Source organism: Bacteroides sp., assembly GCF_030151085.1.
Taxonomy (GTDB): Bacteria; Bacteroidota; Bacteroidia; order Bacteroidales; family Bacteroidaceae; genus Bacteroides.
In genome coordinates this window covers 57,672-115,342 of sequence record NZ_JASLER010000093.1, presented here as the reverse complement: position 1 = coordinate 115,342, position 57,671 = coordinate 57,672, and the positions used below count along the sequence as shown (strand labels likewise).

Sequence of the window (57,671 nt, the reverse complement as noted above, 5' to 3'; positions counted from 1 at the left end):
TAGTCGGTTCATTAAACACATTTGGTCTATGGCGTACAGACATATTGCTCAATGCTCCGGTACCTTCAATACAGAACATTCCCGTGCCTAGTCCGCCTATGGGGAAAGCAATCTTGCGTGTATACTCGCCCACATACTTCTCATTATATTTGCGTTTTGTTGTGTCATCTTGAGTTTGGCAACTATGGAAGAATACTCCTAAAGCAGCAAAACATATCAGAAAATATTTATTCATGTCTTCTATTTATTTCATATCTGGTGTTCTAACAGTATAAATTGCACTACTTCTACCTGAAGGAAGACGAAGATAACACTTCACATTCACCCCATTGAAAGACAAAGGTAGTTGCAGTGTGTTAGCATAGAGCTTTCCATATAAACGCGGATCGGTTCCATCTACAGTATAATATATCTCAGCTCCTGCAACTGATGGTTCTAAATTAACAATAGCAGCATTGCCATTCACGACCGCCTTATCCCACCCAATCGGTTCAGGAATACGGAAGGTTACACCTTGCCTATCCAAATCGGCTAAACAAGACGATAATCGCTTGCTGAAACTGGCATAATCTTTCTTTTCAATAGGTGACCATCCTATTTCGGAAAGAGCTATCGCACGTGGATATGCCATATAGTTTGCTTTATCAGGATGATGTACAAATTCTCCCCACAAATTAGCTTGTACTCCCATTATAAAACTACATTGTTCTTTCGTCAGTTTGGAAGTATAGGGTTCATAACTATAAGTATGTTCCAGCGTTACCAAACCTCCAATATTCAAAGGTTCATTAGCATGATCCTTGCTTTGATAATAATCGATATACATATAATTATTAGGTGCCATTACCACCTTATGACCTAATCCGGCAGCAGCAATACCACCCGCTTCACCTCTCCAACTCATGACGGCTGCATTGGGTGCCAAACCACCTTCGAGAATTTCGTCCCACCCAATAATCTTGCGACCTTTCTTCGTTACAAATTCATCTAGATGATGAATAAAATAGCTTTGCAGTTCATGTTCGTCTTTCAAATGATTGTCCTTGATGCACTGCTGACACTTGGAACACTCCTTCCAACGACGCTTGGGAGCCTCATCACCACCTATATGAATGTATTCACCGGGAAATAGGTCAATTACCTCCGACAGGACTTCCTCTACAAACTGGTACGTATCTTTATTACCCAAACATAATACTTCTTCTTTGATACCCCATGTCTCCGGCACCAAGAATGGACCACCTGTACAAGACAGATTCGGATAAGCAGCCAACACAGACATTGTATGTCCTGGTAGATCTATCTCAGGTACAATAGTAATATATCTATCTGCCGCATACCGGATAATATCCTTTATCTGCTCTTGCGTATAAAAACCTCCATGAGGAATCCGATCCTGTTCCGCAGGATTATGTCCCCATTGAGTACTATTTCTCCATGCACCTATCCGGGTTAATTCGGGATGTTTCTTGATTTCTATACGCCAACCGGCATCTTCAGTCAGATGCCAATGAAATCTATTGATTTTATAGCGAGACATCAAATCAATAGATTCTTTCACATAATCTACCGAATAGAAATAACGGGCAACATCAAGCATCAAACCACGATAGCCAAAACGAGGCTCGTCATTTATTATAACAGATGGGAGTTGAATCTCCGCGTTTTGTCCGGTCTCGAGTAACTGTTGCAAAGTTTGGATACCATAAAATACTCCGGCTTCATTTCCCTTGATTGTTACTCCCTTGTCATTAACTGTCAATGAATAGGCTTCTGCAGGCATTTTCTTATCCAATTGCAAATGAATGGTATTTCTCCCGCTCGAGCCATTCTTCAGAATCATGCCAAACCTTCCGTCCATATAATCATTGAACAGAGCAACTGTTTTGGCAAGAGACTTGTCATTATAGTTGATACGGGTTTCTAATGAAACTTTAAAGTTTCCTTCGCCTACAGTTATTTCCTTAGGCATTGGTATAATAGATTGGGCTTGACTGGGCAATACCTCAAAAACTAGTAATAATACGAAGATATATCTCCAATAACTTTTATATTTAATCATGGCTGTAATTCAGTTTTATGTTTATACTGTTTTTCTTATCTACTTTTACATGGATAGTTTCGAATCCCTGGGCAGAGATTGTCAAAATATCATTTTCCACTGTCTCTATAGAATATTTTCCATCTTTTACACTAACGGCTTTCTTACCCGAATAATTCGATTTTATTTCGATTCCGCCTACAGGAGTTGCCTGTACATCTCTGATACAACCAGATACCTTTATCTTTCGACCGGGATTGTTTATTATTTCGCTTACATCGAATTCCTTATCAGATAACTTATTGACAGGGATAGCCGATTGTTTTTCTCCCACAACAATCGTTTTCTTTAACCTGATATTGTCTGATGCAGTTCCTATCTGTATCTCATACTCACCTTCTTCTACAATTCTTTTCAGATCCGAATCATAAAGAGCCAGTTCCTGCATTGCTAGCCGAAGAATCACTTCTTGAGTTTCACCCGGCTTCAAGAAGGGTTTTGCAAATGCTTTCAGTTGCTTCACTGGAGTAACGACCGAGCTGACAATATCTTTGACATAGAGTTGTACTACCTCTTTTCCCTGCATATTCCCGCTATTCTTTAACGAAACCTTTATCGTTAATGTATCAGTGGGGTACAGCAAATCGGAAGAATACTTTGCGTCCACATACTCGAATGTGGTATAACTAAGCCCATGACCGAAAGACCACAATGGAGCAGGAGAAGAGAATACATAATCACGTCCCGGGCGATTAGGTTGACCCGGACGACGATAAAATCCCTTATCCGTAGGTAGATGATTATAAAATACCGGCAGATGCCCTACACTTTGTGGAAACGAAAATGGAAGTTTTGCCGACGGATTTGTTTTACCTAACAGCATATCAGCAATGGCATCACCCGACTTCTCTCCACCATACCATTGTACTACTATTGCCGGTATTTTTTCTTTTAGCCATGGAATAGAGAAAGGCTTACCTGTTACTAGTACAACCACAACCGGCTTGCCTGTAGCATACACTTTCTTCACAAGTTCCTCCTGTACTCCCGTCAAATCCAAAGAAGATAAATCAAAGCCTTCGCCACAAGTAGCATCCGAATAGTCGCGAGCCAATGAAGCACTGGAGGAACCAATGAACATGGCAACAATGTCACTTGCCTTTGCTACAGCTATAGCCTCGTCAAATCCGGAGACATCATCCGTAGTCAAGTCACAACCGGGAGCGTAGTTTATCTTCAAGCTATTACCTATTTGTTTCTTTAAACCTTCCAGTGGAGTAACTCCATCCGAATTGCTACGACTCCAAGTATAATCGCCAAACTGTACCTGATTGGCATTTGGCCCTATCACAGCTAATGACTTTATCTTATTCAAGTCCAACGGTAAAAGATTATTCTCATTTTTCACCAATACAATCGATTCATCAGCTATTCTACGGGATAATTCGACGGCTTCTTCAGTCCTCATGGTAACCCCTGACATATCACTGCCCTGATATGGATTTTCAAATAATCCTAATTCGAATTTTACACGTAAGATACGGCTGACAGCCAGGTCTACATACTTTTCATCAAACTTACCTTGCGCTATCAACTGCTCCAAAGCCCAATAACAACTACTTGAAGCTTCCAAGTCCAGTCCGGCAGTCAATGCCTGGATAGCAGCGTCTCCATCGTTCTTGGCTGTATGCTGAAAATCCTTCAGCATGGATACAGCACCCCAGTCTGAATAAACATATCCTTCAAATCCCCATTCACCACGCAAGATATCAGTCAATAAATAAGAAGATGCAGAATTAGGGATACCATTCCATGAATTGTATGAACTCATCACAGCTTTCACCGCTGTATTTTTCACAACCATCTCATACGGTTTGATATGTATATTGCGTACATCCCTTTCGCCACTCTCTACAGAAGCTAGGTTTAATCCTCCTAAGGGTGCTCCACCAGGCCCGAAAGGTTTCAACATCGGAGAGATACCTCCATCAAGATAACCTCGTACTTGTGCAATGCCCATTTGTCCTACTAGCCACGGGTCCTCACTAAAGGATTCCTCTACCCGTCCCCATCGCAAATCACGCACGACATCAAGTCCGGGTGAAAGAGTTTGGATAACTCCTTGCGAACGCAATTCCGCAGCTATGGCTTTCGTCATTTGATAAGCCAATTCCACATTAAAAGTACTGCCCACAGCGACCGTTTGAGGAAAAATAGTAGAACCGTCATGTACAGAGCCATGCAAAGATTCAGTCACTGTGAAAACCGGTATACCCAAGCGCGTCTTTTCAACCATGTATTTCTGAATGACATGGAATGCTCTTCTTACGTTCCGACCTGTAAGATTGAATCCTTCAATACATCCATAACTGACATCTCCTGCCGCATCACTCAATTTCTGAAAATCCACCTCCTGACCATTATACAATTGATGCCCATGAAGATGGCTCAGTTGCGCTATTTTCTCCCTTAGTGTCATTCTGCCTAACAGATCGGCAACTCGCTTCTCAACCGGTTTATTAGAATCTTTATATGCAGGAATATTTTGGGCAGAAGCATCCAGTACTATACTGACCAAAAATATTAGAGGTATAAACAATCGTTTAAATATCCTATCTTCAAACATCATATATCCATCATTTAAAAGTAAGTACTAATACATAACTTAAGGTATCGCCTGATGATCCGTATCACGCATTCTATACCAATCGACTAACTTATCCTTTTCAGGCAACTTGAATGCCAAAGGCACCGCTTCATCCTGATACCAAAAAGCAGCTGACGAAAATTTGAAAGGACGAGTCTGTTCAGGTTTTCGCGGATTTATAAAATCAAATACAAAACTCCTATTGAAACAGATAGCATCCTGGTCGTGATAACGATACATGCTCACCATAGAACGTAATGGGTCCTTTATCGGGACTCCATGCAGTTCTCCACTAAATTCACCTTCCCTGAAATACCAGCCGCCATTAAAATAATCTTCTAGTCCGGAACCCACAATTGTCGGGACACTTTTGTCATCCGTATCTATATAGACAAACTCCGGAGCTTCCAGATAACCTAAATAATTGGGAAGCCAACTCTGCATAGATAAGGAACAACCTACAAAATGTCCGTGTCCTTTTGTCTGCAATATCGTCAAAGGCTCATATCCCGGATTTGTACCTGCATTGTACAGACAATGAAGACGTCCCATACCTTCGGGCAAGGTATCAAACTGGTCATAATTCGCATTCAGAAATACACTGGTAGTTAGCCGATGATGAAGATTCTCCACTTCTATCCTGACTTTCTTGAACGGCATAGGGAAATAACAGTAAAAACCACCACTGGACATTCCTATATATTTGGACATATAGTGTTTATACTCACAATGCCCTATACCAAAGAAATCTCCAATAGGACATTCTACTGACGGATAATCCTGCCCATCCCAATATATACGCAGTATCAACATCTTCAAGATAGTAGGGTCGGGCCATCGTTCTTCACTCAAATCCCAGTTTTCCCAAAACCAACCATTGATTGTAAACCACATACGAGTAATGATACCAGGGGAAGAATGATCTACTAATACCGATTTTTCACCAGGTCCTACGAGATGCGCCTTTATTTTAGTATTCAAATCAAAGGTAGTAAACTGCCGGGAAACAGCATTACGCATTGTATGAATGGATGTATAGGCCGATGTAGCCACTCCTTTCGGTTCTTCTCTGGCAGGATTCAAAGCATGACCTACACCTGGCAATGCAACCAGCCCTACAGCTCCTGCCATCGTGGCTAATGCTTTACGGCGGGACATCTGTGCCGGAGTAGGCTCCATATTGTCCGAGGTTTGTTTTTTCTTCATGGTAATAATTTTTTACAGATGTTTTTGCTGTTCTATTTCTAAAATGGAACCCTGTATATGCCTGGTTCCTCGTGCTCTGTCGAAGTTTATATAATATACAACTAATACTCTTTTCTTGTCTAATTGTACCGACCAGGTATATCCTACATCCCCGTCATCAGCATCATCTCTTATTATAATCTCGAGGGCTGTGGCAAAGTCCGTACATTCCGCATTCAATATTCGGGCTCTTACCCCACACGGATTATGACGATAACCATACGTCAATAATACTCGGTCATCAGGCAGTCTCATTGCCTGAAGAGGATGTCCTTTAAATCCCATGCTTTTCCATTGGGAGAATGACTTGCCTCCATCTGTAGAACGTGCTATACAAGCCTGGTCTCCAAATGCTTCCGAACGCATAAATGCCACTAAATCTCCTTTTGGTGTTTCGTACATGGAGGTTTCATTAAAAGAAACCTTATCATCTTTCGCAATCCGTGTACTATATTCCCAAGTTTTTCCCTTGTCATTAGAGATGAGCAGATATACCGACGTATTTTTCAAAGACTCTGTATCCGAAGCAACCACTGCCCAGAATACACGTCCGTCTTTTCCTTCATACAAAGCACCCCGGTTATATGCAGGGAGCTTGCCACCTAACCCACTATAGTTTATTTCAGACGGAACAGTACAAGGAGTAATCAGTTCATTCCAGCTTTTCCCGTCATCATGAGAGCGTAGTATATATCCTCCTGCAAAAACAGCATCCGTATTCTGTACGAATGGTTTTGTCAACTTGGCTAATCCATCCGGACGAATAAACGTCCACAGATAACCTGCACACAGCAATGTGCCATCTTTCAACTTCAACAAGCAGGGGTCTTGCGAACCTCCGAACGGATGGGCATATATCAACTCCGGTTCCTTTGTCCAATGCTCCCCGTCTTTCGACCTTACTGCTACCAAATAACTATTCGGATCCAAGTGATTATTCTTTTTCTCACCGAATACCTTACGGTCGGGAGCCCTCCGGAAGGAAACCAGTATCTCACCATTCGCTAGTTTTATAGCCGATGGGAATGCAGAATAGAACATCGTGTCCTTATAGATCAATACATCCTTCACTTTCTTTACACCGGGTACAAGAACCGTATTCTGCTGTGCGGACAATGGTGTAACCGAACTTAAAAAGGCAACTAAACAACAAATAGCAAATACGGACTTTCTTACATACAGTTTCATCGCATATATATTTTAAATTCTTCCACTATGTTGTAAAGTTACAACATAGTGGAAAGAATACCAATCAATTACTTTATTTATCCCAACCTGGGTTTTGATCTACCTTTGGTTCCACACTTATTGTAGACAGCGGAATCGGGAACAACATCATATAATCCTTCCCTTTATGTTCTCTCAATGAAGGCACTAAGTCGAAGGCTTTATCAAAACGAACCAAATCCCACCATCTCTTTCCTTCGAATGCCAATTCCAGCAATCTTTCCTTCAGAATAGCAGCATCATTTACTTCCTTGGTACTATTCACATAAATATGGTCCTCATATTTATCTTTATAAGCACGTCGTCTTACCTCATTGATCTCGGCAGAAGGATCCTGACCCAATGCATTCTTGGCCTCGGCTTTCATCAATAATACATCGGCATAGCGATATAGAACGATATCGTCGGCAAAGATACGGTCACCATCACGTACTAATCCCTTACCTTTCAATACTACACTGACATAGAACTTGTTTTCTCCCGTTTCCTTATCCTTAGAATAGATTTCAAGGAAAGAAGCATCCTTACGGGTATCGTCATCTGTATATTGCTTACGATATTCGTCAGAAGCCACAATGATACCTTGTCCCGGACCAATGGGATAAACAACATCTTTCACTTCTTGAGATGCATCACCCGGAACAGCACTTCCGTGTATCCACATATATCTGAAATAATTGATTCCCGATTCGAGGTCTTGGAATCTTACACTCATCAATATCTCACTATTTCCCTTATTGTCATAGGCAAATACATCTGCAAATTCGGGTTGCAAGCTAAGATTGCTTGTTTTAATGGAGTTCAAAGCACTTAGTGCAGTTTCGATATCGCCGTTTCCACCCTTCAGTTTCCTGCCTGACCAAAGGTAGACATCGCCCTTTAAAGCTAATGCTGCCGGTTTAGACCACATAGCTCTTTGGGTACCAAAGTCATCATCCGGATATAGAGCCAATGCCTTCTCCAAGTCATCTTTAATCAGTTTGAATATTTCGGCTTGCGGCATTCTTTCTTTATAAAGAACATCCGAGTTCGTATTCTCAATCGGGTCGGTATGAATAATCAAATCTCCCCATGTACGCGTCATAACGAAATACATAAAGGCTCTCATTGTGTATGCCTGAGCCAGCATTTTATTGCGGACAGATTCACTATTAAAAGTTACATTAGGAGCGTACTTCAGAAGAAGGTTACAAGAATTGATTATCTGATAATAACGTATCCAGGAAATCGGCATATTTGCCTGGGTCAATGTATTATAGTAGTAGATGTCGTAACCTCCATATCCACCGATACCCACTGTGAGTATCTCGCTACGTGCTTCACCCAATACATACAAATCGTGTTCGGCAGCACCTCTCAACTGTACATAGATACCATTGAGCGCACCCTTGACATCGTCTTCCGTCTGCCAGAAAGACTCATTTGTGATATAGCTTATCGGCTTGAGGTCCAATGCATCACATGCAGCAAATGTCAAGACCATAAACAAAGCTATTACAGTATTTAATCTATTTCGGTTTTTCATAACTTTACTTTATTAAAATGATACATTTGCACTAAAAATTATATTTCTCGGCATGGCATATCTACCGTTATCCTGTCCGCCTTCTTCGGGGTTAAGACCGGAATATTTGGTAAAGTAGTGCAAGTTGTTACCGGTAACTGTAAATCTAAGACCACTCAAACGAATTCTTCGAATGATATTCGTTGGAATAGTGTAGCTTAAAGAAAGCTCTCTAATAGCCAGAAAGTCGCCCGATTCATGATACAGGGAGCTACCACGGATGGCATTTTGCTGTCCACGGTCGCCATGCCAGTAGAATCTAGGCATGTCTGCCTTGTCACCTTGCTCTTTCCAAGAACGGTCCACTACATCTTTCGTCATATTGTTGTCACCCTGCCAGTTATAGTCCAGGAAGCCTTTAGCAAAATTATAAATGGTATGTCCCAGGGTGAAGTCAAGTCTACAATAAAGGTCGAATCCTTTGTAAGATAAAGAGGTATTGATACCTCCGGTCCAGTCGGGATATATATTACCGATGCATACCCGGTCTTTGCTGTCGATGACACCATTGCCGTCAGTATCCTGCCACTTCACGTCACCACCGTATTTCGTTTTATCGGGGACTGTAATCACATTGTCTATCGGTTCACCAGCTCTTTGCGCCTCTTCATCTGTAGAATAGATGCCCAACATCTTATAAGCAAACAAATCTCCTATTCTGCCGCCTTCCTGCAACCCACCTTGCCATGTATGCTTGCCTAACTTGGCATCCCATACGTATTCACCCCCAATACGGTTGTTCTCAACTCCATTATTGGGCAACTTCAATATCTTATTGGTCACTTTCGAAGCATTCAAGCCCAAGACCCATTGTAGTGCACTGGATGTAGGCAGAACTCTTGCGCTCAATTCCAACTCGACACCTCTGTTCTGCAAACGTCCCAGGTTAGTGAAAATAGAGCCAAAACCGGTTGAATGAGGCAAGTTACGGTTAGTCAACAAGTTATCTGTTGTACGATTAAAATAATCAAAGATAAAGTTTACCCGATTATTGAAGAAGGATACATCGGCACCGATATCAAATGTCCTGGATTCTTCCCAACTCAAAGTCTGATTGGCCATGGCTCCCATCGTAATACCTGCACTTCCCAAATATTTAGAACCTACACTGTAACTTCCCTGAGCCGTATAATCACCCAAGCCCGAAATGTTACCATTCACACCGTAGCTGGCACGCAATTTCAAGCGCATCAAGTCCTTAGGTATAAACGACCAGAACTTCTCTTTATCAACATGCCATCCCAATGATACACCCGGGAAGAATCCCCATTTATTGTTAGTACCCAGATTGGAAGCACCATCATATCTTGCAGATACTGAAATAAGATACTTATTCTGATAATCATATCCCACGCGGGCAAAAACACCCTGCATAGACCGTTCCGTGATAGAACTACTTACACTGACAGGTACACTGGATGCATTTAAAGTAGGTACTAGGTCGGTAGAAGCGCCTCTACCGGCAGCAGCCAATCGTCCTTCTTTTCTGAAATAAAAAGCATAACCGGCTGTTACATCCAAATGGTGGTCTTCATTGAAAGCCTTTACATAGTTAAATACGGCATCTGCCTGATATTGTCTCCATCTGTAATTATCGGCATTGGCATTTCGGGTAGTAATATAATCTCTCGGTCCATTCCAAAAAGCATCCCAAAAAGTATAGTTATTACTGTTTACCTCGAATAAAGAGAGTGCCGGTTTAAAGGATAGGCCGGGCAGTATAGTCCAGTCTGCATCGACTCCGATAGATAGATTCTGATAATCGTATTCTCTCTGCGCCTTATCCATGTGATAAACGGCATTGCCCAAATACTGTGCGGCTCCCGGAGCCAGGCTACCATCCTCAAATGTGAACTTGGTAGTGGGTGAAGCGGCAGGCGAGCGGTAGAAAGTAGCATCGGCTGCCAATGGAGAACCATAAGTATATGAATTAGAATAAGTAGTTCTGGCAGAAATTTTCAGATTGTCAAATACCTGCAAAGAACCATTCATACTGAAGTTGTAGCGTTTGTAAGAAGTGGTAATTACAGTACCTTCATTAGTCATATATCCTAAGCCGGCATTGAAAGTAGCTTTATCCGTTCCACCAGAAACTTCGATATGATGGTTATGTGAGAATCCGGTACGATAAATCTTATCCTGGAAGTTTGTGTCCGAATACAATAAGGTTTTGCTTGGATCTACCGGGTCGGGCATAGACTTCCAGCCCTGGTCTAACTTGTAGCGGTTGGCATCTGTCAGATACTGAGTAGAGAAAGCTGTATTATTAGTCATGTCATTACCGGTGCCATATCCCAAATGTCCGATTAGTCTCTGTTCTGTTGCCGTACCGAATTTTGCAGGTGAAATCATACCTTTTCTCATCAGAGTCAGAAATTCTTCGGCATTGGCAAACTCATATTTCTTACCGATATCAGAAATTGTCAGGTTGTATCTATAATCAACTCTGGCTTTGCTGGCTTTACCTTTTTTGGTAGTTATAATCACAACACCATTCGAGCCTTGCGCACCGTAAATTGAAGTAGCTGCGGCATCTTTCAATACCTGGATAGACTCTATTTCTTCGGAGGCTACATGGGTCATATTGGGTCTCATAATTCCATCGATAATATATAATGGAGTAGCTCCGTTAGGATTATTAATGGAAGTACCACCACGAACAATGATACGAGGTTCGGCGCCGGGTTGACCGGAAATACTTTGTACACGTACACCGGACAAGGTACCTTGTAATGCAGAAGCAGCATTTGTATAAGGTACATTCTTCAATGCATCCTTATCAAGTTTGGTCACAGATGTCGTAATTTTCTCACGGGATTGGGAGCCGTAACCAATTACTACCACTTCCTCCATTTGAGTAGCATCTTCTATCATCACAATTCTATAAGTGCTCTTATTGGCAGGCATTTCCTGGGTTTTCATACCGATATAAGAGAATACCAAAGTACGGCTGTCCATTGGAATACTTAAACTGAAGTTTCCATCCAAATCGGTTACAATACCCAAGGATGTCCCTTTTACCTGTACGGTAACTCCCACTAACGGCTGACCAAATTCGTCAACCACATTGCCCTTTACAGTCCTTTTATCAGATTGGTTTATTGATAATTCAGTAGGATTATTTTCGAGCGCATGTATGCTTCCTACATTGATAACAGTAAGAAGAAAAATGCAGAACGACCAGTATACGATCCTATGATTAGATTTAATGTCTATTGTTTTCATTTTAAATTATTATTTGTGTTTCAAACTATTATTAGATTGGCTGTTACGCCTTTAATGTCCTTTCCTATTCATTAGCCCTCCTTCCTTCTACTTATTAATAATATCTGCCTCTTTATCAGAAACAAAGCATTTTTTCACATCAATCTTCCCATATTTTACTTCAATGAATGGCTTGCCCTCCTTTAAGCCGACATTGCCGAAGCCGGTTTCTGTCGATAAGAAAGAGGTGAAATTATTGCCAATCTTCGAATCAATATATAAAGTAGAATCAACCGCATCGTACCTAACTCCGGTCAAAGCTTGTAGCATGGCGTAACTTGATAATGCACGTGCATACCATGCTCCACATTCATATTCATTAAATGGATTTCGTACCCGACCATCATAACGGTCACGGCAGATACGTACGATATCCAGTCCTTTCTCTACTTCACCCTCAAACATCAGATGAGATGCTACCTGATACTCAATACCTGTCCACACTTCGTTGGAGTAGACAAAAGGAAGTTGTAGTTTACCTCCTTTGGGCCAGGAACAAAGTAATAAGCCTCCTTCATCCCCCAAAGCAAAGGTGGAGCGTTGGGGATTCACGTGTTTCCTGAGATTTCTTTTCAGATTATACTTATGGACGGACAGCAAATGGCTTGTTATTTTCTGTCGGTCTATCGCCTCGTTCAGTCCACAAGCCAATGAGAGCCAAGAGCCTACTATTCCATCGGATAAACAACCTTTGCCATACTGGTATTTGGGTCCTTCCTGTTCCAGCAACTCCAATCCTTCCTTAGAATAGTTGGAATTAACGGATTGTACTTTGGTAGGGTCAGAAGCCTGTAGCTCTTTCCAACGGATATTCTGGATAAAGTATTCACCGTCATACAACTGGCTTTCCATGTAAGAAATGCTTTTATTCATCAGTTCTTTATATTCGACAACCTCTTTTCCTAGATATTCTCCCATCGCTACAAGAGCCTGCAAAGCTCCGGTATAGTAGCTGTTTATCATGCCGCTGGGTCCCCAAAACTCAATGTCATAGGTATTGTGATGGGGCTCTTCGATAACACCTGCTCTTTTAGGGTCCCAGGTATCGATACAGTAGTCAAGGCTACTCTTGGCGTAAGGATAAATCAGTTTCAGCCATTCATCATTGCCGTAGATATGCCAGTCGCGATACACTTTCATTATACCGCCCAACTGACCATCGGCGGCGGCATGAAAATTATGCCTTATCGGGCGAATGGGAAGTGCGGAACGGAATGCCTGATGTCCGTTCTTTGCCTGGCTAACGAAGAATTCAGTTTCTCTCATCGTTCTTTCCATTCTTGGGAACAAATGAGGAATGGCTTGAGCATAATTCCAAACATGGGTACAAGAACCATAGCAGGAACCGTATTCATTGCCGCAACCCTCCCAATTCCACATTCTGCCATCGTACTGGCGGAAGATTGTAGGAGATTTCAGTATCGTCAGATTGGCAGATACAGCTTCAATAACTTCGTCGGGTAAAGTGGTACTATAGAATGCATTCGTAAACAGTTCTGTTTTCTCTTTCAGGCTCTTATAGTTTTTCACCCAATAATCGGCTATTTCTTCTACATTGGCAAAGCGGTTACTATACCAGGGACGGTATTTATCGGACAATTGAATAGAAGCGTCGATGTAATTGGCAGGTTCTCCTTTTTCGTTGAGTACAGGTGCATCGGGCGTATCAATATCCGTATCGGGTTCCAGTCCTTCACGTATAGGTGAGTAAGGAACATACCATGCCATATAGAGACGGATTGTTTTCGACTCACCCGGTTTCAGTTTAAACGGAACATATAGCGAGGCTCCCGGAGCATCGGGCATATTTGCCGGATTTTCCTTCATTTGTCCCGAGCTCATTTCATTCCAACACATTGTAAATGAGTCGAAAGACCAACCTCTGAACCAGCAATGATTTACCTTCGTGTCCGGTTCATCGGTGAAAATAGCGAAATCTGCTTGGTGAAATGGTTCACCTTCAATGCCATTCTGAGAGATAATAAAGCCATTTTTGATTGATTTAATAGGTGCTCCTCCTCTACGGATATCCAGGAAGTTCTTCGAATTGTATGAGAATATGGCTTCTACTTCTTTATCATACTTGTTCTTGAATGTATATTCAAAACCAGCTACAGGCAGTCCTGAGTTATCTTCATCGGTAGGAATAAATGGATTCCAAACCTGCATTGACACGTCCACTTTCAGTTCATCATCGTGCATACTGAGGTTGGCAAACGGGAACTTCGCCTCAAAATCACAATCTTTAAAGCGGGGTAATCCCCAGGTACCGCCATATCCTTTGGTAGATTGAGGTTGCCCGAACTTCTTCCAGTCGGGCACCTGTCCTTCAATGACTATGCTTCCATTCTCAATATCTTTCAGATACAGTCCGGCAAACATAGTGGGTTCATTCAGCATTTCAGTACGATGCCGAATGTTCATATTCGAAATAGCACCGCTACCTTCTATGCAGAACATCCCTGTCCCTAACCCACCAATTGGGAAGGCAACTCTACTGGTATATTTTCCGGTATACTTTTGGTTATAACTGCGCGTTTGTTCCACATCCGAGCAGGAGCACATACAATATATACCAATCCCTATCAAAACACAAACTATAATCTTTTTCATCAGATATTAATTTAATAATAATGCTTTAATCCATTCTATAAAATATTGTGTGGATAAGCTCTAATATTTATCCACATAATCCGCTATAGAATTCCTCATTTACCATATCCAGGGTTCTGACCATTTTCCCATTTATCAGATCCACCATTTTGATCACGGATTATAGGGCTTTGATCCAATACCTGCTGTGGTATAGGGAATACATAATTTTTAGATTCAAATTTTCGTTTTCCATCCGGTGCCTGTACAACAGTATATTTCAAGGTTCCGTCAACTTCCTCTATTTTCATAGCCTGCAATCCCTTGCTATATACTATTTCAGCAATCTTCCATCTTAGTAAGTCGAATCTACGTTTATCTTCAAATGCTAATTCAACTCTACGTTCACGGCGAATCACCTGACGCATTTCATCTTTATTTAATCCCTCTTTCAACTTTGGCAAATAGGGTTCTTCCGGATTTCTTTCTCTGACAGCATTTACTGCATCATAAACAGAAACATCTGGACCTACAGCCTCATTACGAGCCTCAGCATAGTTCAAAAGAACTTCAGCATATCTGAATAAATAATAGTTTTGACTACTTGTAGCCCCATCCCAGTTTGCTGCACCCAATGCAATATTAGGATTCATGCGTTTGCGTAAATTATATCCAGTATTAGTTGCATCACTAGCATCTGACAAGTCTAATTCATTCAAACTATTAATTCCTAAGCGAGTATAAATTGTTGTATTATACCAGTAAGAGCCATCGTATACAATGGTCTCATAAAATCTCCTCTCCCTATTCAAATAAGGTTTCTGTGCATCATATCCCGAGCCTTCTTCATCTATTGTCTTGCCATTACTCATAGCATAATCTGCAACCAAATTATGGGTGGGATTAACTGCTCCCCAACTAGTGTGTCCACCATTTCCTGTATAAGGGGTCGACATATAGCTAGATTCTCTTCCGCCTTTAGCTCCCGGATAATACTGACGATATAGAATACCTTCTTCATTGTTATTTCCCTCAGGCAGAAAAAGCTTTCCATAATCAGAATACAAATGATAGATGCCTAGGTTCATTATCTCCTGATTGGTAATAGCAACTTGCTCCCAACGTTTCAAATCATTATCCGGATTATGTAAAGGACTTGCAAAATAGAGTTCTACCCAGCCTTTTAAAGCCAATGCTGCACCTTTAGTTACACGGCCGGATTCTTTTACTATAGATAAGTCGTCTGCAGCTAATTTCAGTTCTTCAATTAGAAAATGAGCTGTTTGTTCAATCGTAGATCTAGACTTAAAAATTTCACTACCTTGGGTTATTCGGTCTAAAGGCTCTGTAATCAAAGGCAGACCACCATAGTTCATCCATAATATATGATAAAAGAATGCACGAAGACAACGTGCCTCAGCAACCCTCTCTTTTTTGTAGCTATTTGACAAATTTGATTCTGAAATATTCTTTATATAGATATTGCACTTCCTTATGAAAGTATAATTCATATCCCAATATACATTCAAAGTAATAAACCCATCAGGATAAATATAAGGTGTATATGAAGACTCTCTTTCCAAACTTCTAGATGGTGCCCATGAGAAACCATTCATAGAGTTATCACTAAAGTTTTCAAATGGATCCTGATAATTATTGCCATCAGGCAGTCTATCATATATATCATTCAAAAATAAATCAGCAGAACTCTCATCATTCCATATATTTCCATCCGACAAACGGTCTCTGGGAGTAACATCAAGTAAACTGTCATCACAGGCTGTTAAAATCACACAAATAATAACAGCAAAATAGTATAACTTCTTCATAAATAAATCCATTATTAAGTGTATTAAAATTTTATGTCAACGCCAATAGAAATAACCTTTTGTTGGGGATAATAGATTCCGTTTTGATCACTGATTTCAGGATCAAAATTCTTAATTTTACTCCATGTAAATATGTTCTGTCCGGATACATAAATTCTGGCAGATTCAATTCCAATCCCATTAGCTAAAACTTTTGGAATAGTATAACCTAACTCTCCTGTTTTCAATCTCAAATAGTTTCCATTATGCAACCACCAAGATGAATGTTGAGTATTATTTGTAGCTGGAATAGTCGTAACTCGTGGGTTTCTAGCATTCGGATTTTCAGGCGTCCACACATCTAATGCAGTTCTTGGTACTGAAGAATTATTTGTGAAAGGCCATGCAGCTACATCTCCAATCCAAAAGTCACGTTTAGCTGCTCCTTGAAATAATAAAAGCAAATCAAAACCTTTATATCTGATACTAGGAGAAAAGCCATATACTATTTGCGGAATGTTTGAAAGTCCGATAGGTACCATATCATCAACTGTAATCGAACCGTCTTTATTGGTATCCTGGTATTTCAAATCACCTGGGTGTACTGTTCCCCAAGGTTGTTTAACATCATATTCGCCCCTATCAATAATACCATCTCCATTCAAATCATCCGATACCTGGAAATAGCCCAATGCTTTATAACCAAACTTCTGTCCCAATGGTCGCCCTGTTTGTTTTCTATATGGATTATTGAAAGTCGCAGGTGTCTCAAAAATCTCTACAATCTTGTTTTTGGCATAAGTAAAGTTCACCTGAAGTCCGACAAACAAATCCTTTGAAAATTGATTTGATGCAATTAAACTGAACTCCACACCCCTGTTTTTCAATTTACCTTTATTCTCTTGAGCTATCCCGATTCCATACTCAAACGGAACTGTAACTTGCGGCTTCACTAACATATTACTTCGATATTCAGAAAAGTAGTCCATTGAAAATGAAACTCTATTATTAAATAACCCCAAATCAAAACCTATATCCATCTTCTTTGCTTTTTCCCAAGTAATATATCTATTTGGCTCCAACAATTCCGATAAACCTTGTGTAGGCTTTCCATTTATCACTGCAGAATTACTATATAAATTATAAGAACTGAGATATTGGAACGGTTCAGCAGCAAGGGCACCTGATTCACCATAGGAAGCTCTCAACTTCAAATTGCTCAACCAATTAGAATGACCTTTCAGAAAGTTTTCCTCTGAAATACGCCAACCTAATGAAGCAGATGGGAAAAAGCCAAATCTGTGACCAGGAGCAAAATAATAGCTACCATCATAGCGGGCGGAAGTCTCAAACAAGTATTTACCATCGTATGCATAGTTAACACGATAAATAATAGAACGCTGTTTGGTCTTGGAGGAATTACCACTATTCTTTATATCAGCCGGAGCAGAACTACCATTATTCAACTCAGGTATGTTAACATTATAATTCAATCGAGAGGCTTCAAAAAAATCTCCTTGTGTATCTCTCATTTCAAATACAGCTAATCCACCTACTTCATGCTTTCCAAATGTATCATTATACAATATCTGACCTTGAAGAGTCAAACTTTGATTTTCTGAATAATTCTGTGTATATGTGGGTTTCTCCGGTCCATCATTTCCAGCCTTAATATATTCAGGTGTACCACTTGACATATCCACTGTATAATAAGGCATTGGAGTCTTCCAGATTTTCTTATGAGTCGGTTTTAAATCATATGCAACTACGCCTTTTAGCTTCAAGCCTTTTATAAAAGGTAAGACTTGCTCTACAGACATTTGATTATACATTACATAATTACGATATTTATTATATCCACTTTGATATATTTGTCCATACACAGTTCTTCCTTCAAACTCGCCTGCCAGCCCACCAGGATATACCAATGGAGCAATTGGAGGGGTACGAAAGGCCTGAGCAAAGATGTTTCCTGCACCTCCCGAAGATACTCCGGGATAATTAAACTGTTCAATACGTCCAGTGACGGACAATTCTACTTTAGTCGTTTTAGTTGCCTGTGCCTGTATCTTCGACATTAAGCTATATTTATTCATATCAGTAGTATCCCACATACCGCCTTGGTACAAGTAGTTCAGACTTATGTAATAATTAAACTTCTCATTTCCACCTGATAATTGAATATTATGGCTTGTGATTGGAGAATTAGATTTAATCAATTCCTTTAAAACATTATGATTAGGGAAATTAATCGGGTCTTTCCCCGATTTATACATTTCAAGTTCATGCTCCGAAAAGCGATGAGGCTGCCCTTGATTATCATTCGCTTGATTAAATAGCCGAGCATATTCATATGAATCAGCAAACTCAGTTAACACTGTCGGATTTTGCCATCCTACATATCCATTATAAGAAAACTTGGGGGCACCGGCATTTCCTTGCTTGGTCGTTACTAAAATTACACCATTTGCTCCTGCCATACCATAAGGAGCTACCGCTGCAGCATCTTTCAATATAGTAATAGAGGAAATACTATTAGGGTCTAACCTAGATAATTCACGTTGAATACCATCAACAATTACTAGTGGAGCACTGTTACCAGTTGTACTCACACCACGAATCATAATATCAGATAAATCTGCTCCCGGTTCGCCACTTTTTTGAGTAAATATCACACCTGCCATTCTGCCTCCTAATGCATTTGTTATATCCGCCACCGGTTGCTGGCTTATTTCTTTACCCTCTACGGAAGAAACTGCTGCTGTCAATGATGTTTTCTTTTGAGTACCATAGCCTACAACAACAACTTCTGACAATAATTCACTATCTTCCTTCAAAACAATTTTCATTGTTTCAGATATCTTGACTTCTAGAGACTGAAAGCCTACATAAGAAATCTTCAGAATTGCTCCGACTTTTACATTTAATGTGAATTTGCCATCAAGATCGGTAATATCACCATTAGTTGTTCCCTTCTCTATAACACTGGCACCAATAATAGGATCACCATTAGCATCTACTACCAATCCTGTCACTAACTGGGATTGATTTTGTTCTACAATTCTATCACTTATAATTGACTTATTGGCAAACAATACGTTTTGCCCAAATCCTAACAAAACAAAAGTGATAATAAAATAAAGTCGAAAAGATCTTGTCATTTTCATAATATCACGATTTTAATTATAATGAAATCCCTATCACTAACCCTTTTTATCTTGTTTCCACATTCTTTCTATCTCCTCCAAAGACAGCCCACGTGTCTCCGGTAAGAAGAAATATCCCCATACCAATGCCACCAAAGCGATAAATCCGTAGAGGAAAAATGCACCTGCCGGATTCTCAGAAGTAGACTGCCCAACCACAATCTCCGTCCCCGAAACGGAGAAAGCCTTGACTATTTTGAAGAAGGTGAAAGACACGATACAATTGAATACCCAAACGGACAGCGAACCTATCGAAGTGCCCAGTCCACGTACTTTCTGAGGAAATATCTCCGAAATTACGAGCCAGCCTAAAGGTCCGATACTGATTGCAAAGAATGCCACATATGCAAACATAAACCCGACCATCAACCATCTGCCCACCTCGCCCAACTGATTAGCGTAAAGGAAACAAGTACTCAGACACAAAACAGAAACGATTATTCCCGATAAGCCAATGAAATACAACTTCCTACGTCCAATCTTATCTACCAAGTACAGGGAAATGATGGTAAAAAGCACATTCACAACTCCGATACCCACAGAAGCCCAAATTGCAGATAAAGTACTTTCGAAACCTGCCATCAGGAAGATTTTGGGGCTATAGTAAATTACCGTATTAATACCGACAAACTGCTGGAAGAACATAATACAAACTGCTATCATCAAGGGCGTTCTAAGCCAGGGTTGCATCAGATAGCTCCATCCCGTCACACTGTCCTTATCCTTCTGAATTTCACCTTCCATCTGCCGTAGCAAATCATCGACAGTATCTTCCTGCTCTATCTTTAGCAATACTCTCCGGCACTCTTCCATTCGCCCCTTGCTCATAAGCCACCGGGGCGTTTCGGGCATAAAAAACATACCTATCAATAATATCAAAGCCGGCACAACACCTACACAAAGCATCATTCTCCAACAGTCCAACTTACTTTCGTCAGCCCAAAACGTGTCCGACAGATATGAAAATAAAATACCTATTGTTACCATCAACTGAAACATCGAAACCAAACGCCCCCTGGACTTGGCCGGTGCAATCTCTGCAATATACAATGGAACTGTGAAAGAAGCTACGCCGATGGCTATACCCAGGAACAAACGGGAGAGAATCAAACTTATCAAACTTGTTGCCAAGCCCGACCATAAAGCTCCTACGGCAAATATCACTGCGGATACGAGTATAATCTTCTTCCTTCCAAATACATCCGACATCCGTCCACCACCCAAAGCTCCCAACATAGCCCCCAGTAAGCCGGCTGCCGTAATCCACTCAATGTCACCATTATCTATTCTCCAGTCTGCCTGAAGAAAAGGTATTGCACCCGATATCACACCGGTATCAAATCCAAAGAGAAGTCCGCCAGTAGCAACGACTGTAGTAATCAAGACTATAATGTGTTTATTCTTCATATATACTGTTTTTAAGGTTCAAAATTTATCCAAACTTCTTTTCGTAATTCAGGTCTCGGAACATATGAAAAAGCATCCGGGTCGTCTTCAAAAATCCTATATATAGATTTACCTTTTTCAATACCCAATTTACCATACTCTCCCGGACGCTTTTTTATCAATTTGGAATAACAGTAATTGGCATTCCTTATCCATTTCAACTCATTACCTTCAAAAACCGGATACCAAGCAATACCCTTTCGACGACGTATCTGGTCATATTCAAAGCCATACTCCCGGTCGCACCAAGCACCAAAGACTAGAGGCTCATCTGCATTGGCACTAATCGTAGCATGCACCCAGTATGGAGGAACCACTACAACATCACCGGGCTTGGCACGAACAGCATAACATTTTCCCGGATTGTCCGAAGCAAATTCCTGCATGTAAATGACCGCTTCACCATTCCATATCTCGTAGATTTCGGGAGTAGACCATTGACAAAACGGAGATATCTTATGAATATGTCCTTGACTTCGGATAGGTTCCATTCCCAAACGTCCTTTAGCATAAGCTACGACTCCAAAAAGTAAATGCAATCGTTGCAAAAGTTCTTTATGTTCATCCTTGCCCACATCCATAGCTATGGAATAGACTACATCCGGTCCATCGCAGGTCGGATCCATTAAACTGGACCGGATATCGCCTAACCGTCGGTTTTCTACTGTCGGGCCAAACACGCCCTTTCCGTAGACAAATCCCAACGGATTTTCAACCATATCAATCTCAATCCCTTTATCAAAACTACTCTTATGCATGATGTCTTACGAATGCTTTGATTGTTCCACACTGTGTTTCTTCAGCTTCACCATAAGGTGTGATTGTATATTCCTTTACGGTAGCAGGAATGATAAACGTTTCTGCATAATGTACCACAAATGGTGAGAACTGATTGGTAGGGCTTTCTACGATTGCCGCCCGTCCTTCGATGAGATTCAATACATTGACTCCCTCATTATTCTTGTGCAGAACTTTACCCGTAAACCAATGTCTTCTGGTTTCAATGAACTCCTGTTGGTGTAATCCTGTCTTTTCTTCATACCATTCTTTGCCTTCGGCTACTTTGGAAACATTGTTAATCAACTCTTTCTTTACCCAGGATTCGGTTCTATTCCATTGTATCACATTAGCTCCATGAGCAATATTTATAGGGCGTGGTCGACCATCCAATCCCATTCGTCCCCAGTCCCAAAGTTTGAAGGTGAATATGAACGGAGTTGCACTAATCTCCAATACCATACTATTCCTCCCCGAACAATGTATCGTACCTGCCGGAATCAAGAAATGATCGTGCTTCTTTGCAGGATAAATGCCCACGTACTGCTCTGCATCAAACTGGCCAGTATTTTGGGATTGCCTCAAATCTTCCAGCATTTTTTCCGGTTCTATATTCTCCTTCAATCCGAGATATACCGTTGCTCCTTCTTTTGCATCGAGTATATAGTAGCTCTCATCTTGTGTATAATGCATTCCGAATTTCTGTTGTATATACTCCGTCAGAGGATGTACCTGCAAACTGAGGTTGCCGCCTTGCATTGTGTCCAAAAAATCAAAACGTATCGGGAATTCATCTCCGAATCTGCCATAAACAGCATCGCCAAGTAACTGCCGGGGATAAGCAAATATCAGGTTGATGGAGGGTATCTCGACTCTCTCATCGCCAAAAGCCAATAGCAAACTATTCTCCTCGGGTACACAGTCAAAACACCAGGCATAGTTAGGTACTGTTTTGTCTAAACCGCAAATGTCTTTCATCCATTGTCCACCCCAAGGCCCCGGGTCGAAAAAAGGGACAACTCGGAAAGGCCCATTGACAGCTTTCTCCAGTCCTTCATACATCGCTTTGCCTGTTATCATTTTAGGGCAATTCCGTTGGTTAGTATCCAATACATAATCAATACGGGGCATCATCTCCTTCTTATGCCTGTCGCATATCCGCCAGTCAACAAAGAAGGCTCTTTTATATTGCAAAGAGGTTCTTTCATTTTTATTACTAATACCTATATTCGAGACTTCATTCCTGCGAAATCTCGTTTGTATCTCCCATCTTGCCATATCAGCATAGACCAATAAATCGGGATTTTCGCAGATGTAACCGGCACCAACTCCATAGATAATGACTATTCCTGACTTCTTTTCCGCAATCTGCCTACGTACCGTGTTCACTTTATCGACATCAAAGAAGCAGTCTATAGTATGACGAGTCATGTAGCCAAATACCTCGTCATCCGTAATGTCCGGATGGAAGAAATCATCAATTTGTTGCTCGGCCAGCATCGTACTGGTAGTATGGATAACTACAGCATCGTTGAATTCGTAAGTAAACGCCTCACGCATTTCCTCTTCAAACACTCCCTGATAGCATTCAACAGCTACCACTTTCAATGTTCTGTCCGTTTGATTCAAGTGTTCCTTGATTCTGCCTGTTATGGCAGTCCAACCCCGGGTACATGCATCCGAACAATCCGAAATCTGTACAAAAGGATGTTTCTCATAATTAGCAATATATTTCATCTCTTACCTTGTTTTTCAGACAATATTCCAAACCATATAAAGCAGCATAATCTCCCAAACTCGATACCACTACAGGCACTTTTCCACTCGGTGTCCAGGCATACTTCTGAACTCGTTCTTCGATATAGGGTACAATCACTTTGTGACTGTTCATAATTCCACCACCAAGAATGACGACTTCCGGATCGTATGCATGAATAAAGTTGATAACCGCTGCTCCCCATATTGCAATGCACTCATTTCTTATCAGTAGTGCATCTTTATCACCCGACTCAGCCAATTGAAAGATTTCTTTAAAATCATAGTTATGCGACACTGCCTTGAAATCGGGTGATATTGAAGCGTGTTCCTTTATAATCTTGTGCAGAAAAAATGAGGAAGACAGCGCTTCAACACATCCCTTGTTTCCACAAGAACATAATCTACCTTTATAATCAACCACAAAATGTCCTCCCAATGAACCTGCTTGAAAATGCTTTCCATACATCACCTTACCCTCCATAATCACCCCGGTCCCTATTCCTGTGCCTATAGTCATCATGACAACGCTACCATACCCTTTGCCACTTCCGTACTGCCACTCACCGATTGTTGCTAGCCTTGCATCATTATCGATATAAAAAGGTACCCCCCAGTTATCATCCGCCCATCTGTCCAAATCCAGGTTGACTCCGTCATCATATTTCTCGTTGGTAGATATGATAAGGCTTTTCCGATTGTCTACTAATCCCGGGAAAGCAATGCCAATCCCCAAAATCCTCTTTACATTATTGGAATGAATCAAAAAATTGATAGCGCTTTCTATCTCCGGTAAACTTGCCGACATATCTAAATCTGTACGAGAAGACATCTTTATATAGTCGATTAACTCCCCATCGCGCAAAAGTCCCACCTTCGTAAAAGTTCCTCCCAAATCAACGGCTATGATATGCTTTGTACTCATAGTGCGATTAATTCAGGATTACCATTTATACACTGTAAAGATGCAGAGAATCCATTATCAAGAATCTCCTGATAATTATGTCCGGCATCCGATGGCCAGCACGCTGCAAATGACAATATGGAAGTACCTACATTAGCCACACGATGAGCTACTCCTCCTGGTATGTAATGAAGGCTGCCCGGGAAAATCTGTTCTCCCCAAATACAACGATTCTGATCCATCAGGATCAATACTCCTTCTCCTTCTATACCCCAGTAATATTCTCCACGATCAATATTAGCATGAAAGTGCCCTTTGGTCATGAAATATTCATCACCAACCTTACCTGAAAAAATCTTTGTGATTCCAAAATAGAGACCTCCCGGCAATCCTTCTTGAACGGGTAAGTAGCAACTCACCTCATATAATAAGGTTTCGGGAGACATCTTTTGACAAGCTTCGACATTGTGAAAAATGCCCTGCAAATCGGCCAAAGTTTTTGAGTTCTTTTGTATTTCCTCTCCTACCAGATAGTCTCTCATAAAGAGCGAAGACGGTACATATATTCTTCTATTATCCATCAGCATTATACTTTTAATATCTTACATTGCAAATGTACGCTGATTAGAAACTAGGTCTTTCCTCTATATTTTCCGATAATTATGGTATCTTACCATTATTCATTATAAATAGGCATAATTACTGCAAAAAACAAAAATCAGAGGTGTTATCTCCTGCGATTTCTTAGTTTATCTAAGATAATATGATCAGATTATTTGTTTGGTCTTTACTTCAAATTTCTTTTGGAACTGAGACGGTGACATTCCTGTTATCTTTTTGAACTGAGATATAAAATTTGATAAGTTAGAAAATCCTACTTCTACACTAATGGTAGAAATCTTCATTTTATTTTCAAGTAATAGTTTTTTAGAATAGCCTATACGCATTTCGTTCAGATATTCTACAAAAGTTTTCTTGGTTCGTTCTTTAAAGTAACGGCAAAAAGCGGTCGGCGTCAATCCAACAAGTGCCGAAACATCTTCCAGTTTAATAGAAGTGGCAAAGTTCTTCACCAAAAACTTATAGACTTTATTAAATCTCTCGAAATCTTCTGAATTGACAGAATTAGTAAAGCCAATCGAAGCCAATAACTTATACTCTGTCGATTCTGCCATCAGTGACAGAAGTGACAGAAGATTTATCACCTTCTGTACGCCCGTATCATTTACCGAACGATCTATAAACTGAGTTATTGCCAATTTCGACTTCCCTGTAAACTTCAATCCGCGTCGTGACCTCTCTATCAAGTCACGGATATCATTCATCTCGGACAACCGGATAAAATTAGGATCAAATATCTCCCGCTTAAAAAACAAGCAAATGCAAGTAGCACGCAATCCTGACTCTTTGTCAAAGTAAACATTGTCATTACGCCATTCATGGGGAAGATCAGGACCGATCATACAAATATCTCCTTCTTCGTATGACTCGATATGATCGCCTACAAAACGAGTTCCGGTCCCACTTGTGATATACATAATTTCTATTGCCGGATGATAATGCCAAGGGACAATAAAGTGAGGAAGATCTTCTATATAATAATGTATATGGCTATCGACCGGAAAAGGTAAATCTTGGTAAAGTGGTTTCATCGTATTGTTTTAAAGTAAAAGTGTCATCTCCATTATAAAAGCGAATATAGATAATAATTTTATTACCACAAGCTTATAAGCGTTAAAAATAGTGTCATCATTCCAACAAAGATTTCATGACTCATTTTCCGAACAGACAAATACTCCTGAATCATTGAAAGAAAATAAAACCATAAAATATCAAAACCGCATATCTTTTGTATCTTTGCCGAAAATTTCACAACCTAATCAAATTAAAATGAAAAAAATTGTAAGCGTTCCTTCTCGGCAGAACACTGTGCGCGAACTGAGAGATTATCTGATGATTGCCTTAGGCATGATTATGTATGGCATAGGTTGGACCGTATTCCTATTGCCTAATGATATTACGACCGGTGGTGTACCGGGCATTGCTTCTATCGTCTATTTCGCTACAGGTTTTCCTGTACAATACACCTACTTTGCTATCAATTTTGCCCTATTACTTCTTGCGATACGTATTTTAGGTTGGAAATTCAGTATTAAAACGATATTTGCCGTATTTACACTCACTTTCTTCCTCTCTCTGATCCAAAAGCTGATGGAAGGCGTTGTCCTTCTTCACGACCAACCTTTCATGGCCTGCGTAATTGGGGCTTCATTCTGCGGTAGTGGTATTGGTATTGCTTTCACTTCAAACGGTAGTACGGGTGGTACAGATATCATCGCTGCTGTTATCAACAAGTACCGGGATATTACACTGGGAAGGGTTATGTTGGTATGCGACCTTATCATTATATCTTCCAGTTATTTTGTTTTAAAGGATTGGGAAAAGGTAGTATATGGCTATGTAACGCTGTATATTTGTAGTTTTGTACTTGATCAGGTAGTGAATAGTGCCCGTCAATCAGTACAATTCTTTATCATCAGTGAGAAGTACGAAGAGATTGCAAGACATATCAATGTATATCCTCATCGAGGTGCAACGGTTATCAATGCCTCGGGTTTCTATAGTGGAAAAGAACAGAAAATGCTATTTGTCCTTGCTAAAAAGCGGGAATCAACCATTATCTTCCGGTTAATAAAAGACATAGACCCCAATGCATTTGTATCACAGAGTGCTGTCATTGGAGTCTACGGAGAAGGTTTTGACAAGATCAAAGTAAAATAAACTTTTCTTCTTTCCAAACGTATGTTATAGGACGGCGAATGAACGGTTTTAGTTTGTCCGCCGCTTCTTTTTCCATATAATCGAGAGTTGTAAAAGTGAATGTCAGTGTAGCGTCCTTAGAAGAAAGATCCGCTTTCATCAACAACATATCTGCTTTGCGACAGGCTTCCTGATATTCATAGATGTCAACTGAATCGGGAGCCTCAACAATAAAATCTGTTAATACAGGCAATCCGGATAAATAAGGAGCGGCAGGCAACTCTTTCCAATCGGTTGTGTAGAAATTAATATGACTGTCACATGCAGGTGCACAGACCGTAGAAATCGTACAAATCACTTTTGTACTATCGTTCACGGAAAGAAGCTTCATTTGCCACGTACTCTGAGGAGTCATCTTTACATGGGCATAATCCGAAGAAAGTTCGGTCATCTCCGATTTACTACCGAAACTATTGGTAACCTCCGCTTTCATCTTACTATCCAGAAAATCAATAAAATCGGCACGATTTACGGAGGTCAGTATTGGACTCAAAGAATCCGGCATATTCTTAAAACATGTTTTGGCATCCTGTGCCTGCAATGAGACTAAACAGATAAAAGACAAACATATAAGTGCACTCAATTTCTTCATCATAACATTATTCTATATTCTATTAACTATTTATTGTTTTCACGGAAGTGCTCAAAGCCATGAACAAACTTCTTCGAGAAAACGGGCATCTATTTCATCAAAACTATTCAGATTTTCACTATCAATATCAAGAACTCCCCATACTTCGTTTTCATCTTTTCGGATTAGCGGAACAACGATCTCGGAACGCGACAACGAACTGCACGCTATATGTCCGGGAAACACATCGACGTCCGGCACTATCAGCGTATCTGCCTTCGCCCACGCCGTGCCGCAAACCCCACGTCCTCTTCTGATACGCGTGCAAGCTATCGGACCTTGGAAAGGACCAAGAACCAACTCTTCTCCTTGCACACGATAAAAGCCAACCCAAAAGAAATGGAATGTTTCATTCAGCGCAGCCGATACATTGGCAAGATTAGCTATCAAGTCATCTTCACCGTCAATCAAGTTCTTCAGTTGTGGCAGCAGAGCACGATACTTTTCTTCCTTACTACCCTTATCAATATATAAATCTTCTGCCATGCACTTTCTTTTTTTAATGACTCCCCAAATATAGGAAGAACATTCCAATCAACACCAAAATGAGGTCAATGGCTTTGCTTTTTAAATTCTTTTCACGGAAGAAGAGGGCACCGAAGATAAAGGAAACCACTACACTACTACGGCGTACCATAGAAACAATGGAAATCATAGAATCTTCGTAACTTAATGCGTAAAAGTAAACAAAATCGGCCGCACAAAGAAAGATAGAAATTCCGATAATAGTCCAATCCCAACGGAAAGGAGTACTTTCTTTGCGTTTGGGATACCATAACAACAGGATGATGGGACACATGATGAATACCTGATACACATTATACCAGGATTGCACCAGCATGGGGTTCAGTTGTTTCATCAGATATTTATCGTACAAGCCACTGATAGCACCCGCTATCGCAGCAAGGATGATAAAGAATATCCACTTATTATGTTTGAAGTCGATCCCCTCTTTCTTACCAGAGCGACTCAACAAAAAGAAAGAGAGTATCGCAAGCATGACGCCGATCCATTGATAAAGATTCAAACGTTCGCCAAACAATAACATGGCACCGATAAGTACCAGCACGGGACGAGTAGCATTAATCGGTCCTACAATCGTTAGCGGCAAATATTTCATTCCAAAGTAACCGAATATCCAGGAAGAAAGGACTATAAACGATTTTAAAAGGATGAATTTATGCACCTCCCACCCTACTATGGGAACTTCAAACATACTACCACTGAGCACCGTAGGCAGAAAAGCAGATATAAGGATGAACGGCAGGAATATCAGACTAGAGAAAATCGTATTCAAAAACAACACCGGAAGTACCGCATTGTCGCGAAGCGACTGCTTCTTAAAAGCATCATAAAAGCCCAGTAAAGCTGCTGAAAGGAAGGCAAAGAATAACCACATGTCAGTTGAAAGTTGGGAGTTGAAAGTTAAAGAAAGAAGGTTTCGGGGTAAGTGACATCTACCAAGAACAAAGCATTCCCGGGAACGGAAGCCCCTGCCCGGCAACGATCTTGCTGTTCAATGACACGGCGAAAACCTTCGATGGTAAGTTTTCCACGACCTACCTCCAGAAGAGTGCCGACTATGGCACGCACCATATTACGCAAAAAACGATCGGCTTGAATGGTAAACACCCAAGTAAGTTCATCGTGCTGCGTCCAGGCAGCATGCATTATTTTGCAGTTATTGGTCTTGACGTCGGTATGCAGTTTACTGAAACTGGTAAAGTCCGTATAGTCGAACAACACCTGTGCCGCTTCATTCATCCGTTCAAAGTCAGGAGTTTGAAAAAGGCGACAACGGTATTGACGTTCAAAAGGAACTTTAGTAGTAGTAATATAATACTTATACTTTCGCGATGTAGCATCAAAACGGGCATGTGCTTCAGGAATAACCGGACGAAGACGATAGACCGAAATATCGGGAGGCAGAAGACGATTCAGCTTATCAGCCATTAAAGCTGTATCCAAAGGCATATCGCTATCAAAATGAGCCACCATCAGCGAAGCATGCACACCGGCATCGGTACGCCCCGCCCCTATCACTTCTACTTCACGACGAAGTAAAATAGAAAGTGCCTTCATCAAGCACTCCTGTACGCTTGTCCCATTAGGTTGAATTTGCCAACCATGATAAGCAGTACCATCGTATGCCAAATAAATAAAATATCGTTTCACGTTCCTCCTTGTTTTTTCGGGTGCAAAGATAACGAAATGATTGCCGTTAAAGACAATCTACCTGATAGTTATTTAAATTTTCTTGCCGATGTAGGAGTGAAGTGCCACTCTTGTTCATTCTTTCTCATTCACTAACCTGATAAAGAATGGCACATACCTGTTTTTACTTTTCAGAATTACAGCTAAAAACATCAAAACCGGTACCCAATGCCTAAGCTCACTGTTTGACTATTCATTTTGGCATCATCTTTCATGCTGTCCAAAGAATTTGTAATACCCAATTTGTAAGTTGCATTTATTTGTAGTCCAAAATTGAATTCGTAACCAATTTGAGCGGCGCCACCCACAACCATACGGCTCATTGGAGTTTCTCCATTCACCTTTTTATAAAGATCAATATCGCTATCTTTCATTTTGGCACTTAATCCCATGCCGAAATAGGGTCCCACTCCGGCATAAAACCTTCCTCCTGTGGATGTATTCCATTGCCCCATAGCATAAATAGGAAAACTTCTGAGAAATGAATTGAAACAAATTTATTTGCATGATGCCATTGTTTCGCAGGAATGGTTTATCTTTGCCGAAGCATTTTATGATGAATTATATAAGAAAGATTACAATGGCGCATTTCAAATACCACTATATCCCCTCCCTCTTGTTAATAGGATTAGTACTTACTTTCAGCCTCAGCGGATGCAAAAAGAAAGATATGTCACTCAAACTGAACGAACCTCATAACATCCGTGGAGTAATCAGCTATAAACGTTCTTTTGGAGATTTGAATGATAAACATCTCAGCATTGCACAAGTTATCGGTATACGTCCGCTTGCTTCACGCGAAGAGGCAGAAAGCATGAAGGGGCAATTGCAACACATTACTACGAACGAGTTCTATGTAGTCGATTCATTAACGCATTCCATTCCCTACTTAATTCCGGGAGCAGCCCATCTACTGGACTCAATCGGAAGTAACTTTCTCGATTCGCTCACAGCCAAAGGATTGAATCCTAATAAAGTAGTCGTAACCTCCGTGCTCCGCACTCAAGACGATGTGAAACGCTTGCGACGTCGCAATGGAAACGCCTCCGAAAATTCCGCCCACTTCTACGGCACTACTTTTGATGTTAGCTGGAAACGCTTTCAGAAAGTAGAAGATGAAGACGGACGACCCTTGCAGGATGTTAGTTCCGACACCCTGAAGCTAGTCTTATCCGAAGTATTGAGAGACCTGAAGCAGGCCGAAAAGTGCTACATTAAGTACGAATTAAAGCAAGGTTGCTTCCATATAACAACTAGAAAATAATCTATTGTTATTCTTCCAGCATTCTCCATGCCAATGGCAAGTTGCTGATGATATCACTAGCTACCATTCCTATCTCACCTTGTTTCTTGCAGGCAATATCACCGGCAAGTCCATGAATATAGGTAGCGAGGCGGGCAGCAGTTCCTGTATCATAGCCCTGTGCCAATAATGCCAGAACGACACCAGTCAGCACATCACCACTACCTCCTGTTGCCATACCCGGATTTCCTGTGATATTGAACCAGCACTTACCATCTGGTGCGATAATAGTGGAATAGGCACCTTTCAATATAATGTGTACATTAGCAGACTTTGCTAGTTCGCGCGCTTTCATCAAGCGCTCGTATGAGTTCTGGCATATACCGACAAGGCGTTCCAATTCCTTGGGATGCGGAGTAAGAATACTTCCTTTGGGCAGACGACCTATATAGCTACGTTTCTCTCCCAAAAGATTCAATGCATCGGCATCTACCACCATCGGTGTCTGGCACGTATCGATTTGTTCCAGTAAGGCAGCTTCTGTTTCGGCGGCTTTCCCCAGTCCGGGACCGACTCCTACCGCCTGATAATCATCCGTATCAATGGCAGAAGCAAAACATGTTTCACTAATATCTATTTGAGTCATCGCTTCAGGCACGGCCGTCTGCACGATGGCGTTGTTACAGAACGGTACATGCACCGTCAGCAATCCCACTCCCGAACGAAGACAACCCTTCGCAGCAAGTACCGATGCCCCCGCCATTCCTTGCGAACCGGCAATGAGCAATGCCCGACCAAAGTTACCTTTATGCGCAAACTTACTACGCGATTTCAGCAAATAAGGCATATCTTCATTTTCCAACATGAAGAAATCGGTCGCTACTTCCACCATCGCCTCTTCACTGAGACCGATATCCAGAAGTTGCCATTCGCCTACATATGGTTCGTTCTCAGCAAAAAAGAAAGCCAATTTCGGCAGTTGCAAGCTCAAAGTTAAATTAGCACGAATAATGCAGGACGTTATATTGTAGGTATTGTCCTCACCCATAAGTCCCGAAGGCATATCAATGGCAACCACCGTAGCCGACGAAGCATTGATATACTTCACCACCGCTGCAAAGCCACCACTCAATGCTTTATTCAATCCACTGCCAAATAGTCCATCAATCACGACATGCTCCGCCGTCAATACCGGAGGGGTAAATTGTGAAGTCACTTCGTGGAAATCGACGTTAGCAATTCCTCCAAGTCGTTCTTTATTGGTATTACATTCCGGAGAAAGAGAACCTTTTGTATTAAACAGATACACTTCCAATTTATAACCTTTCCCAGCCATCAGGCGCGATACTGCCAAAGCATCTCCTCCGTTATTGCCCGGTCCGGCAAAAACCGTAAATGGAGTACTAGTATCCCAACGTTCTGAAATGGCTTTTGCCAAAGTTTGTGAAGCGCGTTCCATCAAATCGATGGAAGAAACAGGTTCGTTTTCTATTGTAAATGCATCCAGTTGCTTGATGCTTGCCGTAGTAAATATCTTCATGATGGTATCCTCTATCTTTAAATCGTTGAGCAAAGATAGGGCTTTGATTCCAACTCTACAATGCGAGTAGCAGTTTTTTATTAATCGAACCTACAAAACAATGTTTATAATATGAATTGAAATCTTGCCTGAAAGAGACTGAAGTTTTTACGGCTGATCTCTTTGATATGGTTGCCAGGCATCACATAACTATAATTCACCTTCACCCCCACATGCTTATTGATATAATAGTTCAGTCCCAAAGAAAGATCTTTTTGTGCGCCTCCTGTTATGTTTGCATTTCGGTCGTTCATATCGACAATATTAAAGCGTCCGCAAAGTTCCAACGCACGCCCTATCGGACGAGCCGGACATGCCAATGCCTCATCATACGCATATTCATTTCCCAACAACAACCAAGAACATTGTAAATAAACTCCTTGACCGGTATAGTCAGTAAATCCGGTACGACGCTTTACCTGTGTACGTATATATTCGCTTTGTAGAAAGAATTTATGATAATAGATTAAAAGCTCCGCACCCAGTTTGAATTGATATCGTGTATTATCCACCTCAGCATAAATCAAATTACGATTATCAATAGTGCTTACACCGGGAGACTTATATATAAAGACATTCCTATTTTCTTCTTCGGGTAAAGTCCCGTCCGGCGTACGATATACGCCAGCCATCCCTAGATGGAGTAACTTGCCCGATTCATTTACAGGTCGATAAACCAAACGTCCATCAATAGCATATCCCTGCGATACATTCTTCAGATTACTAATATCATTATCAGTAAAAAATCCGCCACAAGCATAGTAATGCTGTGAATTATAAGTATAAGCCGCGCCCAGTCTTCGGCTATTGGTCATAGCCAAAACAGCACCGGGTGACTGATTAAAGCGAAGATCGAACGTACTGCACAGCATATCCAACGTAAACGGCTCGTAAAACTGCCCTACTTGAATAATATGCTTCCCGGAAGTGTACGTTGCAAAAGCATCTTTTATGGACACCTTGCTTCCTACATAACCTATCTCCACTTTCATGTCCCATTGCTGGTACGTAGCCTTCGCCCCTACCCGCAAATCGCTGAACTCAGTACCGTTACCGAAACCATTCTCATTCCTCAAGAAAACGCCACCGTCCATCAGCATGCGTCCGGTCAGCTTATATTGTATTTTATCCGTTGAGTTTTCCTGAGCTGCGGCGGTCATGGAAACAAAGACCGCCAACAGGCACAAGAAGGATTTAGAAAGATAGTTCATCAGCACGAAACTTGATTGATGGATGGCAAAGCTCCCTGCTCTTCGTTTTCTTCTGCCATTCCGTTTCTCAGCATTTCTTCACGTCGATGCCTCTGCACCAGATAGATGATAGAGCTGGTGAATGCCACCGTACAAACAATTCCTACATAGCCCGACATCTGATTGTAAAATTCAAGCCAGTTGATCTCTGTACTGAAGAATTCCTTAAACATCAGTACCAATACCGTACCTGTATATCCGATAAAGTCGATTGTTACAATAAAGAACCCTACATTCCCCTTTATCTTGAAACAAGCAATGAAACGGTCAAAGAAGATACTCTGAAAACAGAGGTAAGCAATGTAAAGACTCAAACTCTGAACAAACAGCCAAGTCACGGTATCGAGCTGAAGCGTATCGTAGTTGAATGAAACAAAACTCATGGTAGCAGTTCCGGCAACCACCATGCTCAGAAGGATAACCAACACTTTGATATTGCTCTTCACAAATACCATCATACCGAAAAGTGCGAGAATAATAAGTGTTACAATACTGTCTACCTGTGCAAACATCCAGGAAGAGTGTTCGCTCATATCTATAATCTTCACCAGGAAGTCTTCTTTTATATCACGCAGAATAACCAGCATCAGATTGGCCACAAACAACAGAATCAATACAGGCAGGAAATTAATGAACAACTCTTTGCGGTGCTTGCTGTCCAGGGTGACGCGCTGGCTTTTTTCTGCGATGTCCTCTTTGGTAGGCTGTGGCAAACGGTTGAGGACATAGCCCAACAGAGCCAACAGCGGTAAAGCGAAAGCACCGATAAGAGCCGGCATCCAAAACTCTCCTACATGCAGTGTATTCATCACAAACAGTCCCGTAGACTTGGCTACTCCCGAGCTAATCACAATACTGATACCCAATAGACTGGCAAGAATATCGGTAGTGCGTCTTCCTTCGATAAAGCTGAATATCACTCCCCACATACAACCTAATGACAAACCATTGAAAAACATTGCGAAGATATTATAAGGAGCAGGCAGCAAGCCGAACATAACCAAAGAAAGTTCTGCTACAAGGATAGATACAAGGATAAACTTCATCCGGTTTTCCTTCTTCAACTCGGAGATCAGTTTGATTCCTGCAAACTTGGCAATAAGATAACCCAGGATTTGTATAATGGTTGTAAGTACTTTGTAATCGAGTCCGAAGGCTTCCATGCCATCGAATGTTGCAGCCGTGAAAGGTTTGCGTAGTGCATATACTAAAGAATAAGATAATAGGGCTGCACCTCCGGCCCAAAGGATAAATACAAGATCTGATAATTTCTTGTTAGAAAGCAGTTCTGCTTTAATATTGGCAATGGTTTTCATTTTGTTCTCATTTGATTTCGGGAACAAAAGTAGAACAGTGGAGGCAGAGGAAAAATGAATATTTATTATTTATTCATTTAATTATCAGACAATAAATTATGTAGCATTAATGTAATATTTATGAAACAAAAGCATAACATACGGACAAAAAAGGTGATGTGAGGAATCACCTCGGGTCCCTTTCTATTTTTAGAAAAAAAACGCTGATTTGACTTAAAAGATTGGTTACGAGCAGAATCAAGAGTTAGCAAATAAGAAAGTAACGATTTGGAGACCTATCTAATTCAGCGATACTCCATGTTTTGCATAACTTCAAATAACCGAATATAAAGTTAAGCATTTTATTTCAAATTCAAAAGGATCCCCATATATTATTTAGGAATAATTTCAGGGGTCAATTTCGCTTTGGCACACGGGGTCAACGCGCGCTGGATTTTCCAAGGTTTACGGAACAGATTTATTCTGTGACGGAGTTTCAACGGATAGCGGATTCATTACAGCTATCCATTGAAGAATTATGCGACTATCCCGTAATTTCTCCGATTAAAAAGATGCAATATATTTCATCGGGTTTCGGAATGCGCAGGCATCCTATTCGCAGGATGCGACAATTCCATACAGGCATAGATATTCCAAAAGTTAAGGGAACCCCTGTTTATACCACAGGGAACGGAATAGTGATCCGTAAAGGTTATGATTCAGGGTATGGTTATTTTATAGAGATTCAGCACTACGGCGGTTTTTGTTCATTCTATGCACATCTAAGCAAAACGATGGTAAATGCAGGTGATTCGGTAAGTATAACTGAACAAATCGGCTGTGTGGGTAGCACCGGAATCTCAACTGGCAGTCACTTGCATTATGAAATAAGGAAAGGTAACCGCTTCCTTAATCCGAGTGGGTGGTGCTATTATATACTAGAATAAGTAAAGAAATATAATCTCATCTGTTTGGCTGAGATTTTTATTTTTATTATGTCAGTGAATTAATTTGTTTTTTATACTTTTGTATCTATATGGAGACTCCTGTTGAATATCTTGATTCGGCATTAATAGCGACACTAAAACTCAGAGGTTTTAAAGTAAGCCGAAATAGTGTTCCGAAAAGCAAACCTACTGCATTCGGTCGTCGGCATTATTACTTGATCATACTCAGTATAGGAGATAGCAAGGTACATTACGACGACCATACTATTCATCTCGATGGAGTGTACCTTCTTCTTGCCAACCCCAAAGTACCATATGCGACCGAAATTCTGTCCGAAAATCAAACGGGCTATTCCTGTGTTTTTACCGATGATTTCATTAAGCCGCTTGCGCGTCTGGAAAGTCTACAACATTCGCCTCTGTTTAAAATAGGCGGAACGCCTGCTTTTAAACTCAATCTGGAACAACAATCTAAGCTTACCGAAATTTTTGAGACTATGATTGCAAACGAGACTACGGATTATTCATATAAAGACGACCTGATGCGTAATTATATCCAACTTATCATTCACGAAGCATTGCAAATGCGACCTGCCGAATACTTCACGCATTTCAACAATGCCTTACTAAGAATAACTACTCAATTCATGGAAGTACTTGAGCGTCAGTTTCCGATAGAAAGCCCAAACACACCTCTGCAACTCAAAACCGCTCAAGATTATGCAGCCAATCTGTGCATTCATGTAAACTATCTAAACCGTGCTGTCAAGGAAACCACAGGTAAATCCACTACCACTATAATTGCCGAGCGAATTACCGCCGAAGCGAAATCATTGCTACAATATACCGACTGGAGTGTTGCCGATATCGCTTTTGCCCTTGGATTTGAATACCCGAATTATTTCAGCAATTTCTTCAAAAAAGTGACTGGCAATACCCCAAAACACTATCGCGTCCGTTAGATTTGAATTTTATACTTTTTGGTTTGAATACTTTATCAATCTAAGGTGGTATTCTCGTACCTTTGCCTATGATTTGATAGAAAACAACTAAAAATATAAATAAGATGAATAGAATCACTGAAAAAATGATCTTCAAGCCAGCATTTGAGTACATTGATAATGGCATTGAACATGGAGTGCTAAGTCCTTTTGAAACCAAAGAGACCATTCTGAAAAAAGGTGAGCAAATAGCTCCCGGCTTTAAGCCTCTTGATTGTGATATTCGTTATTTGAAAGATGTACCTGTAAGAATGCGGGACGGTGTTACAATCTACACTGATATTTTCCTGCCTGTTACTACCGAAAAAGTGCCTACGCTGATTGCGTGGAGTCCTTACGGGAAAAGTGCGGGTACAGCTCCTCGTTATGTTAATTTGTTCAATATGCTTGGAATGGGAAATGCGTGGAGTTCAGGCTTAACAAAGTTCGAAGCTCCCGATCCGGCTTATTGGGTTCAGCACGGTTATGCGGTATGTAACCCTGACGCACGCGGAATTGCACACAGCGAAGGCGACATTACAATGATTGGTTCTCAGGAAGCGGAGGATTGCTACGACCTTATAGAATGGTTGGCCGCGCAAGACTGGTCAAACCAGAAAACGGCATTGTCGGGAACTTCATATTTGGCTTTTTCACAATGGTTTATAGCTGCAGGGCAACCGCCGCATCTTACTTGCATCAGCCCAACTGAAGGCTTGCAGGACGCATATCGCGATTTGGCATACATTGGTGGTATTCCTGATCCGAATTTCATCCAGCGTTTGCAAGTAAATCATGTTAGTGCTACGGGCGCGAAACGGGAAGATATGGTTGCCGAAATGGAGGCTTATCCATTGGCAAATTGCGAACTGTGGGAAGACAAATCAGCTGATGTTTCCAAAATCACTATACCCATATATGTTGTCGCAAGTTACTCCAATACACTGCACACAATGGGAACTTTCCGCGCATGGCGTTCGTTAGGCTCTGCCGAAAAATGGCTACGTATTCACGACACACAAGAATGGCCTGATTATTACGATGCCGAATCTACCGAGGAACTTCGCCGTTTCTTTGACTATTACTTGCTTGGCAAACAAAATGGTTGGGAAAAGACACCTGCCGTACGCTATTCGATTTTGGACTTTATGGGTAAGAACCGTACCGACCTCGTTGCCGAAACTTTCCCTCCGAAGGAATCACAAATGCAGCGTTACTACATGAGCGGTAGAACACGAACATTGCAATTGACTGCCGACGCAGGTGAGTTCCCAGTGCGTTATTTTCCGGAGGCTTTGCCTTGCCGTGTATCGTTTCAGACTACTTTTGAAAAAGAGACCACTTTTGTTGGTTATCCTAAAGTAAAACTGTTCATGGAAGTAGAAAATGCCGACGATATGGATGTCTTTGTATGGGTGCAGAAAATAGACAAATTAGGCAATGTTTTGAGTGAATTTGTAGTGCCTAATCGGAATGCTGCTTTGCAGGATTTCACCCAAGACGGAGCCTCTGCGTTGCGTTATAAAGGCCCAAGCGGGCGTTTGCGTGCATCCGCCAGACATTTAGATCCAATCCTCTCTAGCGACGAAGTACCTGCGTACAGTTTTGATCGCGTAGAAAAGCTGCAATGAGCTCAATGGATATTGATGTTTATGCCATTACAAAGCAGGGAACTTATAAGTATGATCCCGACAAACATGAACTCATCTGGCTTGCTGAAGGCGACTATCGCCGAGCAGCAGGTGGAGGGCAGGATTTTGTAGCCAGTGTCCCCGTTGTACTTATACTTGCGGCGGATTATACAAAATACGATACCGTATATAACCCGACTGGATTTGACCTGTCTCAGTACGTTCTGTTTACGGCGGCAATGGATGCTGGTATCGTATCACAAAATATAAATCTGTTCTGTGCCGGAAACGGTCTTGCAACCATATCGCACAGTATGATGGATCACAAAGTCCTAAGTGAAGTGCTTAAACTCAACGAGTCGCAATATCTTCTACTAAATAATGCTGTTGGTTATCCTGCTGAATAAAGATTTTATATTCATAGCACTAAAGGCTGTCTGATTAATTTCAGACAGCCCTTTCTCATACCTATTTGGGATATGATAAAGGATTGGAATAATACGTTTGAGACTCAGAATATACAACCGGAAGAAAAATGATTAATGTGAAAAAGAAAAAGTCCATTCCTGAAAATAGTTTTAATGATAAGTATAATGAAGGAATAATCATTATGCGAGCAACCTTGAATGGTTTACCTGATCCAAAGGAAGTAGAGCAGTCTCATCGGGACGACGGGCATTTATTTATTTTACAGGAGAAAGGGACTACGCATATTGAAATAGACTTTCAAAAGCATAAAATTAATGCGCCTTCCGTTATCTATATAGATCCGAATCAAGTACATCGTTTGTTAAAGTTTGAAAATGCCACGGTTAGTAGTTGGATAATTACCAGTGAAAGTATGCACCCGGAATTTCTTAAACTATTACAAGACCTCGCACCGGTAAAAGTTCTCCCATTAAAAAATGAGATAATATCAATTCTTTCAGAGGTTGCTTCTCTTAGCATAAAACTTTCTGAGAGAAAAGACGAAAAGCTCTATTATCCCATCCTTAAAGAAAGCTGTAACACACTAGTGGCTTTAGTTGTATCGCAATATCTATCATTATCCAAATCAACTGACCAATTATCGCGTTTTTCAGTTATCACTAAAACTTTCAAATTATCTCTGGAACAAAATTATATAGAGATTAAAAGTCCGGCTGAGTATGCAAGAAAATTAAACATATCAACTCCTTATCTAAACGAATGTGTCAAAGCCACTACCGGTCATCCTGTTTCATATCATATACAACAGCGCATTATTTTAGAATCACAACGCCTTCTTTATCATTCCGATAAATCTATAAAAGAAATTGCCGGTGAACTGGGCTATGATGACTATTCTTATTTTACACGACTATTTACCAAAGTTACAGGAATGACTCCACTGGCATTTCGGAACAAAAACCTCGATTAGTCCTATACTTACCTTATATTGACCTTGTGAAGCCTTAGTATTTCCCATACTTTTGCAGTATCAAAAATTATAAAAATATGAAAACTTCAAAAGTAAATCAGCCCGGATACGTACTACGTTTTAAAGCTAAATCCGGTAAGGGAGACGAATTATTCAAGGTTTGCAATGACCTGCACTTCACTGACGATCCGGACGGACCGGTTACTTGGGTGCTCACCCGTTCACTTGAAGACCCTGACATTTTATGGGCGTTTGAGTTCTACCGAGATGATGCTTCATTTGAACGTCACTATTCCAACCCGGAGCTTGATGAGGGGCATAAACGAGTTATCGATCTGCTTGCTGAGGGCGTCGAGGAATGGGGCATTCGCGAACATGTTCGCATATTCGCCTCCAGCTATTAGATAATCATTACGGTAATCAGTCTCTAGCATTAAAACTGATTACCGTATCTTATTAATTAATAATTCAAATAACGAAGTTTAGCCCACATTGCCACAAGATTCCTTTCAATAAGTTAAATTCTGTTTGGTTTCTCTTCTCTGGGGCTTCCAGGCATAGCCTGCATGTTAAATATCGGTCGTTTTTGTCATTTCCCCCTCTGTAGTACACCCAGAAATATGGTCGTTTATCGCAAAATACCGACCTTTGTGGCATGCACATCGGGACAGTCTATAAGATCAACAGCAAAGGTGAACGCTGGCCATACTTCCGCCTGGTGGAGAGCTACCGCAATAGTTGCGGTCAGCCCCGTACCTGTACCCTCTGTATCTTAGGCTATCTTGAAGAACTCCCTGAACTACGACAACATGTTCTCTTGTGCCGCTGCATTGAGGATTTGGCTTATCATGGCCAACGTCCAATGAGTGGCGAGGAAGTAATAGACCGTCTGACTTACGAGTTCTACGAGAAGATGGTGCGCAACGGCCGCCTTGCAGAAGTAAAAGACAGCCTGCGTGAATACCGTGATGAAATGACAAAGAACGGTTTCGAGAATGTCAACTGTAAATTAGAGAAAGACAAACAAAAAATTAGATTTAACGTGAAGATATTGATAATTTAACGCTAGTTTGTATTCTTTGGAATTATGCAGAATAAGTCAAATATGAGCGACTTTCGAGGGGAGAGAGTTGCTATAGTAAGTTAGAGGAGATAGAGAAATTATTTCCGCTACAGCAGGCCATAGCCGATATCCCAAAACACCTATATAAGACTCTATCTCTTCCATCATCAATTCGATATTGCTTCGGTATTTCTTTGCTATCTACTTAATATATCAGATATTTAGCGAGTAAATACCGTAAAGAATAGGCAGAGAAATAAATTACGAATACCTTTGGAAGAAAATAAAAACGAAACTATTATGGGAACTCTAAAACAAGGAATACTGGGCGGCGTATCAGGTAAAGTAGGGAGCATAGTGGGCTACCACCGCAAAGGAAAAGACATCATACGCATACAAGCTGCCACTATCAGCGATGCACGTACACCCAAGCAACTGCAGCAACGACAGAAAGTAGCCGCAGCTACCGCTTTTCTCAAACCGATAGTACCTTTTATCCGTATCGGTTTGAAGAACTATGCACAAGGACGGACAACATACAACACCGCCACCTCCTACCTGATGAAACGGTGCATCAGCACTAACGAAGAAGGCGTAGCCGTGGTAGACCTGCAACGGGTAATGGTATCTATCGGTTTCTTGAATGGTGCGCCAAATACTTCGGTAAATCGTGAAACGAATAAGGTAGTATTCCGATGGAAAGACAATAGCGGCGAAGGGAATGCCGAAAGTACAGACATCGTTATGCTACTGGTATATAACAAAGAAAAAGGTACAGCAGTCTATAACACTCATGCAGGCTTACGAAGCGACAGTACAGCAAGTATCCCGATACCGAAAGATTGGAAAGAAGATTCACTGGCTACTTATCTGAGTTTTATTAGTGCCGATGAAGAAGAAGTATCCAATAGTATCATAAATATATTGGAGCCATAAACACCACCCAAACCTCACTGTATAGAGCCACTAAACAGAAATGCCTATACAAAAGTGACAAAAAAAAGAGTAATGGAATTAAAAAGTCACTACTTTTGCAACCTAGATATTCTATATAAGAAGAAAAAACTATAATAACATATTCAATGAGCTCACCCAAACATCCCAAAGGTCTTTACCTTATCTTTGCAACCAGTACGGCAGAACGCTTCAGTTACTATGGCATGCGAGCTATTTTTATCTTGTTTCTTACGCAGGCACTTCTTTTCGACAAAGAACATGCAGCCTCCATTTACGGTAGTTATACCGGACTGGTTTATCTCACACCGCTTATCGGTGGATATATCGCAGATAAATATTGGGGAATCCGCCGTTCGGTATTTTGGGGAGCAATGATGATGGCAGTAGGTCAATTCCTGATGTTTGCCAGTGCTTCGATGCTCAGCGCCGTTCAATTGTCGCACTGGTTGATGTACATCGGACTCACTTTCCTTATTTTAGGAAACGGATGCTTCAAGCCAACCGTCACTTCATTGGTAGGTCAACTCTATAAACCTGGAGACAAACGACTGGATTCGGCCTATACCATATTTTATATGGGTGTGAACGTAGGTTCCTTCCTTGCCCCACTAGTATGCGGCTACTTTGGCGAAACGGGCGATCCGAACGACTTCAAATGGGGCTTCCTCATTGCGGGAATCGTTACCGTATTTACAGTAGTATTGTTTGAGTCACAGAAGAACAAATACCTCATCGGACCCGATGGAGAGCAGCTAGGTATTATCCCTGACGCCCAAAAAGGACAGACATTAGAAGCCCAAGACACTTGCCTTTCCGAAACCGAAAAGAATAAGAGAAAACGAAATTTCCTGCTTTTAGGTTTGCTGGCCGTAGTACTTGCCGCTATTTTCTATTGGAGTTTCGATGGAGATTGGATCAGCGTCGGCATCTTTACCGCCTGTATTGTACTTCCCGTCAGCATCCTGCTCGAAGGATCACTCACCAAGATTGAACGTAGCCGTATCTTTGTAATCTATATCATAGCCTTCTTTGTAATCTTCTTCTGGGCCGCCTACGAACAGGCCGGCGCCTCTCTGACGCTTTTCGCTTCAGAGCAGACTGATCGTACTATATTAGGTTGGGAGATGCCCGCATCGTGGATTCAGTCATTCAATCCTTTCTTTGTGGTGATACTGGCAGCCATCATGCCGGGTGTATGGGGTTCGCTCAACAGACGGGGCATGGAACCATCTTCTCCCACTAAGCAAGCTATCGGTCTGTTGTTGCTTTCCCTGGGTTATCTGGTCATCTGTTTCGGAGTAAAAGATGTACAGCCAGGCATCAAAGTAAGCCTTATTTGGCTGACAGGATTGTACTTTATCCACACCATGGGCGAAATATGCCTCTCTCCTATCGGATTGTCTATGGTAAACAAGCTGACACCCATCCGTTTCGCTTCCTTAATGATGGGTATCTGGTATCTTTCTAATGCCACAGCAAATAAATTTGCAGGTACATTGAGCGGTCTTTATCCCGAACCGGGAAAGGTAAAAACGTTGTTAGGATATCACATTGAAACGATGTACGACTTCTTTATGGTATTCGTTGTCATGTCGGCTACAGCAGCACTTATCCTCTTCCTGCTTTCAAAGAAATTGCAGAAGATGATGCACGGAGTAGAATAAAAATAAGCAAGCTTATTTTGTACTGCATTCCGTTTGCACTATCTTTGTACCAATTTTCAAAATATACCCCACCTATGGACTCTATACAGATAAAGGATAAAACGTTCACTGTCTCTATCAAAGAGCAGGACATTCTAAAGGAAGTAACCCGCGTAGCCAACGAGATCAATCGTGATCTGGCAGGAAAGAACCCATTATTCCTCAGCGTATTGAATGGTTCGTTCATGTTTACCGCTGATTTGATGAAACGTATTACGATACCTTGCGAAATCTCGTTCATCAAATTAGCATCTTATCAGGGAGTAGCTTCTACAGGGGTTATCAAAGAAGTGATAGGCATCAATGAAGACCTAACTGACCGTACGGTAGTCATCGTAGAAGATATTGTAGACACCGGTTTCACCATGCAACGCCTACTGGATACACTCGGCACACGCAATCCCAAGGAAATCCGCATTGCATCTCTATTGCTGAAACCCGAAAAACTTAAAGTAAAACTGGATATTGATTATGTTGCCATGAGCATTCCCAATGACTTTATAGTAGGTTATGGACTGGATTATGATGGCTTTGGTCGTAATTATCCCGATATCTATACAGTAGTAGATTAATTATAATAAATCATTTAAATAATAACTAAACAAGATGTTGAATATTGTAATTTTCGGTGCTCCCGGTTCAGGTAAGGGAACACAAAGTGACTTGATTGTGAAGCAATATGGTATTAACCACATTTCTACAGGAGACGTACTCCGCGCTGAGATTAAGAATGGCACAGAACTAGGCAAAACAGCTAAAGGTTACATCGACCAAGGTCAGTTGATTCCTGACGAACTGATGATTGATATCCTTGCCAGCACACTGGATAGCTTCAAAGATAGCAAAGGTGTTATTTTTGATGGTTTCCCCAGAACAATTGCACAGGCTGAGGCATTAAAGAAAATGCTCGCTGAACGTAACCAGGAAGTAAGCATAATGCTTGACCTCGACGTGCCTGAAGAAGAATTGATGAAGCGCCTCATCAAGCGTGGATTAGAATCAGGTCGTGCAGATGACAACGAAGAAACTATCAAAAAACGTCTCGTTGTTTATCACACTCAAACTTCTCCGTTGATTGATTGGTATAAACAAGATGGTAAATACCAACACATCAAAGGCTTCGGCATCTTGGACGAAATCTTTGCTGATGTTTGTAGTGCTATTGATAAAGTAAAATAAAAAAAAGAATATGGCTGAATCGAATTTTGTTGACTACGTAAAAATATATTGCCGCTCCGGAAAGGGCGGACGAGGCTCCACGCACATGCGGCGTGAGAAATACATACCCAATGGTGGCCCCGACGGAGGTGACGGAGGACGAGGAGGTCATGTTATACTCCGCGGTAACCGTAACTATTGGACCTTGTTGCACCTGCGCTACGACCGTCATATCATGGCAGGTCACGGTGAATCGGGCAGTAAAGGACGCAGCTTCGGCAAGGACGGAGAAGACAAAGTAATTGAAGTTCCCTGCGGAACAGTAGTATACAACGCTGAAACCGGTGAATACCTCTGCGACGTGACCGAACATGGACAAGAAGTCATTCTACTGAAAGGCGGACGAGGCGGCTTGGGCAACTCGCATTTCAAAACTGCCACCCGACAAGCCCCACGCTTTGCGCAACCGGGCGAACCGATGCAGGAAATGACAGTAATCATGGAGTTGAAATTGCTGGCAGATGTCGGTCTGGTAGGTTTCCCTAATGCAGGAAAATCAACTTTACTAGCCTCTATTTCAGCTGCAAAACCCAAGATTGCGAACTATCCTTTTACCACATTAGAACCAAATCTGGGGATTGTATCCTATCGTGACGGCAAGTCATTCGTCATGGCAGATATCCCCGGTATTATCGAAGGAGCCAGTGCGGGTAAAGGTTTGGGACTACGTTTCTTGCGTCATATCGAGCGTAACTCATTGTTACTGTTCATGGTGCCTGCCGATAGCGACGACATTCGCAAGGAATATGAAATCTTACTGAACGAACTTCGCACTTTCAACCCCGAAATGCTGGATAAGCAACGGGTACTTGCTATTACCAAATGTGATATGCTCGATCAGGAATTGATGGACGAGATAGAGCCTACGCTGCCTGAAAACATTCCACATGTATTCATCTCTGCAATCTCCGGTATGGGTGTCTCCGTACTGAAAGACCTCCTTTGGGAAGAGTTGAATAAGGAAAGTAACAAAATAGAAGGCAAAATAGAAAGCATTGCCCATCGTGCCAAAGACATGAGCCATCTGCAAGAGGAATTGCAAGATGAAGGTGAAGACGAAGACCTCAGTTACGAGTATGAAGAGGACGACGAGGATATTGACGACCTCGAAGACTTCGAATATGAAGAAGAGGATTGGGAGGACGACAAAAAATGATTTCTCTCACCGAAGATAAGAAAATGTTGGGATATGAGATTCTTTCCTCATATCCCAACATTTCTTGTTTTGTAACTACCCGTCGTGGAGGATGCAGCCAAGGAAATTATGATTCTTTCAATTGCACGCCTTATACGGGAGATGATGCGGAATGCGTCAGACGCAATCAGGAAATAGTATGTTCATCTCTGCCGCAGCCTCCTAAAGAATTAATTATTCCCTACCAGACTCATGGTACGAAAGTACTTGCCATTGATAAGACCTACCTGCAAGCTAACAAAGAAGATCGACATACCATGCTGCAAGGCATTGATGCATTGATTACCCGTGAACCGGATTGTTGCCTCTGCATCTCTACCGCAGACTGTATTCCTATCTTACTCTATGATCGCGTTCACGAAGTCATAGCTGCTGTTCATGCAGGTTGGCGGGGAACAGTAAACTATATCCTCGGACATACCCTTGACAAGATGCGGTCACTCTACAATACAGATGGTAAAGACATTATAGCTTGTATCGGTCCCGGCATCTCCCTACCCGCTTTTGAAGTAGGTGACGAAGTGTACGAAGCTTTCCGCGAGAATGGCTTCCGAATGGATTATATCTCAGAGTGGAAACCCGAAACACATAAATATCATATCGACTTATGGGCAGCCAACCGTTTGCAACTATTAGACTTCGGAGTGCCTTCCATCCAAGTGGAAACAGCAGGTATATGCACTTTTACTCAACATGAAGAATTCTTCTCGGCAAGACGACTGGGCATCAAATCAGGGCGTATATTGTCGGGGATCATGATAAACCAAGTTATAAGTTATTAGTCATAACTTATAGCTAATAATTCATAGCTATTTTATGTTTTATAATATTACTGTATCAGAAGAAATAAAGCTAGCCTGCCCCATTTTTAGAGGTGCAGCTGTTTATGCCGAAGTTACTAATACGACTTTCAGTGAAGGACTTTGGGAGGAAATAAATGCTTTTACTGAGGAATTAACAACCACTACTGTAGCGGAAGATATTAAACTACAACCTGTAATAGCCGCTACCCGTGAAGCTTACAAACATTGTGGAAAAGATCCCAGCCGTTATCGTCCGTCTGCCGAAGCCTTGCGCCGACGGTTAATGCGTGGCCTTGCATTATATCAGATTGATACATTGGTAGACCTCATTAATCTTGTTTCTTTACGTACTGGATACTCCATCGGTGGATTTGATGCAGACAAGATACAAGGCACAGATCTTGTGCTTGGTATCGGACGTGCCGATGAACCTTTTGAAGGAATCGGACGCGGAGTACTCAATATAGAAGGTTTACCTGTCTACCGTGATTTGACAGGTGGCATCGGTACCCCGACCAGTGATAATGAACGTACCAAGATGGATCTTGAAACCCGGCACATCCTTGCCATCATCAATGGATACAACGGATCGGACGGATTGGAAGAAGCCGCTGAAATGATACAAGACCTATTAAAGAAATACGCTTCTTCGGATGGCGGAAGCATACAATATTTTTTATAACCTATGAAGTATACCTTTATCATACCTATATTACTGATAGTTCTTTCCATGACAACACATGCGAAGAATCCGCCTTTTTCTCCTATGGAAATTAATCACATCCGTGTAGCAACTCCCGGGTTATTCGACAAAGGCAAACAGATAGAAATCTATCTCGATACCATAACAGATACGCAATATGCCTTCCCTTTACCGGGCGCCAAAGTCATTTCCCCTTACGGACGAGGACGGGGACATCATAGCGGCATAGACATCAAAACCCGCGCCAAAGATACCATCCGTTGCGTTTTCGATGGTGTGGTGCGGATGGCAAAACCTTACAGTGCATACGGTAATGTGATCGTTGTACGTCACCCGTCCGGTTTGGAGACCATATATAGCCACAACTCCAAAAACCTTGTTCATAGCGGAGATACAGTAAAAGCAGGACAAGCAATAGCCCTAACCGGACGCACAGGACGTGCATCCACCGAGCACTTACACTTCGAAACACGTATTAACGGACAACATTTCGACCCCAATCTCATCTTTAACATGAAAGAAGGAATATTGAACGGGAAGAATATCAGTTGTACCAAAAAAGGAAACGAAATCATAGTAAAACAGTTACCAATGATCTATCAGCGCCCTCTGCAAAAAAAATACCCGATAGAACCATTTGACTATAAAAACGTTTCACTACATTTGCAAAACGTTTCACTGCCAACACGAATTGAATATTAAAGTATATCAATGATAGAAAAACTGATTGTTCTCGAGGATATTGATCCGGTTATATTTTATGGCGTTAATAACGCTAATATGCAACTGATAAAGGCACTATATCCTAAACTCCGCATCGTTGCCCGTGGCAATGTCATCAAAGTCCTGGGAGACGAAGAAGAAATGTGCGCATTCGAAGAAAATATTACCAAACTGGAAAAGTATTGTGCCGAATATAACTCCTTGAAAGAAGAGGTCATTATAGACATCATCAAAGGGAATGCTCCACAAGCCGAGAAATCAGGTAATGTCATAGTTTTCAGTGTGAACGGCAAACCTATTATTCCACGTAGTGAGAATCAATTGAAACTAGTGGAGGCTTTTGCCAAGAACGATATGTTATTTGCAGTCGGTCCCGCCGGTTCCGGTAAGACATACACTGCTATCGCCCTTGCCGTACGAGCTTTGAAAAACAAAGAAATTAAGAAAATCATCCTTAGCCGTCCCGCCGTAGAAGCCGGAGAGAAACTAGGATTTCTACCGGGAGACATGAAGGACAAAATAGACCCATATCTGCAACCGCTTTACGATGCTTTGCAAGATATGATACCTGCTGCCAAACTCAAAGAATACATGGAACTAAACATCATCCAGATTGCTCCCCTAGCCTTTATGCGCGGACGCACGCTGAACGATGCCGTAGTCATTCTGGACGAGGCGCAGAACACCACTACCCAACAAATCAAGATGTTCCTCACCCGTATGGGAATGAACACCAAAATGATTGTAACGGGTGACATGACGCAGATTGACTTGCCACAATCGCAAACTTCCGGCTTGGTACAAGCCTTAAGAATTCTGAAAGGAGTAAAAGGTATCAGTTTTATTGAGCTTAACAAAAAAGACATTGTACGCCACAAACTGGTGACACATATCGTTGAAGCTTACGAGAAGTATGATAAGGAAGTGAAAGCCGAGCGTGAAAAACAGAGAGCGGAAAGACAACTTCCGTCCTAAAACGTAGATTTTCAAACAGTAAATATTACAAAGATGAAAGCATTAACTAAAACAGATTTCAATTTTCCGGGACAGAAAAGTGTGTACCACGGAAAAGTACGTGATGTGTACAACATCAATGGTGAAAAGTTAGTAATGGTCGCAACAGACCGCATCTCAGCCTTCGACGTAGTATTGCCGAAAGGTATTCCTTTCAAGGGACAAATGCTGAACCAAATTGCAGCCAAGTTCCTGGATGCCACTACCGACATATGTCCCAACTGGAAAATGGCTACTCCCGACCCTATGGTTACAGTAGGTGTAATGTGTGAAGGTTTCCCCATCGAAATGATTGTACGCGGTTACCTTTGCGGTAGTGCATGGCGTGCTTACAAGAGTGGAGTTCGTGAGATCTGTGGCATCAAGTTGCCCGAAGGCATGAAGGAAAACCAGAAGTTCCCCGAACCTATCATCACTCCGACTACTAAAGCAGAAATCGGTGAACATGATGCAGACATCTCTAAGGAAGAAATCCTGGCACAGGGTCTGGCTACTCCCGAAGAATATGCTATCTTGGAGAAATACACCATGGGACTCTTCTTACGTGGTACTGAGATTGCAGCAGAACGCGGTTTGATCCTCGTTGATACCAAGTACGAATTTGGTAAGCATAATGGTACCATCTACCTGATGGACGAAATCCATACTCCTGACTCCAGCCGCTACTTCTACTCCGAAGGCTATGAAGAGCGTTTCGCTAAAGGTGAACCTCAAAAGCAACTTTCCAAGGAATTCGTTCGCGAATGGTTGATGGATAATGGTTTCCAAGGCAAAACGGGTCAGCAAGTTCCTGAAATGACTGAAGAAATCGTTAATTCTATCAGTGAACGCTACATCGAACTATTCGAGCACATCACTGGTGAGACGTTCGTAAAAGAAGATACCAGCAATATTGCCGAACGTATCGAAAAGAACGTAATGGAATATTTGAAATAAAATGGACTACCCACAAGAACATATCAAGCCATACGGCAAAGACGGCAAAAAGAGCGAACAAGTAGAAGAAATGTTCGACAATATTGCTCCTGCCTACGACAAGTTGAATCATACTCTATCTATGGGTATAGACCGAAGCTGGCGTAGGAAAGCAATCAATACGCTCCGTCCTTTCCGTCCACGGCGTATTATGGATGTAGCAACCGGCACCGGCGACTTCGCCATCCTTGCGTGCCGGGAACTTCAGCCCGATACTCTGATAGGTACCGATATCTCGGAAGGTATGATGAATGTGGGTCGTGAAAAAGTAAAACAGGCGCGCCTCTCGGACAAGATCTCTTTTGCCCGGGAGGATTGCACCTCTCTCTCGTTTGCCGATAATAGTTTCGATGCCGTGACCGTGGCTTTCGGAGTCCGTAATTTCGACGGATTAGACAAGGGACTTTCTGAGATGTGCCGCGTACTGGTACCTGGAGGGCATCTTGTCATACTGGAACTTTCTACTCCGGACCGCTTCCCGATGAAACAGTTATTTGCTATTTACTCAAAAGTTGTCATCCCCCTAATCGGCAAATGTATTTCGAAAGATAACAGTGCCTATACCTATCTACCGCAGAGTATCCGTGCTTTTCCGCAAGGAGAAGTAATGCAGAAGGTCCTTAACAAAGCGGGCTTCAGCAAAGTGTACTTCAAGCGGTTGACTTTCGGAATATGTACTTTATATGTAGCTCAGAAATAAGCAAATCATCATTCTTTTAATACCCCATCAATATGCAGAAATACGGTTTAATAGGCTATCCGCTGAAGCATTCGTTCTCCATCGGATATTTCAATGAGAAATTCAAGGCAGAGAATATCGATGCAGAATACGTAAACTTCGAAATCCCCCGCATCGAAGACTTTATGGAAGTGATAGAAGAAAACCCTAATCTCTGCGGACTCAATGTGACCATACCCTATAAGGAACAAGTCATTCCCTACCTGGATGAACTTGACAAAGACACAGCCAAGATAGGCGCAGTCAATGTTATTAAGATTATCCGCCTCCCCAAAGGTAAGGTGAAACTGATAGGTTGTAACTCAGATATCATCGGGTTTACACAATCCATAGAACCTCTATTGGAGCAGCATCATAAAAAAGCATTAATCCTGGGCACCGGCGGAGCATCCAAAGCTGTATATTGGGGACTGAAAAATCTAGGAGTAGAAAGCACCTTTGTATCACGTACCAAAGATTACGATAAATACCTGACTTACGAAGAGTTGACTCCCGAAATCATGCAAGAGTACACAGTCATTGTGAACTGTACCCCTGTAGGCATGTACCCAAAGGTAGATTTTTGCCCTAACATTCCTTACGAGTCATTGACTCCCAACCATTTGCTTTACGATTTGTTATATAATCCAAATGAAACTCTTTTCATGAAGAAAGGCGAAGCACAAGGTGCCGTCACCAAGAACGGACTGGAAATGCTGTTGTTGCAAGCCTTTGCTGCATGGGAAATTTGGAATAGGTAACATGAAAAGGATTTTTAAATACTCATTAATCAGTTTAGCCGTTCTCTGCACTGTTCTGCTGTGTGGAGGTTATTATATGTTAGGGCATGCACTAAAGCCCGACGACCTCGCACGCGCCCGCAATATTGAGACGTCCTACGAATATATGTTTAATGAGTATCCGGAATTGAAACCGTGGGTAGACAGCCTGCAAACTGTGGGTGCCTTACGCGACTTTTATTTAGAAAACGACCGGGGTGAGAAACTACACGCCCTCTATATTGAAGCTGCCCAACCTACGCGCAAAACCGCAGTCATTGTACACGGTTATACCGACAATTCCATCCGCATGCTCAATATTGGCTATCTCTATAACCGTCAACTAAAATATAATGTCCTGCTACCCGACCTCCACGGGCACGGAATGAGCGAGGGTACCGAAATACAAATGGGCTGGTTGGATCGTCTCGACGTCCTGCAATGGACTACCACCGCCGATGAACTCTTTGGCAGAAACAACGAAATAGTAGCTGTAGGCGATAGTACTTACGTACGTAGTAGTGGTACAGAAATGGTAGTACATGGCATATCTATGGGTGCCGCAACCACCATGATGATCTCCGGAGATGTAGAACATGGCGTCTATCAGCAACCCTTCATCAAATGTTTTGTAGAAGACTGCGGTTACACCAGTGTATGGGATGAGTTCCGTGGTGAATTGAAAGCTCAATACGGTTTGCCAGCCTTCCCCTTGCTGCATGTAGCAAGCTGGCTTTGCAAGCAAGAATATGAATGGGATTTCCGCGAAGCTTCCGCATTGAATCAAGTAAAGAAATGCAGCCTGCCTATGTTCTTCATTCATGGGGACGCTGATACGTATGTGCCTACCTGGATGGTTTATTCCCTCTATGAAGCTAAGCCAGAACCTAAAGAATTATGGATTGTTCCCGGTGCAACGCATGCCAAATCTTACAAAGACTATCCGCAGGAATATACAGAGCGGGTAAAGAATTTTGTGGAAAAATATATTCATTGATGTGATTTTCCTTATCTTCGCTGCTACAAATACTATAGTATGAGACGAATTATTTCTATAACATTTTTCTTTTGCTTGCTCTTTTCCTTGCAGGCACAAGAGGTTTACACAACCAATAACATCCCCAAAGTACATCTTCAGGACAAGACACGGTATGTCTGCAATCCTGCCAATATTTTATCCATAGCAGCTTGCGATAGCATAGACCGTATGTTGTATGCGTTAGAACAACAAACGGGCATCGAAACAGTAGTGGCCGTTGTTCCGTCCATTGGTTCGGAAGATTGCTTCGATTTTGCACATCAGTTACTGAATGAATGGGGTGTAGGAAAGAAAGAAAAGAATAACGGTTTAGTCATCCTGCTGGTTACCGACCAACGGTGTATTCAGTTCTATACAGGTTACGGTTTGGAAGGTGATTTACCCGACGCTATTTGTAAGCGCATCCAGACGCGCGATATGATTCCGTATTTGAAAAATGGCAATTGGGATGAAGGTATGGTAGCCGGAGTACGTGCTGTTTGCGCACGGCTCGACGGTAGCATGGCGAACGATACGGATGAAGGAGACGACCTTCCAATCGGCAGCATGCTTCTTGGACTTTTAGGCATTATCGCTGTAGCTTCGTTCTTCGGCATTCTTGCACAGCGCAGGGCTACCAAATGCCCCAACTGTGGACAACACAAGCTGCAACGTAGCGGCAGTGTACTCGTTTCGCGCCGCAACGGAGTGAAGACTGAGGACGTAACCTATACGTGCCGTAATTGTGGGCATAAAGTAGTTAGACGCCAACAATCGTACGACGAGAATTATCGTGGTGGCGGTGGAGGCGGTCCTGTTATCTTCGGTGGCATGGGCGGTGGACGCGGCTTCGGAGGTGGAGGAGGTGGCTTCAGTGGTGGCAGCTTCGGAGGAGGTATGGGAGGCGGAGGAGGTGCCGGTTCCCGATTCTAATAACAATTAACTAATCACACATTAATAAAGAAAGAAAGTATGAAGAAATCAACCATTATCATTCTCGTAGCCGTAGCTATCCTCGCAATTTGGGGCGTAACCGGTTACAACGGACTTGTATCTATGGAAGAAAATGTCAGTGGACAATGGTCAAACGTAGAAACACAATATCAACGTCGTGCCGACTTGATTCCTAATCTTGTAAATACAGTAAAAGGATATGCCACCCATGAGAAAACAACTTTGGAAGGTGTCATTGAAGCTCGTAGCAAAGCTACCCAGATAACAGTAGATGCCAACGATCTGACTCCTGAAAAGCTAGCTGAGTATCAGAAAGCACAAGGTGCAGTAACCTCTGCCCTCGGCAAGCTGCTTGCCATCACCGAAAACTATCCTGACCTGAAAGCCAATCAGAACTTCCTTGAACTGCAAGCACAGCTAGAGGGAACAGAAAACCGTATCAATGTAGCGCGCACTAATTTCAATAACGCTGCACAAGGTTTTAATACGGCTATCCGCCGCTTCCCGAAGAATATTCTAGCTAGTCTCTTCGGTTTTGAGAAGCGTCCTTACTTCGAGGCTGCCGAAGGTTCGGAACAAGCACCACAGGTACAGTTCTAATTCGGGAATGACATTATACCGGTTCTCAAATGTATCTTCATCGAACCTGCATTAAAATAATCGCCGGAACACTTGACATCGCCTTTTCAATGTTGTATCTTTGTAAAGTGAATTTATAGATACTTCAATTTTAAATTAGGATAGACGGAGGGGCATTGCTTCTCCGTTTCTTTTTTCCCCTCACGCCCTCTTGCTTGAAATACCTCATGTTTGCTCCCCTAATGCTGCACTTTAGCTCCCCAAACGTCACACTTTAGCAACTGAAATGGCTGGCATTTGCCTTGAAAACCTCTGTTGTTTTGGCGAAAAGCCCCGGCATTTCAGACGTTGAGGTGTGGCAAAATAGATGGTCTGTTCAGGGCAAATAGATGATGCGTTTGAGGTAAACAGATGGTCTGTTTCGGGTAAACGCATGATGTGTTCCGATAACACAAACGAGAGGCTTTAGCCTTCCGTCCGTTAATCTTTCGTAAATCAGCTCTTGACAATATTGGGGTAACTATTCAGGTGGTATAGTTACAATCGTATCCTCCTGTTTTTCAATAAGCAAAGATAATCATTATTAAAAGATATGGAGCAAAGCAGGTATAAATTACCCTTATACAGCAACAAGTCTCTATATATCCATTATTTATCCAGTTTCCTGCCCTCTTACTTGTCTCTTTTCTACATATTTCATGACAACTAATCATATTTATTTGTATATTTGTGGAACGTAACTGACTCAAACTAAAAAAAATTACTATGAAACCATTAAGTAAGCTATTTAGAACTACGCTATTTACCGGATTAGCACTCTTCGTATTTACCTCATGCAGTAATAACGAAAACAATGAGCGGGAAAAGATATTAAGTAAAGAGTATCAATTGGAAAATATCAAATGGGGAGCCATGTCCGAAGATGAAACAACATGTAGGACATTTGATGACGTCGAAGAAATAATAGCAAATAAATATGATAAAGGATACAAAGCAATCATCACCTATTTGCAGGACTACGAACAAAGCTCCCAATTCTTCTCAAATGATCCGGAGTTGTTCATGCACTTGATTGGAGAAGCAACAAATAGCCTTTCCATTCCTTCCGAATCTACTTTTAGTATTAAAAATACATTTTACTCAGTAGAAAGTCCTACGAAGGCTCCCTTCTCACTGAAGGCATATAAGTTCCCTGCTGAGGATCAGTCTTATCAGCAAGTCACAAGTGAAGGACCTTTCAAAGTTAAAAGTACTGCAAAGATTGAAGAATATCAGGTAGCGGCCACTTATTGTGCTACTTTCAAAGAAGTAAATGGCAATGAAACTGTAGAAATTACAGGAAAATGGAAAGGTGTATTTTACAGATGTAAAAATCATCATTCCGTTACTTCGGATTATAAAGAATAGCTTTAGTCAACCTTTAGTAACAGCAAGTACATACCCTTTTTTCATCAACGACTCAATGTTTACGGTTGGGTCGTTTTTTAATGCTTTCCGTAAATAAGTAATCTGTACGTTCAACGCCAAAGAATTGGCATAGGAAGAGTTGCCCCAAACCACTTCGAGCAGTTTATCACGCTCTACGGCAATGTTGAGATTGATGGTAAGCAGACGAAGCAGCTCCGCCTGACGGGAAGTAATCAAGATCTTACTGTTTCCGGTACGAATTTCGTTCGTACTATAATTAAAGACTGAATTCCCGAAAGAATAGGTTTCTTCTTCCTGTTTATCGGATAGTTGAGAAGTAAAACGTTCCCGAATGCGGGCTATCAGTTCTTCGGGATAGAAGGGCTTAGCAAGATAATCGTTGGCACGAAGCTGAAAACCTTGCAGACGGTCGGCTTTGTCACTTCGATCAGAAAGGAAGAAGATGAGGACGTGTTTATCTGTCTCGCGGATACATTCGGCAACCTCAAAGCCATTGAATCCAGGCATGTTGATATCGAGCAAAACAAGATCGGGCTTAACAAGAGGAAATTGTTCCAAAGCAATCGTACCATTACCGGCATAAGTCACTTCGTAACCTTCCGTCTCAAGGAAACGTTTTAAGAGCATGGAATATTTTAAATCATCGTCAGCAAAAAGAATCTTTAATGTTTTCATATATATAGGTCTATTATTGTGGAATATTTATTTCCACAGTAGTTCCACGTCCCAACTGACTACTCAACGAAATACTTCCCCGATGAGCATCCACCAATAGCTTTACATAACTCAATCCCAAACCGATACCGGGAATGAAGTGATCGGGCAGATTGCTGCCACGGTAAAACTTATCAAACACATGTCCTTGGTCAGAGGTGGAAATGCCAATACCATCATCAGAGACTTTTAATGTCAGTTGATGATGATGCAGTGCGCATTCTACACAGATATGAACAGAAGCACCGGAGTATTTGATGGCATTCTCAATCAGATTACTGATAATATTGGCGATATGTACCGGATCGACGGTGACAAGCAGATTGTCCGCCAGATGGGTTTCGAAAGAGATTTGTTTTTTCTCATAGGTCTGTTGCAGACGTATCAGCTTCTCTACTACAGGTTTCAAGTCAAAGGTACTCAAAGAAAGTTGTGTTCGTTCATCATCGGCACGGGTCATGTCACGCAGCTTCCGAAGGTAGGCGGAGAGATTATCCAGTTCGGAAAGGGAGTCGCGAACCACTTCATCCATAGCTTGCTCGTCGGTACGCATAGTTTTGTTATTAAGGAAGGCAACGCACATCTTCAACGCCTGCACCGGACGCTTCAGTTCATGTATCATGGTATTCACAAAACTTTTGCGCAGTTCGTCAAGGCGACGC

Annotated in this window: 51 protein-coding genes (2 of these 51 cut by a window edge); 25 read left to right on the top strand and 26 right to left on the bottom strand. The window is 41.6% G+C overall.

Translation table 11 applies throughout. The annotated features are described in order from the left end of the window. From Q1W14_RS20140 to Q1W14_RS20065, 16 genes are all read right to left on the bottom strand, one after another. On the bottom strand, positions 1-235 hold the beginning of the coding sequence (locus Q1W14_RS20140) for a GH116 family glycosyl hydrolase (protein WP_300704470.1). Its footprint begins 2,327 nt before the window's first position; only the first 235 of its 2,562 coding nucleotides appear in the window; it begins with the start codon at positions 233-235; its stop codon lies off the left edge, out of view. Positions 236-244: 9 nt separating this feature from the next. Then, positions 245-2,062, bottom strand: coding sequence for a family 20 glycosylhydrolase (locus Q1W14_RS20135; protein ID WP_300704469.1), 1,818 nt, complete (start codon positions 2,060-2,062; stop codon positions 245-247). After that, a complete protein-coding gene (locus Q1W14_RS20130) occupies positions 2,055-4,619 on the bottom strand; it encodes a glycoside hydrolase family 3 N-terminal domain-containing protein (protein ID WP_300704468.1) in 2,565 nt (854 codons plus the stop codon). Before Q1W14_RS20130 ends, Q1W14_RS20135 begins: the two co-directional genes overlap by 8 nt. 87 nt (positions 4,620-4,706) lie before the next feature. Then, complete coding sequence (locus Q1W14_RS20125) at positions 4,707-5,894, bottom strand: glycoside hydrolase family 172 protein (protein WP_300704467.1); 1,188 nt, start codon at positions 5,892-5,894, stop codon at positions 4,707-4,709. A 12-nt stretch (positions 5,895-5,906) separates the two neighbouring features. Further along, on the bottom strand, positions 5,907-7,121 hold the full coding sequence (locus tag Q1W14_RS20120) for a sialidase family protein (protein ID WP_300704466.1): 1,215 nt from the start codon (positions 7,119-7,121) through the stop codon (positions 5,907-5,909). 73 nt (positions 7,122-7,194) lie between these two features. Then, a complete protein-coding gene (locus tag Q1W14_RS20115; protein ID WP_300704465.1) occupies positions 7,195-8,685 on the bottom strand; it encodes a RagB/SusD family nutrient uptake outer membrane protein in 1,491 nt (496 codons plus the stop codon). Positions 8,686-8,697: 12 nt separating this feature from the next. Then, positions 8,698-11,949, bottom strand: a complete 3,252-nt coding sequence (locus tag Q1W14_RS20110; RefSeq protein ID WP_300704464.1) for a TonB-dependent receptor — start codon at positions 11,947-11,949, stop codon at positions 8,698-8,700. Between the two features lie 87 nt (positions 11,950-12,036). After that, a complete protein-coding gene (locus Q1W14_RS20105; RefSeq protein ID WP_300704463.1) occupies positions 12,037-14,601 on the bottom strand; it encodes a GH116 family glycosyl hydrolase in 2,565 nt (854 codons plus the stop codon). A 95-nt stretch (positions 14,602-14,696) separates the two neighbouring features. Then, positions 14,697-16,409: a RagB/SusD family nutrient uptake outer membrane protein gene (locus tag Q1W14_RS20100; RefSeq protein WP_300704462.1), complete on the bottom strand. Its 1,713-nt coding sequence runs from the start codon at positions 16,407-16,409 to the stop codon at positions 14,697-14,699. Between the two features lie 23 nt (positions 16,410-16,432). Beyond that, positions 16,433-19,555, bottom strand: coding sequence for a TonB-dependent receptor (locus Q1W14_RS20095; RefSeq protein ID WP_300704461.1), 3,123 nt, complete (start codon positions 19,553-19,555; stop codon positions 16,433-16,435). Between the two features lie 36 nt (positions 19,556-19,591). Beyond that, entirely contained in the window at positions 19,592-21,001 is a 1,410-nt protein-coding gene (locus Q1W14_RS20090; RefSeq protein WP_300704460.1) for a sugar porter family MFS transporter, read from the bottom strand. A gap of 11 nt (positions 21,002-21,012) precedes the next feature. Continuing rightward, positions 21,013-21,798: a glucose-6-phosphate isomerase family protein gene (locus Q1W14_RS20085; RefSeq protein WP_300704459.1), complete on the bottom strand. Its 786-nt coding sequence runs from the start codon at positions 21,796-21,798 to the stop codon at positions 21,013-21,015. After that, complete coding sequence (locus Q1W14_RS20080; protein WP_300704458.1) at positions 21,791-23,554, bottom strand: class I mannose-6-phosphate isomerase; 1,764 nt, start codon at positions 23,552-23,554, stop codon at positions 21,791-21,793. The genes Q1W14_RS20085 and Q1W14_RS20080 overlap by 8 nt, the downstream gene beginning before the upstream one ends. Beyond that, positions 23,538-24,497, bottom strand: a complete 960-nt coding sequence (locus tag Q1W14_RS20075; protein WP_300704457.1) for an ROK family protein — start codon at positions 24,495-24,497, stop codon at positions 23,538-23,540. Before Q1W14_RS20075 ends, Q1W14_RS20080 begins: the two co-directional genes overlap by 17 nt. Continuing rightward, the gene (locus tag Q1W14_RS20070) at positions 24,494-25,057 is read right to left on the bottom strand and encodes a glucose-6-phosphate isomerase family protein (RefSeq protein ID WP_300704456.1); all 564 of its coding nucleotides are present in this window, start codon (positions 25,055-25,057) and stop codon (positions 24,494-24,496) included. Before Q1W14_RS20070 ends, Q1W14_RS20075 begins: the two co-directional genes overlap by 4 nt. Positions 25,058-25,243: 186 nt before the next feature. Then, complete coding sequence (locus tag Q1W14_RS20065) at positions 25,244-26,128, bottom strand: AraC family transcriptional regulator (RefSeq protein WP_300704455.1); 885 nt, start codon at positions 26,126-26,128, stop codon at positions 25,244-25,246. A gap of 238 nt (positions 26,129-26,366) precedes the next feature. Here Q1W14_RS20065 and Q1W14_RS20060 point away from each other — a divergent pair, with 238 nt between their 5' ends. Further along, positions 26,367-27,257: a YitT family protein gene (locus tag Q1W14_RS20060; RefSeq protein WP_300704454.1), complete on the top strand. Its 891-nt coding sequence runs from the start codon at positions 26,367-26,369 to the stop codon at positions 27,255-27,257. Here Q1W14_RS20060 and Q1W14_RS20055 read toward each other — a convergent pair. The 5 genes from Q1W14_RS20055 to Q1W14_RS20035 all read right to left on the bottom strand — a co-directional run bounded on the left by Q1W14_RS20055 (position 27,244) and on the right by Q1W14_RS20035 (position 30,605). Then, positions 27,244-27,891, bottom strand: coding sequence for a DUF3256 family protein (locus Q1W14_RS20055; protein ID WP_300704453.1), 648 nt, complete (start codon positions 27,889-27,891; stop codon positions 27,244-27,246). The two genes, Q1W14_RS20060 and Q1W14_RS20055, sit on opposite strands and share 14 nt — an antisense overlap. Positions 27,892-27,939: 48 nt before the next feature. Beyond that, positions 27,940-28,413: a GAF domain-containing protein gene (locus Q1W14_RS20050; RefSeq protein ID WP_300704452.1), complete on the bottom strand. Its 474-nt coding sequence runs from the start codon at positions 28,411-28,413 to the stop codon at positions 27,940-27,942. A 13-nt stretch (positions 28,414-28,426) separates the two neighbouring features. Continuing rightward, a complete protein-coding gene (locus Q1W14_RS20045; protein WP_300704451.1) occupies positions 28,427-29,326 on the bottom strand; it encodes a DMT family transporter in 900 nt (299 codons plus the stop codon). A gap of 26 nt (positions 29,327-29,352) precedes the next feature. Further along, positions 29,353-30,102: a tRNA pseudouridine(38-40) synthase TruA gene (gene truA / locus Q1W14_RS20040; RefSeq protein WP_300704450.1), complete on the bottom strand. Its 750-nt coding sequence runs from the start codon at positions 30,100-30,102 to the stop codon at positions 29,353-29,355. A gap of 191 nt (positions 30,103-30,293) precedes the next feature. Then, a complete protein-coding gene (locus Q1W14_RS20035; RefSeq protein WP_300704490.1) occupies positions 30,294-30,605 on the bottom strand; it encodes an outer membrane beta-barrel protein in 312 nt (103 codons plus the stop codon). Between the two features lie 116 nt (positions 30,606-30,721). Here Q1W14_RS20035 and Q1W14_RS20030 point away from each other — a divergent pair, with 116 nt between their 5' ends. Continuing rightward, a complete protein-coding gene (locus Q1W14_RS20030) occupies positions 30,722-31,405 on the top strand; it encodes a DUF5715 family protein (protein ID WP_300704449.1) in 684 nt (227 codons plus the stop codon). A gap of 7 nt (positions 31,406-31,412) precedes the next feature. On the opposite strand, the gene Q1W14_RS20025 is transcribed toward Q1W14_RS20030, so the two are convergent. From Q1W14_RS20025 to Q1W14_RS20015, 3 genes are all read right to left on the bottom strand, one after another. Beyond that, entirely contained in the window at positions 31,413-32,924 is a 1,512-nt protein-coding gene (locus Q1W14_RS20025) for an NAD(P)H-hydrate dehydratase (protein ID WP_300704448.1), read from the bottom strand. Between the two features lie 104 nt (positions 32,925-33,028). Continuing rightward, positions 33,029-34,174: a porin gene (locus Q1W14_RS20020; RefSeq protein ID WP_300704447.1), complete on the bottom strand. Its 1,146-nt coding sequence runs from the start codon at positions 34,172-34,174 to the stop codon at positions 33,029-33,031. Next, the gene (locus tag Q1W14_RS20015) at positions 34,174-35,529 is read right to left on the bottom strand and encodes a DUF5690 family protein (protein ID WP_300704446.1); all 1,356 of its coding nucleotides are present in this window, start codon (positions 35,527-35,529) and stop codon (positions 34,174-34,176) included. Before Q1W14_RS20015 ends, Q1W14_RS20020 begins: the two co-directional genes overlap by 1 nt. Positions 35,530-35,993: 464 nt before the next feature. Between Q1W14_RS20015 and Q1W14_RS20010 the strand changes: the two genes are divergently transcribed. The 23 genes from Q1W14_RS20010 (at position 35,994) to Q1W14_RS19900 (ending at position 56,274) form a co-directional block, all read left to right on the top strand. After that, complete coding sequence (locus tag Q1W14_RS20010; protein ID WP_300704445.1) at positions 35,994-36,455, top strand: M23 family metallopeptidase; 462 nt, start codon at positions 35,994-35,996, stop codon at positions 36,453-36,455. An 89-nt stretch (positions 36,456-36,544) separates the two neighbouring features. Then, positions 36,545-37,417, top strand: a complete 873-nt coding sequence (locus tag Q1W14_RS20005) for an AraC family transcriptional regulator (RefSeq protein WP_300704444.1) — start codon at positions 36,545-36,547, stop codon at positions 37,415-37,417. A 104-nt stretch (positions 37,418-37,521) separates the two neighbouring features. Beyond that, on the top strand, positions 37,522-39,066 hold the full coding sequence (locus Q1W14_RS20000) for a CocE/NonD family hydrolase (RefSeq protein ID WP_300704443.1): 1,545 nt from the start codon (positions 37,522-37,524) through the stop codon (positions 39,064-39,066). Between the two features lie 5 nt (positions 39,067-39,071). Continuing rightward, a complete protein-coding gene (locus Q1W14_RS19995) occupies positions 39,072-39,473 on the top strand; it encodes a nitroreductase family protein (protein WP_300704442.1) in 402 nt (133 codons plus the stop codon). Positions 39,474-39,610: 137 nt separating this feature from the next. Continuing rightward, positions 39,611-40,465: a helix-turn-helix transcriptional regulator gene (locus Q1W14_RS19990; RefSeq protein ID WP_300704441.1), complete on the top strand. Its 855-nt coding sequence runs from the start codon at positions 39,611-39,613 to the stop codon at positions 40,463-40,465. 77 nt (positions 40,466-40,542) lie between these two features. Then, complete coding sequence (locus tag Q1W14_RS19985) at positions 40,543-40,869, top strand: antibiotic biosynthesis monooxygenase (protein ID WP_300704440.1); 327 nt, start codon at positions 40,543-40,545, stop codon at positions 40,867-40,869. Positions 40,870-41,120: 251 nt separating this feature from the next. Then, on the top strand, positions 41,121-41,528 hold the full coding sequence (locus tag Q1W14_RS19980; protein ID WP_300704439.1) for a hypothetical protein: 408 nt from the start codon (positions 41,121-41,123) through the stop codon (positions 41,526-41,528). 300 nt (positions 41,529-41,828) lie between these two features. Next, the gene (locus tag Q1W14_RS19975; protein WP_300704438.1) at positions 41,829-42,464 is read left to right on the top strand and encodes a DUF6266 family protein; all 636 of its coding nucleotides are present in this window, start codon (positions 41,829-41,831) and stop codon (positions 42,462-42,464) included. Positions 42,465-42,610: 146 nt separating this feature from the next. Then, positions 42,611-44,149, top strand: coding sequence for a peptide MFS transporter (locus Q1W14_RS19970; RefSeq protein WP_300704437.1), 1,539 nt, complete (start codon positions 42,611-42,613; stop codon positions 44,147-44,149). A gap of 74 nt (positions 44,150-44,223) precedes the next feature. Continuing rightward, the gene (gene hpt / locus Q1W14_RS19965; RefSeq protein ID WP_300704436.1) at positions 44,224-44,760 is read left to right on the top strand and encodes a hypoxanthine phosphoribosyltransferase; all 537 of its coding nucleotides are present in this window, start codon (positions 44,224-44,226) and stop codon (positions 44,758-44,760) included. Positions 44,761-44,794: 34 nt separating this feature from the next. After that, positions 44,795-45,367, top strand: a complete 573-nt coding sequence (locus tag Q1W14_RS19960) for an adenylate kinase (RefSeq protein ID WP_300704435.1) — start codon at positions 44,795-44,797, stop codon at positions 45,365-45,367. Between the two features lie 10 nt (positions 45,368-45,377). Next, positions 45,378-46,562: a GTPase ObgE gene (gene obgE, locus Q1W14_RS19955; RefSeq protein WP_300704434.1), complete on the top strand. Its 1,185-nt coding sequence runs from the start codon at positions 45,378-45,380 to the stop codon at positions 46,560-46,562. Beyond that, entirely contained in the window at positions 46,559-47,383 is an 825-nt protein-coding gene (pgeF, locus tag Q1W14_RS19950; protein WP_300704433.1) for a peptidoglycan editing factor PgeF, read from the top strand. The genes obgE and pgeF overlap by 4 nt, the downstream gene beginning before the upstream one ends. Positions 47,384-47,417: 34 nt before the next feature. Next, positions 47,418-48,086, top strand: a complete 669-nt coding sequence (locus Q1W14_RS19945) for a phenylalanine--tRNA ligase beta subunit-related protein (RefSeq protein ID WP_300704432.1) — start codon at positions 47,418-47,420, stop codon at positions 48,084-48,086. A 3-nt stretch (positions 48,087-48,089) separates the two neighbouring features. After that, positions 48,090-48,809, top strand: coding sequence for a M23 family metallopeptidase (locus Q1W14_RS19940; protein WP_300704431.1), 720 nt, complete (start codon positions 48,090-48,092; stop codon positions 48,807-48,809). Positions 48,810-48,818: 9 nt separating this feature from the next. Next, positions 48,819-49,805, top strand: a complete 987-nt coding sequence (locus Q1W14_RS19935; protein WP_300704430.1) for a PhoH family protein — start codon at positions 48,819-48,821, stop codon at positions 49,803-49,805. Between the two features lie 33 nt (positions 49,806-49,838). Further along, positions 49,839-50,780: a phosphoribosylaminoimidazolesuccinocarboxamide synthase gene (locus tag Q1W14_RS19930; protein ID WP_300704429.1), complete on the top strand. Its 942-nt coding sequence runs from the start codon at positions 49,839-49,841 to the stop codon at positions 50,778-50,780. A gap of 1 nt (position 50,781) precedes the next feature. Then, a complete protein-coding gene (gene ubiE, locus Q1W14_RS19925) occupies positions 50,782-51,519 on the top strand; it encodes a bifunctional demethylmenaquinone methyltransferase/2-methoxy-6-polyprenyl-1,4-benzoquinol methylase UbiE (RefSeq protein ID WP_300704428.1) in 738 nt (245 codons plus the stop codon). Positions 51,520-51,551: 32 nt separating this feature from the next. Beyond that, complete coding sequence (locus tag Q1W14_RS19920) at positions 51,552-52,298, top strand: shikimate dehydrogenase (protein ID WP_300704427.1); 747 nt, start codon at positions 51,552-51,554, stop codon at positions 52,296-52,298. Between the two features lies 1 nt (position 52,299). Next, positions 52,300-53,313, top strand: a complete 1,014-nt coding sequence (locus tag Q1W14_RS19915) for an alpha/beta hydrolase (protein ID WP_300704426.1) — start codon at positions 52,300-52,302, stop codon at positions 53,311-53,313. A gap of 39 nt (positions 53,314-53,352) precedes the next feature. Next, positions 53,353-54,267, top strand: a complete 915-nt coding sequence (locus tag Q1W14_RS19910; protein WP_300704425.1) for a YgcG family protein — start codon at positions 53,353-53,355, stop codon at positions 54,265-54,267. Between the two features lie 39 nt (positions 54,268-54,306). Continuing rightward, entirely contained in the window at positions 54,307-54,888 is a 582-nt protein-coding gene (locus tag Q1W14_RS19905) for a LemA family protein (protein ID WP_300704424.1), read from the top strand. Positions 54,889-55,632: 744 nt separating this feature from the next. Then, the gene (locus Q1W14_RS19900; RefSeq protein ID WP_300704423.1) at positions 55,633-56,274 is read left to right on the top strand and encodes a hypothetical protein; all 642 of its coding nucleotides are present in this window, start codon (positions 55,633-55,635) and stop codon (positions 56,272-56,274) included. 6 nt (positions 56,275-56,280) lie between these two features. On the opposite strand, the gene Q1W14_RS19895 is transcribed toward Q1W14_RS19900, so the two are convergent. After that, positions 56,281-56,970 (bottom strand): response regulator transcription factor, encoded by a 690-nt coding sequence (locus Q1W14_RS19895; RefSeq protein WP_300704422.1) that lies wholly within the window; start codon positions 56,968-56,970, stop codon positions 56,281-56,283. A 13-nt stretch (positions 56,971-56,983) separates the two neighbouring features. After that, positions 56,984-57,671: the end of a HAMP domain-containing sensor histidine kinase gene (locus tag Q1W14_RS19890; RefSeq protein ID WP_300704421.1), read on the bottom strand. It continues 731 nt past the right edge of the window; the window shows 688 of its 1,419 coding nt (coding positions 732-1,419); its start codon lies off the right edge, out of view; the stop codon is at positions 56,984-56,986.

Coding starts and splice junctions, on each gene's coding strand:
- Q1W14_RS20135 (WP_300704469.1), bottom strand. CDS start 2,062: ATGATTAAATATAAAAGTTATTGGAGATATATCTTCGTATTATTACTA.
- Q1W14_RS20125 (WP_300704467.1), bottom strand. CDS start 5,894: ATGAAGAAAAAACAAACCTCGGACAATATGGAGCCTACTCCGGCACAG.
- Q1W14_RS20120 (WP_300704466.1), bottom strand. CDS start 7,121: ATGAAACTGTATGTAAGAAAGTCCGTATTTGCTATTTGTTGTTTAGTT.
- Q1W14_RS20115 (WP_300704465.1), bottom strand. CDS start 8,685: ATGAAAAACCGAAATAGATTAAATACTGTAATAGCTTTGTTTATGGTC.
- Q1W14_RS20110 (WP_300704464.1), bottom strand. CDS start 11,949: ATGAAAACAATAGACATTAAATCTAATCATAGGATCGTATACTGGTCG.
- Q1W14_RS20105 (WP_300704463.1), bottom strand. CDS start 14,601: ATGAAAAAGATTATAGTTTGTGTTTTGATAGGGATTGGTATATATTGT.
- Q1W14_RS20100 (WP_300704462.1), bottom strand. CDS start 16,409: ATGAAGAAGTTATACTATTTTGCTGTTATTATTTGTGTGATTTTAACA.
- Q1W14_RS20095 (WP_300704461.1), bottom strand. CDS start 19,555: ATGAAAATGACAAGATCTTTTCGACTTTATTTTATTATCACTTTTGTT.
- Q1W14_RS20090 (WP_300704460.1), bottom strand. CDS start 21,001: ATGAAGAATAAACACATTATAGTCTTGATTACTACAGTCGTTGCTACT.
- Q1W14_RS20085 (WP_300704459.1), bottom strand. CDS start 21,798: ATGCATAAGAGTAGTTTTGATAAAGGGATTGAGATTGATATGGTTGAA.
- Q1W14_RS20080 (WP_300704458.1), bottom strand. CDS start 23,554: ATGAAATATATTGCTAATTATGAGAAACATCCTTTTGTACAGATTTCG.
- Q1W14_RS20075 (WP_300704457.1), bottom strand. CDS start 24,497: ATGAGTACAAAGCATATCATAGCCGTTGATTTGGGAGGAACTTTTACG.
- Q1W14_RS20070 (WP_300704456.1), bottom strand. CDS start 25,057: ATGGATAATAGAAGAATATATGTACCGTCTTCGCTCTTTATGAGAGAC.
- Q1W14_RS20065 (WP_300704455.1), bottom strand. CDS start 26,128: ATGAAACCACTTTACCAAGATTTACCTTTTCCGGTCGATAGCCATATA.
- Q1W14_RS20060 (WP_300704454.1), top strand. CDS start 26,367: ATGAAAAAAATTGTAAGCGTTCCTTCTCGGCAGAACACTGTGCGCGAA.
- Q1W14_RS20055 (WP_300704453.1), bottom strand. CDS start 27,891: ATGATGAAGAAATTGAGTGCACTTATATGTTTGTCTTTTATCTGTTTA.
- Q1W14_RS20050 (WP_300704452.1), bottom strand. CDS start 28,413: ATGGCAGAAGATTTATATATTGATAAGGGTAGTAAGGAAGAAAAGTAT.
- Q1W14_RS20045 (WP_300704451.1), bottom strand. CDS start 29,326: ATGTGGTTATTCTTTGCCTTCCTTTCAGCAGCTTTACTGGGCTTTTAT.
- Q1W14_RS20030 (WP_300704449.1), top strand. CDS start 30,722: ATGGCGCATTTCAAATACCACTATATCCCCTCCCTCTTGTTAATAGGA.
- Q1W14_RS20025 (WP_300704448.1), bottom strand. CDS start 32,924: ATGAAGATATTTACTACGGCAAGCATCAAGCAACTGGATGCATTTACA.
- Q1W14_RS20020 (WP_300704447.1), bottom strand. CDS start 34,174: ATGAACTATCTTTCTAAATCCTTCTTGTGCCTGTTGGCGGTCTTTGTT.
- Q1W14_RS20015 (WP_300704446.1), bottom strand. CDS start 35,529: ATGAAAACCATTGCCAATATTAAAGCAGAACTGCTTTCTAACAAGAAA.
- Q1W14_RS20005 (WP_300704444.1), top strand. CDS start 36,545: ATGGAGACTCCTGTTGAATATCTTGATTCGGCATTAATAGCGACACTA.
- Q1W14_RS20000 (WP_300704443.1), top strand. CDS start 37,522: ATGAATAGAATCACTGAAAAAATGATCTTCAAGCCAGCATTTGAGTAC.
- Q1W14_RS19995 (WP_300704442.1), top strand. CDS start 39,072: ATGGATATTGATGTTTATGCCATTACAAAGCAGGGAACTTATAAGTAT.
- Q1W14_RS19985 (WP_300704440.1), top strand. CDS start 40,543: ATGAAAACTTCAAAAGTAAATCAGCCCGGATACGTACTACGTTTTAAA.
- Q1W14_RS19980 (WP_300704439.1), top strand. CDS start 41,121: ATGCACATCGGGACAGTCTATAAGATCAACAGCAAAGGTGAACGCTGG.
- Q1W14_RS19975 (WP_300704438.1), top strand. CDS start 41,829: ATGGGAACTCTAAAACAAGGAATACTGGGCGGCGTATCAGGTAAAGTA.
- Q1W14_RS19970 (WP_300704437.1), top strand. CDS start 42,611: ATGAGCTCACCCAAACATCCCAAAGGTCTTTACCTTATCTTTGCAACC.
- hpt (WP_300704436.1), top strand. CDS start 44,224: ATGGACTCTATACAGATAAAGGATAAAACGTTCACTGTCTCTATCAAA.
- Q1W14_RS19960 (WP_300704435.1), top strand. CDS start 44,795: ATGTTGAATATTGTAATTTTCGGTGCTCCCGGTTCAGGTAAGGGAACA.
- obgE (WP_300704434.1), top strand. CDS start 45,378: ATGGCTGAATCGAATTTTGTTGACTACGTAAAAATATATTGCCGCTCC.
- pgeF (WP_300704433.1), top strand. CDS start 46,559: ATGATTTCTCTCACCGAAGATAAGAAAATGTTGGGATATGAGATTCTT.
- Q1W14_RS19945 (WP_300704432.1), top strand. CDS start 47,418: ATGTTTTATAATATTACTGTATCAGAAGAAATAAAGCTAGCCTGCCCC.
- Q1W14_RS19940 (WP_300704431.1), top strand. CDS start 48,090: ATGAAGTATACCTTTATCATACCTATATTACTGATAGTTCTTTCCATG.
- Q1W14_RS19935 (WP_300704430.1), top strand. CDS start 48,819: ATGATAGAAAAACTGATTGTTCTCGAGGATATTGATCCGGTTATATTT.
- Q1W14_RS19930 (WP_300704429.1), top strand. CDS start 49,839: ATGAAAGCATTAACTAAAACAGATTTCAATTTTCCGGGACAGAAAAGT.
- ubiE (WP_300704428.1), top strand. CDS start 50,782: ATGGACTACCCACAAGAACATATCAAGCCATACGGCAAAGACGGCAAA.
- Q1W14_RS19920 (WP_300704427.1), top strand. CDS start 51,552: ATGCAGAAATACGGTTTAATAGGCTATCCGCTGAAGCATTCGTTCTCC.
- Q1W14_RS19915 (WP_300704426.1), top strand. CDS start 52,300: ATGAAAAGGATTTTTAAATACTCATTAATCAGTTTAGCCGTTCTCTGC.
- Q1W14_RS19910 (WP_300704425.1), top strand. CDS start 53,353: ATGAGACGAATTATTTCTATAACATTTTTCTTTTGCTTGCTCTTTTCC.
- Q1W14_RS19905 (WP_300704424.1), top strand. CDS start 54,307: ATGAAGAAATCAACCATTATCATTCTCGTAGCCGTAGCTATCCTCGCA.
- Q1W14_RS19900 (WP_300704423.1), top strand. CDS start 55,633: ATGAAACCATTAAGTAAGCTATTTAGAACTACGCTATTTACCGGATTA.
- Q1W14_RS19895 (WP_300704422.1), bottom strand. CDS start 56,970: ATGAAAACATTAAAGATTCTTTTTGCTGACGATGATTTAAAATATTCC.